The following is a 40,398-nucleotide window of genomic DNA, read 5'->3' as shown; positions in this document are numbered from 1 at the left end:
GTATTACCGCGGCTGCTGGCACGGAGTTAGCCGATCCTTATTCGTAGAGTACCGTCAGCTTCTTACACGTAAGAAGGTTTCTTCCTCTATAAAAGCAGTTTACAACCCATAGGGCAGTCTTCCTGCACGCGGCATGGCTGGATCAGAGTTGCCTCCATTGTCCAATATTCCTCACTGCTGCCTCCCGTAGGAGTCTGGTCCGTGTCTCAGTACCAGTGTGGGGGATCTCCCTCTCAGGACCCCTACCTATCGATGCCTTGGTAAGCCGTTACCTTACCAACAAACTAATAGGACGCATACTCATCTATTACCACCGTAGTTTTAATTATTAAATGATGCCATTCAATAATACTATGGGGGATTAATCCAAATTTCTTCGGGCTATACCCCAGTAATAGGTAGATTGTATACGCGTTACGCACCCGTGCGCCACTCGTCAGCCAGAGCAAGCTCTGCTGTTACCGTTCGACTTGCATGTGTTAGGCCTGCCGCTAGCGTTCATCCTGAGCCAGGATCAAACTCTTCATCGTTGTTTTTTAAATATATTTACAATACTTAATTTTCAACTCGGAATTATCGTTTACTCTAATTTAATAAAGTAAGACTCAAAATTTAAAAATTAGCTATTTAGCCTTAATTCGTTTTTTACTGTCAATCAATACTTCAATGAACTCTTTTACCTCCACCCTTTTAAAAGCTTCCGTGTTGTCGAAAATAAAGGATTCGAACCTTCAACTCTATCGCGCCATCCCGGCTTTTCTTGTCATAATTTTTTGAGAACTTTAACGCTTTCTGCATTTGCGGGTGCAAATGTAAAACTTATTTTTAATTCAACAAATAAAAATTAAAGTTTTTTCATTTTTTTTTTATTTTTCAGCCTCACAAGATACAAACTTTATCTCCAAAACTCAAAAATCCCAACCCTTCTCAATGAACTTAGCTTCTTTCTGAAAGCGGACGCAAATGTAAAACCTTTTTATTTACTAGCAAGTAAAAAATGAAGTTTTTTTAATTTATTTTTTCAGCTTCTTTTAAGTAATCCATACTCTCCCAAACCGCCATAAACTCAACTCCAGTCTAACTTTACAATGAACATCGCTCCCTCTCAAAGCGGCTGCAAATATACGTCTGTTTTTCTCTCATAAACAAACTTTTCTTCAACTTTATTTAAAGTTTTTTTAATAATGCAACTCAAACACCAAACGAACAGTTAGTTAGATCAGAAAATTATTTTGAGAATTACAGAAAGAAATCCCAAACTATACCAAAACGAATCGCAAAATCGCGATAAGGCTGCAATGGAGCTACGAAATTATATTAGTTAGTTAATGACAAAATGGGGGATTTTATAATTTTAATTGTTATAGTAAAATAAAATACTATATTCGTCTATACACTTAAACCGTTAGAATGATTAAAGCTTACTCTCTACTAATAGTCCTCCTATTAGTAAAATTTTCTGCGTTTGGACAATGCGCCGGTCAAGATACTACGATTACTATTTGCAATTATGCCGATACTAATAATCAAAATTTTAATTTGTTTAATGCTTTAAGCGGAAGTCCTGATAGTGGCGGTACTTGGACAGACAATAGTAATCTAGGTGTTTTTACGAATGATAGTCAAGATGAGATTAATATCTGGCAAATTAACCAAAGTGGTGTTTTCACTTATACTTATTCTATTAGTAATAGTAATTGCACAGATACATCTTCAACCTTAACACTTATAATAGGAGGTTATGCCGGTGAGGATAATTTTAGTGCGAATGCTTGTGAAAACGATATCAGTGTAAATTTATTTCAGTTTATAAGTAGTAATCCCAATCCTCATCTAAATGGAACTTGGGTAGATGTAAGTAATACGGGAGCTTTAACTAACAATATTTATGATGCAACGGTACAAGGTGTAGGCACTTACACTTTTACTTATAATGTACCATCGCAAAATACGTGTGCAATGAGTACAGTTACTGTTGAATTAACGGTACACCCACTCCCTACTCCGGCAGGAGTTGTCGAGTATGAAGTTTGTGGTTTAGACGAAATAGCGAATCATACTAATGTAGATTTAAACAGTTACATTTCGGCTTCTTCTTCTAATGGTTATTGGAGTGATAATAATGGAACAAATGAAATTAACGGAACCACCGATACAATTATAGACATCCAAAATATCTTTAATAATTTTGGTTACGGTGTTTATAGCTTCAGTAGAACTGCAATTCCTGACCATCCTATTTGTGAATTCCAAACTTTTACGGTAATCATTCAAATTAGAAGACAATTAGATTTTTCTGATGCCGTATTAGAGGTCGAATCAATTTGCGAGAATGATGTTAGTGGTTTCCCTATTCAAGCAACTATAAACGGACTTCCTAATTTAAACGATCTACCAAGTAACATTTTTAATATTACTTACGATGTTAACGGACCGGTAAGTTTAAGCGGAATTACCACACAAATCTCCTTAAATGATCCGGAAAATTTTAGCCTTCCGAACACCTTTGCTCCAACTCCCGGAATATATACGATCGAAGTAACCGACTTTGAAATTTTTAGTGATCCTAATAATATTATATGTCAACTTCTTTATGACCTGGAAGAAACTTTTGAAATCTATCCCATTTTTGAAGACGATATCGTCATTGATATTCCAGATATTTGTTTAGGTGAAGATCTTCTTATCGATTTTGATATTGAAAATAGCAACTTAAATGAAGACCTAATTATAGACTACAATATTTCTGGAGCGAATAATTTTACCGCAACCAATGTCACATTAAATTTTTTAAGTGGATCATCTTCACTTCAAATTCCAGGGAATTTACTTCCTAATTCAGGAACAAATGAATTAGAAATCACAAAAATTACGACCATCAATGGATGTGTAACTACTCCTACCGATCTTAATTTTGAATTTGAAATTTTTGAAAACCCAGACCCTTTCGTGATCATAGCAATGGAAAATATATGTTTGGGAGACGATGCGATTGCTGCCTTAAGTAATCTTACCGGAATTGATCAATTAGAAATCGACTACTCTTTAACCGGAGCTAATATTGCAAACAATCAAATTGAAACCATAACTGTAAACAATGCAAATGGTGAATTGTTATTACCTTCAAGCTTACTCAATAATTCTGGAGTAACTACTTTAACCATTCACGAACTTACCAATGCAGAAACAGGATGTTCCACAGTTACAAATGTCGATTTTACTTTTGAAGTTTTTCCGCTACCCGATGCGCCAGACACTCCGGCTTTGCAAGAGTTTTGTGAAGTCGATGCAGCACAGGTATCAGACTTAACTCCTAATCTTCCGAACATATTTTGGTACGATTCAGAAAATAGTGAAATACCACTATCAGCCGATACACTTCTTACCAATGGAACTTATTGGGTAGCGCAAATTGACACCAATGGTTGTTACTCTTTAAAAACACCGGTTAGTGTTCTTATTAATCAAGTTCCTGTGGCTACACTAATTCCTGACGGAGATCAATTTTGTGGTGCAGACGAACCTACTCTTTTAGATTTAAGTGCAAATACTCAGCAATACAATCAATACCAACTCAATTGGTATGACCAAAATGGGAATTTATTAGCAAACGACACGCCACTTTCTGAAACAGCAACTTATTATGCTTACACCTACGATTCGGTTATCAATTGTGAAGCGATCGATGCCTTAGAAGTTAACGTTTCACTCACCGCTTGCGACGGAAATTACGACTTTTTTATTCCAGATGCTTTTTCTCCTAATAACGACGGAATAAATGATGTGTTTCGCATTCCCGATATCGAATATATTTATCCCGATTATACTTTCGAAATTTATAATCGATATGGCAAACTTTTATATGAAGGCGATATTAATCGCCCTCATTGGAATGGTGAAGCAGAAAGCGATTTAGTTCTAGCTGATGGTTTGGTGCCTAACGGAGTCTATTTTTATATCGTCAACTTCAACAAAAACAATATTGCTCCGCAACAAGGAAGATTATATCTAAATAGATAATTAAAAAATTATAGATGAAAATAAAATTACTTACGCTTATCGCTTTTGTGAGTTGCCTCAACCTATTTGCTCAACAAGATCCTGAGTTTACTCATTATATGTATAACCAAAAAATCATTAATCCGGGTTATGTAAACGACACACCCGAGACGTTACATTTTGGTGCTTTTTTTCGCAAACAATGGGTCGATGTGATCGGTAACCCAACAACATACTCTTTCTTTTCTCATTTACCTTTAAGCAGTAAACTAGAAGCAGGAGTTTCTTTTGTAAATGATGAAATTGGCGAAGACGCGCTTAAAGAAAATAATGTTACCGCAGATCTGGCATACATTTTAAAAATTTCAGAAAAAACAAAAATCTCTTTAGGTCTTAAAGCCGGAGCTACATTTTTAAATACAGATTTTTCAAGATTTAGACTAGAAAGTGGCGATGCAAGCACAGATCCTGCGTACAGTCAAAACATCAATGAAATCTACCCAACTTTAGGAGCCGGAGCATTTTTATTTACCAATAACTATTATTTAGGTTTATCGACTCCCAATTTTTTACAGAGTAAACATTTAAACGATGCTAATGGTATTCAAAGTATTGGTGGCGAAGAAATTCATCTATATTTAACCGGTGGTTATGTATTTAAAGTTTCACAAAGTCTAAAAGTGAAGCCTTCCTTTTTATTAAGAACTGTTGCCGGTTCTTCTGCGATGGTCGATCTTTCTGCTAACGTTTTATACCTAAATAGATTTGAAGCCGGAGTTTCTTATCGCTACGACGACTCTATAAGTGCTTTAATGAGTATTGGTATTACGACCAACCTTAAATTTGGGTATGCCTACGATTATACCACTACCAACTTAGGAAATTACACCAGCGGAACCCACGAGATTTTCCTTCTTTATAATTTAGACTTGTTTAAAGGTCACAACAAATCGCCTCGTTTCTTTTAAATCTTTATGATGAAAAAACTCTTACTATACTTCTTATTGATCATTTTTAGCTTGCCAACATTTCAAGCGAACGCGCAAGATTTTTCTATTCAACAGGCCGATAAATATTTTGAAAGAACCTATTATTCTAAAGCTATTCCTTTATATGAAGAAGCGATCACTCGAAAATCTGAAGCCAATTCAATAAGAAATTTGGCAAATGCTTACTTCTATACGTTCGATTTTAAAAATGCTGAAAAGTGGTTTCGGTTTTTGCTGAAGAATAGTAAAGAATTAATGGATGATGCGCATATTTTTAAATACTACCAAAGCTTAAAAGCCCAAAAGAAATATGAATTGGCCGATACTGTTTTTCAAAATCATTTGCTTGAAGCTTCAGAAAAAAATAATTACCTACAATCCTTAGTTTATTTGGAAAATGTTGAAGCCATTGGCGAACGCTACACCTTAAAAAATTTACCGTTAAATACTGAGAAGTCTGAATTTTTCAGCGGAGTTTATCAGGATCAAGTTTTAATTTCTTCTACCAAAGAACAAAAAGGGCTTTTTGCTAAAATTTATTATTGGAACAATCTTCCTTATTTAAACCTTTACAGCATTCCTTCCGATAGTTTAGAAACAGAGAATTCAAAACTTTTTGCGGAAGAATTAACAACCAAACTTCATGAGAGCAACGCAGTTTTCACCAAAGACGGAAAGACGGTTTTTTTCACCCGAAATAATTATTTAGATGGTAAAAAGGAGAAAGACACCGCAAAAGTTACGCAACTTCAAATTTACAGCGCTCAATTAGAAAATGAAAAGTGGACCAACATTACCTTGCTTCCTTTCAACAATAAAAATTATTCTTGTGAGCATCCCGCATTAAGCAACGATGGCAAAACACTTTATTTTGCATCAAACAAACCCGGCGGTTTTGGTGGTTTCGATATTTATCAAGTAAATACGAGCGATTTTACTTCACCACAAAACTTAGGAAAGCTTATCAATACGCCTAAAAAAGAACAATTCCCTTTTATTGATGCTGAAGGAAATCTTTATTTTTCTTCAAACGGTCATCCCGGTTTTGGTTTACTCGATGTATTTATCGCCAAACCTACTGCAAACGGATTTCAAAAACCAGACAATGTTGGTTTACCTTTAAATTCGAGTTACGACGATTTTGCTTTTTATATGGATCCAAAAACCAAAGACGGTTTCTTTTCTTCTAACCGACCTTCAGGAAAAGGAAGTGACGATATTTATCAAATTCACGAAACTAAGCCTTTAATTATCGAAGATTGTTACCAGTTTTTAAAAGGAAAAGTTTTTGATAAAACCACTCAAGAACTACTCACCAATGCTAAAGTTGTTTTGTTTGAAAATGAAATCGCCATCGATAGTTTAACCACTGATGCTACAGGAGCTTTTTCTTTTAAAATAAATTGTAGTTCTTCATTTCAAGTTATAGCCACCAAAAAAAAGTACACCAAAGATGAAAAATCTTTCAATACTTCTTCACAACGTAAAAAAGAAAATCTTGCCGAACTTTATTTGCTAAGCGAAAAAGCAATTGCTGAACGTAAACAACAAGAATTAGATCGTGAAAAAGAGCGTTTACAACAGCAAAAAATTGAACAAGAAAAAGCTCAACAAGAAAAAGTAAAACAAATTATTAATAACGAACCGAGTATTGTTACCAAAAACGACAAGACTTTTATAGAAACAGAACCTATTTATTTTGATTACGATTTATGGTATATAAGAAAAGAATCTCGTAAAACACTTAACAAAGTAATTGCGCTTCTCCAAAAATATCCAAAAATGAAAATTGAAATTGGAACGCATACCGATATTCGAGGAAATAACAACTATAACTTAGAGCTTTCGCAAAAAAGATCTGATGCTGTGATGGAATATTTTAATGAAAACGGAATTAACCTCGAAAGACTCAAAGCGGTAGGTTATGGCGAAACGCAACCTATTATTCATTGTGAAACAGAAGATTCTTGCACCGAAGAACAGCACGAAATTAACAGAAGGTGTGAATTTGTAATTAAAAGCTTTAATTAGAAATTACTGCCACTTTTCAACAGCTTTCAAAAAGTCAATTTCAATAGCGGGTTCTTGCTTATTTAATTGATCTTTTTGAAAGTTTCTGCGCAGAATATGTTCAATTAAATAATCTTCTTCGACTTCTTCGGGATGAAATTCTTCTTTTAAAGAAATATTAAAAAGACTTGCTGTCGTGTTATACCAAAAGGCACGCCAACCACTTTTAAGATCTTTTACAATATCAAAAGTTGTGGTGCCTGTTTGGCGATACATTAATTTCACTAAAATTTGCCCTTCAGTTTTCGTAAGCTTTTTTAGCTCTTCGGTAAATTCATCTTCAATATAATTCTGAACGATTTTAGTATATTTCTTTCGCTTCGATTTCGATTCAATTTTATTTAAACGTTCATTAAGTTCTGTTAAACGTTCAGAAGCCATGACCGCATATGGCCAAACGTGTCTGGTTTTTTTCTGAAGAATTAAATACCTTCTACGTTCGTAACGACTTTTAAACTTATAAGGTCCTACCAAAAATACCTCATCAAGATCGATGGTTTCCATCACCTTATCATCAATAACCATAAATTGCTTATGCTCGGTAGAATCTAAAGCAGAAGTGTCTTGCTCTTTCTTTAGTTCTTTTGGCTTCACGCTTGTTTTGCTATTCACCAACTGGTGACGAACTTGAGCTTGTGCAAATCCGGTTACTAAAATTAGTAGTATGAATAAATTTTTCTTCAAAGTCAGTAATTCAACTATTCAATATATATGAATCTAAAATCATTCCAAAATTAATCATTATTAATTAAATGAATAAGAATTCTTATTTTCGTGGAAAATTACAAATAAATAATATGTCAAAAAATAGTATCCTAAACGAAAAATCACTTCAGTTTTTAGAAACTTACTTGAATAATGCGGCTCCAACCGGTTACGAAAGTGAAGGTCAAAAACTTTGGATGGATTACCTAAAACCTTACGTAGACGAATTTATTACCGACACTTACGGTACAGCAGTTGGAGTAATTAATCCGGACGCTAAATTTAAAGTAGTTATCGAAGGTCACGCCGATGAAATTTCTTGGTACGTAAATTACATTACCGATAATGGTTTAATTCACGTGATTAGAAATGGTGGTAGCGACCATATGATCGCCGCTTCTAAGCGTGTAAATATTCATACCAAAAAAGGAATTGTAAAAGGAGTGTTTGGTTGGCCGGCAATACATACGCGAGATAAAAGTAACGAAGAACACCCAAAATTAGAGAACATCACTATCGATGTGGGTTGTACTTCTAAGGAAGAAGTTGAAAAATTAGGCGTTCACGTAGGTTGTGTGATCACTTACCCTGATGAATTTTTTGTGCTGAATGAAAACAAATTTGTTTGTCGCGCTTTAGATAATCGAATGGGTGGTTTTATGATTGCTGAAGTTGCTCGTCTTTTAAAAGAAAATGGAAAGGAGTTAGATTTTGGACTTTATATTACCAATTCTGTACAAGAAGAAATTGGTTTACGCGGAGCAGAAATGATCACGCAACGCATTAAACCAGATGTAGCTATCGTGACCGATGTTTGCCACGATACCACTACTCCAATGATCGACAAGAAAAAAGAAGGAGAAACTAAAATTGGCGACGGTCCTGTAATTAGCTACGCCCCGGCGGTACAAAACAACCTACGAGAGCTGATCATCGAGACGGCAGAGAAAAACTCGATTCCGTTTCAGCGTTTGGCAGCAAGCAGAATGACAGGAACAGATACCGATGCTTTTGCGTATAGCAATGGTGGTGTTGCTTCTTCACTAATTTCGCTTCCGTTACGTTATATGCATACCACGGTAGAAATGGTGCATCGCGACGATGTTGAAAATGTAATTAAATTAATTTACGAAAGTTTACTTCAGATTAAAAATGGAGAAACGTTTAGTTATTTCGAATAAAATTTTTCTGTTGAAAATCAATCAAAAGCCTCTTTTTATGAAGAGGCTTTTTTTTATGGAATAGAATAAAAATTATCACTTCAGCATAGAAAATTAATTCAACAAAGCTTTAAAAACTCTTAATTAGTACGTTTTTATTAAAACCTTCACTTTTTATTATGCATCTCTCACGGCATTCTTAGCTAAATTTATAGGTGATTTCTAAATGACCTATGAACCTAACTACTGAAAAAATACAGCAAATAACGCAGCAACCGGAAGAGTTTGCGGCCTTAGCCAATCTTGTTTACATTCAAGATCATCACCTTACCATTAATCGCCACAAACACGGTCGCGGTTTTTATTATACCGACAAGAAAAAGAAAAAAATTACCGATAAAACTTCTTTAGAACGAATTAAAAAATTAGTAATTCCGCCGGCTTGGAAAGAAGTTCGCATTACGCATTTAGAAAACGGACATCTACAGGTTGTCGGTAGAGATACCAAAGACAGAAAAGTATATCGCTATCACGATTTGTGGTCTAAGTTTAAAAACCAGACGAAATTTTTTAAAATGGCTTCGTTTGGTGAAAAACTACCCGAAATTAGAAAACAAGTCGATAAAGATCTAGAATTAGAAGGGATGCCGAAACAAAAGGTTTTGGCGTTAGTTGTTAGGTTAATGGAAGAAACTCATATTCGAATTGGTAACCATTATTACGCGAAAAAAAATCAAACTTACGGACTTTCAACCTTGCGTTCTCGTCACGTAAACGTAGGCGAAGATATTCTCACTTTTAATTTTATTGGTAAAAAAGGAAAAGAACATCATATAGAAGTAACCGATCAAGATTTAATTGAATTGGTAAATGAATGTGAAGAAATTCCCGGATGGGAACTTTTTAAATATTACGATGAAAACGGAAATAAAGATTGCATCGACAGCGGAATGATTAACGAATACATTCAAAATATTTGTGGAGAATTTTATTCCGCTAAAGATTTTAGAACCTGGGCGGCTACAAAAATTTACTTTGAAGCGCTCCGCGATCTGGGTTATGTAGAAGAAGAAAAACAACAAGACAAAAATATTATTGCAGCGCTCGATGAAGCAGCAGATGCTTTAGGAAATACCAGAAGTGTTTGCAGAAGTTATTATGTACATCCTGTAGTGACAGAATATTACCAAAACGGGAAAATACAGGAGTATTTTGATAAAGTAGATAAAAAATCTGTCGGAAAATCTTCTGAAACTTTTTCTCATACTGAAAAAGTGATCTTAGAGCTGATGGAAAATTTTAAAATTAACCTAAAAGAACAAAACTCATGAAAAATCTAGTATTAATTCTCACCATTGCTTTTAGCAGTTTGTTAACTGCACAGGAAGCTTTACAACCTGTACCTTTACAAGAAACTGAAAAAATAGTAAATTCTGGTTACGTCGTAGTGGTAACTACCGATCCTAATTTAGCAAAAACTCAAGAACAATACGATATTTTTGAAAACGGCAGAAAGTATTTTGCTGAACGAAATATTCAGCCTTATCTCGTTACTCCACAAAGTGTACAATCTTTTTTTAAAGAGAAAACTGAACGTTTTATGAAATTTGGTGATTATCAAAAATTACAACAAGCAGATAGTGATTTTGTAGTAATTATCTTAGATAAAGATTTTAATAGAAAATATATTTCAGAAACTCCCATTACACCAATGCAAATTAGTGAAGTGATGGATTAATGAAACGCTAAATTTGTTATGAAAAATTTGATTATCTATTAATCTTAGTAGTTGGTGTTTTCGTCATTCCGGACTTGATCCGGAATCTCCTACCGCAATTAGATGAAAGTTTTGAATGAGACCTTGAATCAAGTTCAAGGTGACGCTTACAAATACAATAGATAATCAAAAATTTATAAATTGAATTTACTTATTCAAATAAGCTAACACATTATTCTGAATTCTGTTTTCAATATTATCGATCGCTGCTTTTTCAAAAGTTTCGCCGGTAATATTTTCGTATAACTCAATGTAGCGTTCAGAAATAGAATTGATGTATTCATCGGTCATTTCTGGTAATTGTTGTCCTTCTTTGCCTTGAAAACCTTTTGAAATTAACCATTGGCGAACAAATTCTTTAGAAAGTTGTTTCTGTGGTTCTTCTTTTTCTTGGCGTTCTTCATAACCTTCCGCATAAAAATAACGTGAAGAATCTGGTGTATGAATTTCGTCGATCAATACAATTTCTCCATTGGCATTTTTACCAAATTCATATTTGGTATCTACTAAAATTAAACCTTGTTTGGCTGCAATTTCTGTTCCGCGTTCAAAAAGTTTTCGTGTGTAATCTTCTAATACTTTATAATCTTCTTCAGAAACAATTCTACGTTTTAAGATGTCTTCTCTAGAGATATCTTCATCGTGATCTCCCATTTCTGCTTTGGTTGCCGGAGTAATGATCGGTTTCTCGAATTTATCGTTTTCTTTTAAACCTTCCGGTAAAGCAACACCACAAAGTTCTCTTTTACCTGCTTTATATTCTCTTGCTGCGTGACCGGCCATATAACCTCTAATCACCATTTCAACCTTAAAAGGTTCACATAATTGACCAACAGCTACATTGGGATCTGGAGTGGCTTCTAACCAATTAGGCACCAAATCTTCTGTTTCCTTCATCATTTTGGTAGCGATCTGGTTTAAAATTTGTCCTTTATAAGGTATTCCTTTTGGCATCACCACATCGAAAGCACTTAAACGATCGGTAGCGATCATGATCACGCGATTATCTTCTAAACGGTAAACTTCTCTTACTTTACCTTTATAAACGCTAGTTTGGTTGGGAAACTTATAATCTGTACTTGTAATCGTATTCATGAAATTATAATTATGAGGTCGTTATTCTCTATTTTCAATTGCGTTGTATGCAGAAATGATGCTTTTTACTAATCGGTGTCTAATTACATCTTTATCGTCTAGATAAATAATATCAACACCTTTTACAGTTTTTAATACCAACAATGCTTCTTTTAATCCTGAAATAATACGCCTTGGTAAGTCGATCTGACCGGGATCGCCGGTAATCATAAATTTAGCGCTTCTTCCCATTCGGGTTAAGAACATTTTCATTTGCGCGTGCGTGGTGTTTTGTGCTTCATCTAAAATCACAAAAGCATTATCTAAAGTTCTACCGCGCATAAAAGCCATAGGTGCAATTTGGATAACTCCTTTTTCGATAAAAGAATCTAATTTTTCGTGCGGAATCATATCTCGCAATGCATCATAAAGTGGCTGCATATACGGATCAAGCTTTTCTTTTAGATCGCCCGGTAAGAAACCTAAATTCTCTCCGGCTTCTACTGCAGGACGCGTTAAAATAATTCGCTTTACTTGCTTTTCTTTTAAGGCTTTTACAGCCAAAGCAACACCGGTATAAGTTTTACCGGTTCCAGCAGGGCCAACAGCAAAAACCATATCGTTTTTCTTTACGGCTTCTACAATTTTACGCTGGTTAGCGGTTTGTGCTTTAATAAGCTTCCCTCCTACACCGTGAACTAAAACTTCGCTACTTTCAAAAGAAGTTTCGTAATCTTCTTTCTTTTCGCTGGTTAAAACACGTTCAATTGAATTTTCATCAAGTTTATTGTATTTGCTAAAATGCTCCATAAGCATCGTAAAGCGTTTATCAAACTCTTCGAGTCGTTCTTCATCTCCAAAAACTTTTACTTGGTTACCACGGGCAACCAATTTTAACTTCGGAAAATATTTTTTAAGTAACTCGATGTTAGCGTTTTGCTGCCCAAAAAATTCGCGTGGGCTAATTTCAGAAAGTTCAATGATAAGTTCGTTCAAAAGCAGGTATGTTTATTAGTGTTTTATCTTTAAATTCGCACAACACAAATTTAAGTAAAAAAAAGAGTTTAACCGCTTAAACATATTAACAGTTTTATAAATGCCAATCATCACTTTAACTACAGATTTTGGACTTAAAGATCCCTCTACCGGCGCGGTAAAAGGAGCTATTTTAAGTGAACTCGATTCGGTGAATATTGTTGATATCTCTCATCAAGTGGCACCGTTTCATATTACCGAAGCGGCATATATTATTAAAAATACCTATAGCAGTTTTCCTAAAGGAACCATACATATTGTGGGTGTTGATTCTGAAATTACTCCGGAAAACAAACATATTGCCTTACAACTAGACGATCACTTTTTTATTTGCGCCAATAATGGGATTATGTCTTTAATTGCTTCAGAAATAAAACCGCAAAAAATTGTTGAAATAAATATTCACGATGCCGTTGAAACCAACTTTCCTGTGCTCGATATTTTTGTGAAAGTGGCTTGCCATATTGCTCGCGGCGGAACGTTGGAAGTAATTGGTAAAAATATTCCTGAAATTAAACAACTAAAAGACTTTACGCCTTTTATAAATCAAGATCAAAAACAGATCATTGGTCACGTGATGTATATCGATAATTACGGTAATGTAGTTACGAACATTTCTAGAAAGATATTTGAAAGTGTTGGTAAAGGCAGGAAATTTAAAATTTCGGCAAGATCGGTTAGTTTTTCTAAAATTCACGAAAGCTACAGCCACGCCATTAATTTTGATAAACCTAAAGAATCACGCGAAGAAGACGGTAAAAAATTAGCCATTTTTAATGCGTCGAATTATATCGAATTGGCAATTTATAAAAGTAATCCAAGTACAGTAGGAAGTGCTTCTACGCTATTCGGCTTAAAATTAAATGATACTATTAATATAAAATTTGAAGATCTCAATGCTGGTTAGAATTGTAAAAATGACATTTAAAGAAGAAGAAATCGAAAACTTTAAACATCTTTTCGATGAAAAAAAGAGCTTGATACGCGGCGTGGATGGTTGTCAGTTTTTAGAATTATACCAAGATCAACAAAATAAATCTATCTTTTTTACGTATAGCTATTGGGAGAATGACGAAGCTTTACAAAATTATAGACATTCTGAATTATTTAAAGAAGTTTGGGCCAACACCAAAGTAAAATTTGATGCTAAACCCGAAGCTTGGAGTGTAAATAAATTAGTAAGTCTTCCCTAAATTTAATTATGAAAGCAATATTACTTAAAGAAATAAACTCCTTTTTTTCTTCAACGATCGGCTATTTGGTGATCGGTATTTTTTTACTGATCAATGGCTTGTTTTTGTGGGTATTTCAGGGAGATTTTAATATTCTCGATTTTGGTTTTGCCAGTTTAACTCCATTCTTTCAAATTGCTCCGTGGATCTTTATTTTTCTTATTCCGGCAATTACGATGCGAAGCTTTTCCGAAGAAATTAAACAAGGTACGTTGGAGCTTTTACTTACCAAACCGATCACGCTTAATCAATTGGTAAGCGGCAAATATTTAGGGACATTTTTACTGGTTGTTTTAGCTTTACTCCCAACCTTACTATATGTTTTTACAATTTCTGAATTAGGAACAACCTCAGGAAATTTTGATAATGGCGCCATTATCGGCTCGTATATTGGGCTTTTATTTTTAGGCGGCGTTTACACTGCGATCGGGATATTTTGCTCAACACTTTCAAGCAATCAAATTGTAGCCTTTATTTTAGGCGTAATTATTTGTTTTCTTTCATTTTACGGAGTTGAAGGTTTATCGAACATCGATCTTTTTGGTTCAGAAATTTATGCGTTAGAATATTTAGGCATTAGCTACCATTATAAAAGTATAAGTCGCGGCGTGATCGATACGCGTGATCTAATTTATTTTGCAAGCTTTATTTTATTATTTCTGTTTTTAGCAAAGTTGAATTTAAAACGCTATTTCTCATGAAAAAGAACAACAAACCTTATGTTTCTTTAGCCATAGTGATAGGAGTTTTAATTTTGATTAACCTTATTGCGGCTAATTTTTATAAACGATTCGATCTTACCGAAAATGATCGTTACACCCTTTCTGAAGCTTCTAAAGAAATATTGCTGAATGTAAATGAAACTATCGTTGTTGATGTTTTCTTGAAAGGTGAATTTCCTTCAGAATTTAAGCGCCTTCAAAACGAAACGCGTTATTTATTGGAAGAATATGAAGCTTTCAACCCGAATATAAAATTCAACTTTATTAATCCGTTAGAAGAGAATCGCGATGCACAAGAAATTGCAACCGATTTTTACAATGCGGGAATGACGCCCGAAAATTTAAATATTACTGAAAACGGTAAAGTGACCGAAAGTTTACTTTTCCCTTGGGCAGTTGCTCATTTTCAAGACCGTCGCGTAAAAATTCATCTGTTAAAAAAGAAAATTGGCGATAGTAATGAAGATATCGTGAACAGCTCGGTGCAACAATTAGAATATGCGTTTTCAGATGGGTTTAATAAACTTATCAATCAGCGTTCTAAAAAAGTGGCGATTATGCGTGGCAATGGAGAATTAGCCGATGCTTATATTGCCGACTTTGTAAAGTCGATTCGCGATTACTATTACATTGCGCCTTTTACGTTAGATTCTGTCGCTGCAAATCCTCAAAAAACACTTCAGCAACTTAATGATTACGATTTAATTGTTGAAGCAAAACCTACCGAAGCTTATACCGAACAAGAAAAATTAGTACTCGACCAGTACACGATGAACGGTGGAAAATCGTTGTGGTTACTCGAAAATGTAAAAGCAGAAAAAGATAGTTTATTTACCAATGAAGAAAATAAATTATTGGCATTTTACAACGACTTGAACTTGACTGATTTTTTCTTTCAGTATGGCGCACGTGTTAATCCAGAAATTGTGAACGATGTATATTCTGCACCGATCGTTTTAGCCAGAGGTTCTGGAGAAAATACGCAATTTAATCCGTACCCTTGGTTTTACGAGCCTATGGCAACTTCAACTAACAATCACCCGATCGTGAATAATATTGAAGCGGTAAAGTTTAATTTTGCCAACCCGATCGATACGTTGAAGAACGATATAAAGAAAACTATTTTATTACAGAGTTCTAAGTTTTCAAAATTAGAGGGCGTTCCTACGCAAATAAGTTTGCAAGAACTTATTCAAGAAAAACCAGATCGATCGACGTATACTGCAGGCGCGCAAAACTTAGCGGTTTTATTAGAAGGTGAATTTACTTCGGTTTACAAAAATAGAATTCAGCCTTTTCAAGTAAATAATTACAAAGAAACTTCAGCAGAAAATAAAATTTTATTGGTTTCTGATGGCGATGTGATCAAGAATTCAACAAGAAATGGGCAACCACAAGCTTTAGGTTACGACCCAATGACGGCAACTACTTATGGGAACAAAGAGTTTTTAGTAAATGCGGTAAATTATTTACTCGACGACAAGGGACTTTTAAAAATTAGAAGTAAAGAAGTAAAACTTGCTTTCTTAAATACCAATCGAGTGGCTGCAGAGCGTTTGCAGTGGCAATTGGTGAATATTGCTCTACCTTTAGTAATTTTAGGGGTTTTCGGCTTTATTTTCACTTGGTACCGCAAGAAAAAGTATATCAAGTAAGCGTTTTCAACAATTCTTTGCAGTTCGTTAATTCAAAGAAAAACTTAAACACAAGGTTTACAGTCAACTAGTGTTTTTCTCAAAATTTGATTGCTGTTAATAAAAATGTTTGAAGATTCGTTTAAAAATTCAGTTATTAAAATATATTTGTATTTCATTGAACATTTTATCAAATAATTCTCATGAAATTTATAGTTTCTAGTTCATATTTATTAAAGCAACTTCAGATTCTTGGAGGTGTTATTAATAACAGTAACACTTTACCAATCTTAGATAACTTTCTATTTGAACTTCATCAAGATAAATTAAAAGTTTCGGCTTCAGATTTAGAAACCACTATGTCTGCAGAATTAGATGTAGAGTCTGATTCTGAAGGAAGCATCGCCGTGCCAGCAAAATTATTGCTAGATACGCTAAAAACCTTCCCAGAGCAACCTTTAACTTTTGTTGTTGAAGATAATCATACGATCGAGTTAAGTTCTAGCTACGGTAAATATGCGTTGGCTTATGCTAACGGAGAAGAATTCCCGAATGCGGTTGAATTAGACGAACCTAGCAAAACTGTAGTTCCTGCAGACATTTTGGCGACTGCGGTAAGCAAAACTATTTTTGCTAGCGGAAACGATGATTTAAGACCTGTAATGAGCGGAGTTTTCTTTCAGTTCTCTACAGAAGGCTTAACTTTTGTAGCGACCGATGCCCATAAATTGGTAAAATATTCTCGTGAAGATGTTTCTGCTGAAGAAACTGCTGAATTTATTATGCCTAAAAAACCTTTAAATCTTTTAAAAGGAATTTTAGCCAACAGCGATAGCGATGTATTAATTGAATACAATGAATCTAACGCTAAATTTACCTTCGACGATACACAATTAGTTTGTAGATTGATCGACGGTAAATATCCAAACTACGAAGCGGTGATCCCAAAAGAAAATCCGAACGTACTTACGATTGACAGAACACAATTTTTAAACTCTGTAAAAAGGGTTTCTATATTCTCAAATAAAACTACACATCAGGTAAAACTTAAAATTGCCGGAGCAGAATTAAATATTTCTGCAGAAGATGTAGATTATAGCAATAAAGCAGAAGAGCGTTTAACTTGTGACTACCAAGGCGACGATATGCAAATTGGTTTCAACTCTCGTTTTTTAACCGAAATGTTGAATAATCTTAACGCAAACGACGTACAGTTAGAAATGAGTTTACCAAATCGTGCCGGTATTTTAACTCCAAAAGACGGTTTAGACGATGGTGAAAAAGTAACGATGCTCGTTATGCCGGTAATGCTTAACAACTAATTTTAGTTAACCACTAAAACTTAAATTTTGAACCCTCGCTAACCACGAGGGTTTATTTTTTTTATCTTTATACGTATGTTTCAAAAAATTGAAAGCACCAACTTCCCCCCTACACAAACCCTATTGGTTTGGGATGGTAAATGTGGCTTTTGTAAATTTTGGATCACCCGCTGGCAACAACAAACACAAGGCAAAATTAAGTTTGTCACCTATCAAGAAGCTGCCGAAAACTTTAAAGACATTCCGCTTAAAGAATTTAAAAAATCAAGCAAAGTTATAGAACCCGACGGTCGCGTTTATAATGGTCCAGATTCTGCATATCGGAGTCTTTATATTGCAGGAAATAAAAAATGGCACCGTTGGTATAAAACCTACAAACTCTTCACCTACATTAGCGATCACGGTTATAATCACATCGCTAAAAATAGAAGTTTCTATTTTAAAATTACCAAAGCTTTTCTAGGATCCAATCCTAAAAAATTTCAGCCTTATTGGGTATTTTACCTTTTAATTTAATAAGCATTATTATTTATTTTTCAGTTAAATGAAAAACAACTACTGGCTTTACATCGTTGCGGCGCTCATTGCTATTATCGGATTGGTAACCGGTAAATTTTTATTTCTGCTTTTTGTACTTCCACTAGGATTATTTTCTGCTAAGAAAAAATAAACACAGCTCGTTAAACTTATATTAAACCAAGACCTATTTCTTGGGGATGAGCGCTTTTCATAGTAATTTACTATCAAAAATTAAATAACCATGAAAGATTACGGAACATTATCTGAAGCGATCAATAAATTGAAACTAGAAGAAGGTTACAAATACGACTTCAATCTAATTGATGAATATCTAGAATTAAAGTCTGAAAAAGAAAAATATACCGCCGACGAATTTGAAGTCGATAAAGTATTACGTTTTGAAGGGATGAGCAATCCCGATGATAATTCTATTCTTTATGCCATCACTACTTCTAACGGAAGAAAAGGAGTTTTAACCGATGGTTATGGAGTATCTGGCGGACAGGTTTCGCAAACTATTCTAGATAAATTACACAGAGAAACGCGCCCATAGTTTACTGCCGTTAAACTTATATTAAAAAACGAGAGCTAAATTGGCTGAAGCTCTAAACTATTGTATTTTTGTATTGAAATTAAAATAATAATAAATATAAACTATGGAATACTTAAATTTAGATAGAGAAAAAATCACTTTAACTGTAGAAGAGTTAAATATTTTATTAGCAGACTATCATTTATATTATCAAAAACTTAGAAACTTTCACTGGAATATAATCGGAAAAAGTTTCTTTGATCTTCACGAAAAATTTGAAGAAATGTATGATGATGCAGTTTTAAAAATAGATGAAATTGCAGAACGTGTGTTAACGCTAAGATTTCAACCTACAAGTAACTATTCAGATTACTTAAAAATGTCTAATTTATCTGAGTCTAAATCTGAATTTACAGACTGCGAAATGGTAAAAATCTTACTAGAAGACCACGGTAAAATTTTAACGCAAATGCGTAAAGTAGTTAAAATTGCAGACGATGCTAATGATGAAGGCACCATTGATTTAATTGGTGCTTACATTAGAGAATTAGAAAAAACAAGTTGGATGTTAGATGCTTGGGTAATGAAAACTCAACAAACTCACGAAGAAATTAAGTAACGATAGTTAATGAAGAAAAAAGATAATTTTGATTTATCTGAAGCCATCGGCGGGATTTATAATAAACTCGCCGATTGGCTTGATTCTATTATATTAAATTTACCGAATTTTATTTTAGCGGTACTCGTATTTATAGTATTTATTTTTATAGCTAAATACGTTTCAAAAATATTAAATAGACTCCTTCTTAGAAGAAAAATTCAGCATTCCGTAAGAGATATATCGATCAGGATTTTAAAACTGGTTATTATTTCTTTCGGTTTTTTTATTGCCTTAGGTTTACTCAATCTCGATAAACTTCTCACCTCTATTTTGGCCGGTGCCGGAGTTGTTGGTTTGGCAATTGGTTTAGCTTTACAAGGTACGTTGAGCAATACTGTTTCTGGTGTGATCTTAAGCTTTTTACCAGAAATACAAATTGGCGATTGGGTAGAAACAAATGGTTATGCGGGTGAAGTTTTAGAAGTTAACCTTAGAAATATAGTAATTAAGCAAAATGATAATAATCACGTGGTGATCCCGAACACGAAAATTGTTGAAGATGCTTTTAAAAATTTCAGTAGAACCAAAAGGTCTCGCGTGATGCTTACTTGTGGCGTAGGTTATGAAAGTGATCTCGAAAAAGTACAAGAAATTACTGTTGAAGCTATTTCTAAAATTTTTAAACAAAAGGGAAATGAGCAAATAGAATTTGCTTACGAAGGTTTTGGCGATAGTTCAATCAATTACGTGATTAGATTTTGGACAGATTGTACCAAACAAAGAGATATTTTGTTTGCGAAACACAAAGCCATTCTTGCCATAAAAAAAGCATACAACGAACACGATATTAATATCCCGTTCCCTATAAGAACTTTAGATTTTGGTAAAAATAAATTTAGATCAGAAACTATACACATTAGTTCTAAAGATTAAATAACTATACAAAAGTCCTCACTTTGAGGACTTTTTTAATCTTAATAATATGCTTAAAACTATATTTCGTGTATTAGCTATCATAGCTGTTCTATTAACCGTTTTCCCATTTCTTGCAGCAGATGCTTGGTATATTAGAATGTTTGATTACCCTCACGTTCAACTTACATTTCTTACACTTTTTATATTGCTCATCTATTTTTTCAAGTTCGAATATAAAAACTGGAAGGATAATATATTTCTTTCAGCCTTAACGATCTGTTTGGTCGTTCAAGCCATAAAAATTTATCCTTACACGCCTTTTGCTCCTTTAGAAGTTAATGCTTCAACTCAAAAAGACGAAGGCCTTAAAATGTACATTGCCAATGTGCTTCAGAAAAATAAAGAATATGAAAAAGTTATTCAGCAAATAAAAGACCACAAACCAGATTTGATCCTACTTACAGAAACCGATCAAAAATGGGTCAAAAAAATAAATGCTGAATTCTCTAAGAATTACAAATACAAAGTTGAAGTTCCATTACCCAATACTTACGGGATGTTACTTTACACCAAATATCCGTTGGAGAATCAGCAAGTAAATTATTTAATTGAAGATAGCATTCCTTCTATTAATGCTCAATTAAATTTTCACGATCAACTTATAGATTTACATTCCATTCATCCCAAACCTCCTATGCCACAACACGCAAAAACATCGGATAATCGTGATGCAGAAATGATGCTGGTAGCTAAAAAAGTGCTAAAGAAAGAAAAGTTACCGGCTTTGGTAATGGGCGATTTTAATGATGTGGCTTGGTCTACTACGACGACTTTATTTCAAGAAGTTAGCAAACTATTAGATGTTCGTAAAGGGCGAGGATTTTTTAATACCTACGATGCAAATAGTTATGTAATGCGTTGGCCATTAGATCACGTTTTTGTTTCTGAAGAATTTAGAGTTCAACAAATTGAATTACTTGAAAATAATGGTTCAGACCACTTACCTATCTTTTTAGAATTGACTTATGAACCGGAGCATAAAGAAAGTCAGCAACAAGAAAATCCATCTTCCGAAGAAATGGAAGACGCCAATCAGCAAATGGATTAACTATCATCAACAATCTTAAAATATTAAAAAGTGTTAAGCTTTGCTAAGCTCTTCTTAAATAACATTTCATAAAGAAATACCCCACTTTATTATAGCTAAGTTTGATCGAATTAATTAAACATGCTATGAGAAAAAGATTACGATTGCAAAATTTTTACTTGATTCTAGCCTTTCTAATTTCTATTGTTAGTCTAGATAGTTATGCGCAAAACACACTTGCATTTCAAAGTTTTGAAGGTTCAGGTACTTGGAATTATTCGCCCAACCCGGCTAGTTATAACACCGGTACCTCTTCAGATGAAGATATATGGGGAATAGTTAGTAGTTTATCATCAATAACTGCTACAGATGGAACAAATTTTTGGGGAATGCAAGATTTAGAAAACTCTAACGGTGGAGGCGCGTTTTACCATATGCTTACTTTCCAAAGTATTAATATTGAAGGGTACTCTAACGTACAATTATCATTTGACTACAATGTAATTGAATATGATTCTACAAATGGTGATGACATTAGATATGTAATTGTAATAGATGGTACAGATGCTGTAACTACTTCATTAACCAATGACGGCTCTGGATCAATCAATTATGATGTAAGCTCGAACTATCCTAATGCAGAATCTGTTGGATTAAGAATCGAAGCTAAACAAAATGGTGCTAATGATTTTGCAGGAGTAGATAATTTTTCTATTGAAGCTACTACATTAAATACGAATGATCTAACTTCTACAGTGAATGCGCCAAGTGCTCAAATTGCAGGAAGTACAGTAGATGCGAATAATGTAAATAGTGAATTAAATGCTGTAGATGTATTCGCTTTCGAAATACAAGATAATGGCGATGGTGATAATCTATCAACTTTAGTTACACAAATGAGATTTACTCCAGGTAACAGCAATACATTATTTTGGGGGAATGACATTCAAGGGATTACCTTAAGAGATGAAAGCAACACTTACATTTATCCCGACAATGTTATTATTGAAAATTCTGAGCTGATTTTAGAATTTGATACTCCAATAGCAATCCCAGATAATGACCTAAGAGAATTTACCTTAGGTTTCTACATTAATAATACAGGTATCACCGATAATGATGTTATTCAGGTAGAAATTGACTCTACAAGTTACGGATTTAATGCAGATATTTCTGGTTCTGGTTTTGATGCTCCTTATACCTCTTCTAACATCACCGGAAACTTAATTAATATTAATGTTGAAGCAACTCAGCTACAATTTTTACAACAACCAACCGATGTTAATGTAAATAACGCTATAGATCCTGCTGTTCAAATTGCATTTACAGATATTAACGGAAATGTAGATTCTACCTACACCGATGAGTCTGGAACTGTAAACCTTACGACCAATGGTTCTTTTGAAACGAATGCTATAATTTCGGTAAATGCTAACAATGGTATTGCTACTTTTGATAATTTAATTTTTGATACAGAACAAAATGATGTTGTGTTAACTGCAACTCACGCAGATGGGAATATTTCAGGTACTTACAATTCAAATATCTTTAATGTAACAGCTGCTCCAGAAATTATTGCAATACAAGATTTCGATACTACTACTCCAGAATGGGTTTTTACAGCAGATGTAAATTATTTTAGTAATACAAATAGTTATTTTGGACCTATTGATGGTAGTGCTGCTACCGGAGTTAATAATCCAGATTTTAACGGAAATATTTTTTATGAGCAGGATTTACAGAATGATGACGGAGGTATAGCAGGTTTTGCAAATATTACGTTTGATGAAATTTTATTAGAAAATTACGATAATGTGCAATTTAGCTTTGATTATGATATTGTTGGATATAATGCGAATAACGATGATGCAAAATATGAGTTATTTTATGATGGCGTAGGTCAAGGAGAAGTGTTTTTATTAGATGGTGGTGTTGATCCTCAAAATGCTCAAGGTTTAGTTTCTGTGAATATACCAGACAGTGTAGATGAAGTTTATTTAGTACTATCGATTAGAAATAATGGCCAAAACGGTTACTCAGGATTTGACAACTTTATTTTAGCGGGTAACCCAGATACTCCTCAGAGCTTTGTGTTCGAAGATGGCTTATGGACTCCAGAAAACCCACAAGGAATTTCAGAATCTGACGATGATATTACCATTGTTAATGGTAACGTGATTTTTAATGGAGAAGTTAGTGTTAATAACCTTACAGTAAATACTAATGCTGCTGTAGAATTTCAAGATGTGTTGAATTTATATGGAGATATAAATAACAATGGCGATTTTACTTTTGTAAGTATTTCAGAAACACAAACAGGTATTCTTAACGAAGTTTCAGCAACTAGTACAATTACTGGAGATATTACGGTTGAAAGATTTATTCCTGAAGGCAGAAGAGCTTTTAGATTTTTAACAAGCGCTGTAACCACTTCAACCTCTATCAACGAGAATTGGCAAGAAGGAGTTAACAACACTGGTTTAGAAATTTCTGATAATCAAGATCCAAATCCTGGTTACGGTATTCATATCACAGGATCTGAAACTGGAGCTAATGGTCTTGATGCAACACCAACAGGAAATCCTTCATTATTTACTTTCGACAATGTTACGCAAACTTGGTCGGCGATCAATAATACCAATTCAAACACTTTAACAGCAGGTGAAGCTTATCGTGTTTATGTAAGAGGTGACCGTGGGATAGATGTAACTAATAACGAAGCTCCTAGTCCTGCTACTATTATCAGAGCTACGGGTGAATTAGCTACAGGAACTATTACTCAAAATGGTTTAAGTAGTATTGAAGGTTCTTTCAATTTTATAGGAAATCCTTATCAAGCTCCGGTAGATATGTTTGCCGTACTAAATAATTCTAATAATGTAAACACGAATTTATATTATACTTGGGATCCAGATTTAAGTGACTATGGAGCTTATGTGATGATTGAAGATGATGGAACTGTAACTCCATCAGACGGAGCTACAGGTACTGCAGATGCTAATACATACTTACAGCCTGGTCAAGCGGCTTTCGTCATTACTTCTTCTGAAAACACTTCTACTTCTTTAATTTTTGAAGAATCTTTTAAAGGTGCTAAGAGTGACTTAACGACTGTATTTAGAGCTGCAAACACTAACGATATTGAGATTGTAGGTAATTTGTATACTCAAGATAACTTTACAAATTCAGGTATTATAAGTGATGGATTTAGAATTAGATTTTCAGAAGATTATTCAAATAATATTAATGCTTACGATGGTGTAAAACCTTTTAATATAGATGAAAATTTTGGAGTTATAAGTGATTCAGAATTATTAATTGTTGAAGAAAGAGAACTACCTTTTAATGATGAAGAAATTCAGTTATTCAATAATAATTACCGAAATGAAAATTATATTCTTTCTTTAAATGTTGAAGAGTTTGAAGGTCTAAACGTATATCTAAAAGATAATTTCACACAAGAATTAACTTTATTAGAAACCGGCGTAAACCATATTCCTTTTTCGGTAAATGCAGATGATGAAAGTTCTCAGGAATACCGAATGGCATTAGTATTTAGCAATGAAGAAAACTTAGGAACTCAAATCACAGAAGAAAATTCTTTAGTAATGTATCCTAACCCGATTAAAAATGAAAGTCTACATATAAGACTAACACAAAATTTCGCCTACGAAGACTTAAAAATCAAGGTGACTAATATGATGGGACAACAAGTTTACACCTCTGAAATTAATGCATCAGGACTTCGTCAAATTCAAATTAACGAAGCAAATACCTGGGAAAGTGGTGTTTACATGATCTCTTTAGATAACGGTAAGAATACTATTACTAAAAAGATTATTAAACAGTAAAATTTTAAATAGTATATTTAACTAAAAGCCTTGCTCAAATAAGCAAGGCTTTTTTATTCCCAATCTTGTTGTTCTAACTCAAAAATATCTTCTACTCTAACCTTAAAAATATAAGCTAACTTTAAGGCAAGAACGATACTCAAGTTATAGCGCCCTTTTTCAATGGCGTTTATGGTTTGGCGACTTACTCCTACTCTTTCTGCCAGATCGGCTTGTGTAAAATCGTTTTTAGCTCTCTCGACTTTTAAACTAGTTTTCATAAGCTTCAAATTTAGAAGATTTAGCTAACACCCAGTAAAATCTGATAATAAACAACAATAAGATCGTAATCATATTGGCGACCAATACATAGAAAAAACTTAACCAGTAAATAAATAAAATTGAAAAAATTAAAACTCCGTAATTAATATAGGTTGCCCATAACAAAGAATCTAGCCGTAGTTTCGAAATAAATTCATCTTCATTTTTATGTTTCGAAAATGCAATACATAAACCACCTATGATAAGCAAAAGCTCAACAATTTCATCAAAGATATTGTTCTCTATAAACTTAAAATAAGTTGTCGTTTCTGTCTCTCCTAGCTGAATTACTTTTGCGGCTAATGCAAAAACTTCGGTATTTAAAAAATCAGGTTCTTCTGTTCGTGTAATTAAAGCAAAACCAAGTAAAAATAGTCCCAGTAAAAATAGAACCCAACCCACAAATTTTAATCGATACGGTAAAAGAAATTTAGTTATCATAATTCTGGATTATTAAAAGTTCATTTCAAATGTAAACAAAATTATATTAAATGTAAAACAAACTTTACATTAAGTAAACCATACAATACTTTATTTCTCATGTTTTTAGAGTATATTTCAACTAAAAAGATGAATAATAAAGATCAAGAATATATTCGTAGAGCTATTCAATTAGCAAAAGAAGGAATGGATAACAATGCCGGCGGACCTTTTGGTGCCGTGATCGTGAGAAACGGAGAAATTGTTGCCGAAGGTTATAACAAAGTAACCTCAACCAACGATCCAACTGCTCACGCAGAAGTTACTGCGATAAGAAATGCTTGTAAAGAATTAAAAACTTTTCAGTTAGACGATTGCATACTTTATACTTCTTGTGAACCTTGCCCTATGTGTCTTGGAGCAATTTATTGGGCTAGATTTAAAAAAGTATTTTATGCGTTAGAACAAACCGATGCGGCAACTATCGGTTTTGACGACCAATTTATTTATGATGAAATCGATAAAGATAAAGATGCTCGTAAAATTCCGTTTAAGCAAATTGGTCGCGAAGAGGCGCTACCGGTTTTTCAGGAATGGGATCAAAAAGAAAATAGAACAGATTACTAACCCAATTCTTGCCAAACACTCACACTACGTTTAATTTCGTTATCAAGTTGCTCCCACTCTCTCGAATTTCTCGGCGGCGTGCTGGGAGCCAAGTGTGGCAAGACAACCTCAATAATTACAGGTCCGTTAAAGTTTATCGATTGTAAGGTTTTAAAATGCTGAATAAAATCTATATGACCGCTACCAATGCCTCCTCTATTTGAATCTGAAATATGATAACTCGCCAATTGATCTCCTGTTTCCTGAATTGCTTTTACGGCGTCTGCTTCTTCAATATTCATATGAAAACTGTCTAAAACAATTTTTATCTCGTGATGTTCTAATTGATCGAGAAAATTTCGACATTCTAATGCCGTATGCATGATAGAAGATTCGTATCGGTTCACAGCTTCGTAAACCAATTTTACTTTCTTCAATTTTGCGTAAGCATCTAATTTTTTACAAGCTTCAGCTAAAAACGTATATTTTTCAGCTTCAGAAGAGCAGTTAACTGTCCATTTTGGTAAAGCTTGCAAAGTAACCCAAGGTGAATTTGCTTCAACAGCAAAATCGATCACTTCAGAATAATAAGAAATTGCATTTGGTAATGTAGCTTCTGAAGAATTTTCTGGCTTTGCGTAAAAAGGATCGATCGCAAAGATTTTTAAGCCATAACGTTCGGCGATTTCTTTAACATCGATAGGCGAATAATCGGTAAGCTTTTCACAAAAATGCAAACCGTCTAAACCTAAACTTTTTACTTTCGACATCAACTGTTCTAGATCTTTTAAACCTAATGTCCAAGAACACGTACCTAACTCCATTTTTTAATTTAAAGTTATTAAATACTTCAGGTATAACTTCAGGAGAAACGATTTTTAGTTTTATTTTAACCAAATAAAAATGCTTATTTAAACACCTCGAACCTTATGAAGTTGATATCTAAAAAACGATTAAAGAGATTTCTATTATTACTTTTAGGCTTCTTTGTAATAACTATAATAAGCGTTTTGAGTATTGACTATTATGTAAGCAAACAAACTTCAGAAAAGATTTATACTCAAGTAAACAAAATTCCACCGAATAAAGTAGGCTTACTTTTAGGAACTTCTAAATACTTGAGTAGCGGACACATCAATTTATATTATAAATACAGAATTGAAGCCGCAACTAAACTCTATCGATCAGGAAAAATAAAATTCATTTTAATAAGTGGTGATAATGGCTCTAAATCGTATAACGAGCCAGAATTAATGAAACAGGATCTTATTGAAAACAATATTCCTGAAGCTAATATCTTTCTTGATTATGCCGGTTTTAGAACATTAGATTCTGTATTACGCGCACAAAAGATTTTTGGTCAAAACACATTTACCGTGATCTCTCAAGAATTTCATAATGAACGCGCGCTTTATTTAGCGCAATACTTTAATATTGAAGCGGTAGCTTTCAACGCAAAAGATGTAAAACTTAATTACGGACTTAAAACACAACTCAGAGAAAAATTAGCACGCTGTAAAATGATGCTCGATTTACTTTTTAAAGTTGAACCTAAATACCTAGGCGATCCTATTAAAATTGAATAAAACAATAATTTTATATATATTGAAGTTATACTTTATATGAAAACAGACATTATAGATACAAACTATATTAATAACCTAGCAATAATCAAAGTTTGGAAGAGAATCATCTTGGTTTATGGAATATGGTTAATCTACCTAACATCCTTAAATGGAGTAGAAAAAATCTACGAATACGAATCAATCATCTCAATCACATCCAACATATTTATCATTTCTGGATTAGTCATACTTTTACTAAATACAGTAGTTTATTTAAGAATTGGCACATTTGTTTTAAATGAAAACGTATTAATTTTAAATCAAAAGGAAAAAGTACTTGAAATTGAACTTGACGCTATTAAGACTATAGTTTTTGGAAAAGAATATGGTAAATTCTATTACTTAAAAGTCGATCAATCGGATTTCATAATTGAATTAAACGAATCTCAACTATATGATTTTAAGAAAATTATTGATGATTTAAATATCAAAATAATTAATAGAAATTTTACAGATAAACTAAGAGAACGCTTTAATAAAAAGTTGGAGTTTTATAACAATAGAAAAGTATAATTTAGGCTTTATGATCTTTATAAACAGAAACTTCTGCGTAAAAGTCAGTTCTTTTCTCTATATTTATTTATCAAACTACCTTGGTGATCTAATTCTATAATATTGTTACTATAAAATTAACTATCTAAAACCAATTTTTATGAAAACATTTGCTAAAGCCCTATTTGCAATTTGTATTCTTGGTTGTTTTGCGTTTGCAAAAACTTCGACCACTTCCACTAAAGAAACTGTAAAAATCGTGATTGATGCCGGTCACGGTGGTAAAGATTCAGGGCAAAATATTGAAGGAATTAAAGAGAAAGAAGTTGTTTACCAAATCACTCAAAAAATAAAAGAGCTTCATCAAAATAAAAATGTAGAGCTATATTTCAGCAGGCCGAATAATGAATTTGTGTCTTTAGATGAAAGAGTTGAATTTATAAATACTATTCAACCCGATCTAGTGATCTCTTTACATGCTAATGGTCATCCGCAAGATGAAACAAAAAAAGGAATGGAGATTTACTTTTCAAAAAAAAATAAGTTTTCTAAAGAAAATTTTGAATATGGAGGTCAGCTTTCTGGTATTTTTATATTCTCTTCTGCTCAACAAGTAGAAATTAAAAGTGCTAATTTCACAATACTTTCTAAAGTAAATGCGCCCGCACTAATGTTAGAATTAGGGTTTTTAACCAATCCTGAAGAAAGAACCTATCTAAGTTCAAAAGAAGGTCAAACCAAAATTGCCAATAACATTCTCAAATTTATAAATGAAATTTAACGTTATTTTTTTTCGAATAGAAAAAACGTCTGATTTCTAATCAGGCGTTTTTATTTATTTATCATAATTAAGGCTCGTTTCTGTTTTAATCGAAACCATACTAAAAATGATAAACTCAGCCCTAAAGAAACTAAAATAATTACCGCCAACGGAATCATACTCGGCCCCGTATATTTACTGATAATAAATGAGGCAATCGCACCAAAAATCATTTTTAAGCTACCTACTAACGCAGAAGCTCTTCCTGCTCTTTTCGTAAACGGAAATAAAGATAAAGCTGTGGTATTTGGGTTTTGAAATCCTAATAAAAATAAAATTAGAAACAGTAAAACGACCGTCGTATAAAAGTTACTGCTTGCCCAATAACTGTTCGCTAAAAATAAAACTCCCAAACCAAGCAGTAAAAAACCAATGATTAAGGTAATATTGAAGGTTGTATTTCTTTTCAACACCAATCGGTTTAATTGACTGCCAACAATTAATCCGGCAGCATTCATCCCAAACAACCACCCGAACTGAGTTTCAGAAAGATGAAAATTATCCATAAATAAAGTTGGAGCATTACTTATATAGGCAAACATTGCTCCGATGGTTAAGCTTCCCGCAAACGAAAAGGTTAAGAACACTTTATCTTGCAAAATACCTTTATACTTTCTTAAAACTTGCCCTATTTTAAGATTTACAGTCTTATCGGGTTCAATACTTTCCGGTAAAAATTTATAAACGCTTATAAACATTAAACCCGCAAAAACCGCTAAGATCAAAAATATGGTATGCCAAGAAAAATGGGTAATCACAATACCACCTACGGTTGGAGCAATAATTGGAGCGCCACCCATAATTAACATTAAAAAAGAAATTGCTCTTGCTACTTCACTCGGCGGAAAAATATCTCGCACTACTGCTTTTGAAGCTACCATCCCTGCAGAAGAACCAGCCGCTAAAAAGAAACGAGAAATAATTAACCAATATAAATTAGGCGAATAAAAACAACTAAAAGCAGCAATTATGTAAATAACCAAACCGATAAGTAATGGCTTTTTTCGACCGAATTTATCCATAATCGGTCCATAGGCTAATTGTCCAAATGCTATCCCAATAAAATAGCTGGTTAATGAAAATCCAACACGCGCTTTTGTTGTTGAAAATTCTTCAGCAATACTCTCAAAGCTGGGTAAATACATATCTATTGAAAAAGGTCCTAAAGCAATGAGCGTACCCAAAACCAATAGAATTATCTTTTCTTTTTTCTTATCTCTAACGGAAAAATCTTCTTGCATTCGGCAAATTTCGGGCAACAAAAGTTCTTGAAATAGCCTAAAATTTCATTTAACATTTTATTAATACACTATTACGATATCGGAATTATTTCTTCAGAAAATTTAATCGAATAACTTCTTTTTTTATATTCGCACCATTCAAAATTCGGGATGTAGCTTAGTCCGGTTAAAGTGCGCGTCTGGGGGGCGCGAGATCGGAGGTTCGAATCCTCTCATCCCGACAAAGAATACAAAATTAACAAACAGAACAAATTACAATCTTTTGATTTTCAGTATTTTAATAAAAATTGAAGTCAAAAGATTTTTTTTATTATCAAAATTCAGGTGACCTATACGGTTACCTATTCGGTTACCTAAAAAAATATTATCTTTCGATTTATAATGCCGTTTTAGGCACATTGATTTGACTTTCGTTCTATTCATCTTTAAAACGAAAGTATATGCAGACTATCAAAACATTCAGTATTCATTTTTGGATCAATAAGTCCAAAAGAAAAGACTCTAATGCTCCTTTATATGCAAGGATAACCGTAGAGAAAAAGAGAGTCGAAATTAGTTTAAAACAAATGGCTCCTATTGAAAAATGGGATAAGCGCTCTCAACAGGTAAAAGGGAGGAGTTTCGAGAGTAAGCAAATTAATAATTATTTAGATCAATGTAAAGCGCAATTATTTAATTGCTACAGTGATTTGAAATCTAGAAATGAGCTTATTACAGCCAAAAAAATTAAAGCTACTTTTTTAGGAGAAGATAACGATCATAAAAGTTTAATAGAACTTGTTACTTACCACAACGATAAAATGCAATCTAAATTAAAATGGGGTACGCTTAAAAATTATTACTCTACAGAAAAATATTTGAAAAATTTTCTTAATGAGAAAAAACACACCTCAGATATTTATTTATCTGAATTAGATTATAAGTTCATCGTAGATTTTGAGCATTATCTAAACTCCGGTAAGTATTTGAAAAAAAGTCAACCCTTATCTAATAATGGAGTAATGAAACATTTAGAAAGACTAAAGAAATTAACTAATCTAGCCTTAAAATTAGAATGGTTGGATAAAGATCCATTTTTTCAATTTAAATTAAAGTTTCAAAAGTTTGATAGAGTTTTTCTTAATCAACAAGAACTAGAAAAATTAGAGACTTCATATTTAGAAAAAAGAGTTCACCAGATAGTTAGAGATATTTTTGTTTTCTCTTGCTACACCGGACTTTCTTACATTGATGTGAAAAACCTCACAAAAAGTCATTTAACTAAAGGAATGAATGGCAAAGATTGGATTTTTACCCAAAGGGCGAAAAGCGAAGAATATGTAAAAATTCCTTTGTTACCTAAAGCTAAACAAATTTTACAGCAATATGAAAGTGATTCCATAAAAGAAGGTAAATTACTTCCTGTGTATTCCAATCAAAAAATAAATAATTATATCAAGGAAATATGTAAGCTTGTAGGAATTCCTAAAAGCATATCATTTCACTCTGCCAGACATACTTTTGCCACGACGGTAACTTTAAATAATGGTGTTCCTATAGAAACAGTTTCAAAATTATTAGGTCATTCAAAACTATCTACTACACAAGTTTATGCTAGAGTATTGCAATCAAAAATAGGGATGGATATGGATAATTTAGAAGAAAGATTAAAAGCCATATAATGCGGAAAATCTAAGTGAAAACTTTATAGGACTTTATTTTTAATTTTTTAGTTTGAAGGTATTACAACCGAAAGGGATGGAATAGCAAGAGGATAACACGCTACGCGATGTTATAGTATTCCAATCCCTTTAGATATAGGCTATACTTAAATTCAATCTTTCTTTATACCAAGTTTTTTGCAGCAAAAACTTTCATTACTACTATAAACAGGGAAATTTTTACAGCAAATAAAACATTTTAGTTATATTATAATAAATCTTACTTTCCCGCTCCACCCTATTTTTCTCCATTACATTACTAAAAATAAGGTTCACTAAAATCGATCTTGAACCCAAGCTAAAAGAAATTTAATGTGTAATATTTCTATAAGAAATTTACTTTTAACTTAAGTTCGCTTGATTAAAATGAACTAAATAATCTTCTAAGACTTAAAAATCCTACTGACCAATACGCCTTACTTTTTTGATAACGAAAAAACATGAATTAATATTAACGAACGCATAAATCAGTTCGCTTCTCTTCCTTTTTTATAGTTCTTTTTAATATTAATTCATGTAAAAAATAAGTATCAAAAAGGTAATGCGAAGGCACTAAAGGAAGTAAATTAAAAAAGGTAGCTATTAAGGATTTTCAAAATTTAATCTTTCGGAAAAGGCAAATGCTCCAGATAAATAAAGTAAATAGTTTATTGAGTTTCTTTTATATGATGTAGCTTTTTTAATTGGGATAATCTCTTTTTTCCCTCTTCTTGGGATTTTTCTAAAAATAAATAGGCTAACTTATGGGCATCATATCCATCTTCTATACTAATATCATTTTCTGATTTATAGTTCAGGTTATATTGAGCATGGCATATAGCATTATAAATTCTTTTAGAACGGAAAGATTCTTTTGGCAACACAATCTCTGTACTTCTGCTAAAATTCTGACATAGTCTAACCATATAGTTAAGATCGAAATATGATGGCTTATATTCCCAATAAATCCAAAGTAAGGAAGCACAAACTTGAGAAATAGCTTCATGAACTAAAACTAATTTTGCTGCTTCACAAGAAATATCTTCACCCGTATCTAATTTACTTATCAAATACTCTGCTTTACGAATTCTAGATTCCCAGGCTTTTTTTATTCTTTTGTACATAATGGGGTGTTTCATGTATCTCGTAACAACTAAAGTTTTCTCTTGAAATATTATATTTTCAGACAACAAGGTCTGACTCAAAAAATTATCTCCTTCACTCAAACGTGTTGTAATTTCATTATAAGTATAGTGTATGCTATATAATCGTACTTTTTTTTTCATTTTAGAAAAAACCTTTTCCATAAATTCTTTAGGGTCTTTTACATAAGAATTACTTATAATAATTAAAGTAATTTCAAAAAACTCCTTAGATTCAATGGTTTCTGAGTTATTAAAATGGTAAAAACTACTGAGTTGATGAGACCTTATTCCTATCTGGTAGATAGAGTGTACAGGTAGTATTGATTTTATAACTTTTAATAGCATCTTAAAAATATCTTCAGGTAAATGGTATACATTCATATCAGTTGATTTTAATACATAAATTGAGTTTTATTCTATTAGGTACGCATACAAATTCAATAACCTCAAATCATAAAAAAATAAAATGAAAAATTTGCTATTGAATATGTTCTTGAAGTTGCAGAATAACATTACTGTACCCCACCAATAGTATTAGTAAAAAACAAATACGGAGTTGTATTTTACAAGGAAGCGTTATTAATCATATTTATAAAATATTTCATTATCTTTGAGACTATGAGTACAGCAACTAAAACAAGCCACATCGGCAGAAAGATTAGCCGAATTAGAGAACTTCGTGGAATGAAGCAAGAAGCCTTAGCAGCAGAATTAGGAATTAGTCAACAAGGCGTCTCTATTTTAGAACAAAGTGAGAACATTGATGATGAGAAACTTGATAAAATAGCCAAAATATTAGGAGTAAGTAAAGAAGCTATTGAAAATTTTTCTGAGGAATCTATTTTTAATAATATACAGAATAATTATGAAGGGTCTACAATTAATGCAGGTCCTACCGTCCATCATCAATGTACATTTAATCCATTAGATAAACTTGTTGAAAGTTATGAGGAAAATAAAAAGTTGTATGAGCGTTTGCTAGAAGCTGAGAAAGAAAAGATTGCCTATTTAGAAAAATTATTTGATAAATAGCAAAACATTTTTTTAAACAGATAAAAAAGCCATTAGCTCTAAAAAGTTAATGGCTTTTATAATTTCTAAAACTAAAAAAGGCGACAATAAAATTGCCGCCTTGAATGTTTTCACAACGGAATAATCCTTATTGTGAATTGCTTCAGAATTGTAACACAAATATAAAAAAACATTTTAATAAAATTTTACGGATAACCGTAATCTGTCTAAAATTTTTATCTCTATATTTAAAATGTTAAAATTTTAAGAGCATATGAAACGTATTTTAGGATTAGACTTAGGAACAACGTCTATCGGGTGGGCTTTTGTGAATGAAGCTGAAAAAGACAATGAAGAATCTTCTATAATAAAGACTGGAGTTCGGGTTGTTCCCCTTTCAACAGATGAAGAGAACGACTTTAAAAAAGGAAATAGCATTACAATCAATGCTGATAGAACTCTAAAAAGAGGAGCACGAAGAAATAAATTCCGATATCAACTCAGAAGAAAAGCACTTATTAAGGAGTTAAAAAATATAGGTTTTATTAATGAAAACACTAAGCTCACTGAAACCGGAAATAACTCAACACACGAATTATTAAGGTTAAGAAACCGTGCAGTAATCGAAAAAATGGAAAAAGATGAGTTTGCACGTATTCTTCTATCCATAAATAAAAAACGTGGTTATAAAAGTAGCCGTAAAGCTAATAGTAGCGAAGAAGGTGAACTTATAGATGCTATGGGCATCACTAAAAAGCTCTACGAACAAAATTTAACGCCCGGAGAATTTTCATATCAGCTTTTAAAAGAAGGAAAAAAAGCTATACCTGATTATTACAGATCAGACTTAGAAAATGAGTTTGATAAAGTCTGGAAAAGGCAAAAAACATTTTACCCCGATATTTTAAATAAAATATTACGCAAAGAACTCGTAGGTAAAAATAAAAATCAAACTTGGAAAATATGCGAAAATCCTTTCGATATAGAAGGTATTAAACTTGAAGGCAATAGAGATGAAAAAAAATTGGAAAAGTTTAGGCTTAGAAAAATAGCTCTAACTGAGCAAATTGATTTAGAACATTTAGCAATTGTACTCCAAGAAATTAATAATGAGATCAATAAATCGAGTGGTTATTTAAGCGAAATTAGTGACCGAAGCAAAGAGCTACATTTTAATAATTTAACAGTAGGACAATACCTATACAATCAAATTGCACAAAATCCACATAAAAGTTTAAAAAACCAAGTTTTTTATCGTCAGGATTATTTAATTGAATTTCAAAAAATTTGGGATAAACAGGCAGAGTTTTATCCTGCATTAACTGAAAAGTTGAAAGATAAAATTCAAAATGAAATTATTTTCTACCAACGAAGGTTGAAATCACAAAAAGGACTCATTAGTTATTGTGAATTCGAAAGTTGGGAGCAAAATGCCACTGTTGATGGTCAGGTAAAACATAAAACTGTAGGTCATCGTGTTATTCCAAAATCTTCTCCATTATTTCAGGAGTTTAAAGTTTGGCAAAATTTAAATTCTATCAGAATTATTCATATAAAAACCAATGAGGTTTTTCATATAGAAGAAGATTCGAATACTGAGTTATTTCAAAAACTAAACTGGACAGATAAATTAACGAATAAACAAGTTTTAAAAGAATTTAATTTAAAACCAGAGGATTGGAAAATAAATTTTCAGCAAATCGAAGGCAATAGAACGAACTACAATCTTCTTGCAGCTTATAAAGAAATATTAAAGATCGAAGGTTATGACAATATCAACTTCTCTAATATTGAACCTGATGAACTGCAAGAAATCCTAGAGAAATGTTTTGGTGAAATTGGTATCGATAAGCAAATATTAGATTTTAATGCAACATTAGATGGAAATGAATTTTCAAAACAAAAATCCTATGAATTATGGCATCTACTCTATTCATATGAAGATGATTTTTCAAGAACAGGAACAGAAGCCTTAGAAAATAAACTCAAAAATAACTTTGGCTTTAAAGATGAGCATTTACCCTATTTAATAAACATTCGTTTTCAGGATGATTATGGCAATTTAAGTGCAAGAGCCATTCGTAAAATAATGCCGTACCTTCAAGACGGAAAAATCTATTCTGATGCTTGTGAATTGGCTGGTTACAATCATTCTAATTCCGTAACCAAAAAACAAAATGAAAAGCGAGTATTAAAACCAAAACTCGAAATACTTAAGAAAAATAGTTTACGAAATCCCGTTGTAGAAAAAATCTTAAATCAATGTATCAACGTGATAAATACTATCATTGAAGATGAGAAAATGGGGCGTCCAGATGAAATAAGGATTGAGCTTGCTCGCGAACTCAAAAATACCAAAGAACAACGCGACCGGATGACCAAAGCCATTGGCAGAGCTACACGAGAACACGAGAAATACCGTGAGGAAATAAAATCTAAATTTGGATTACCACACGTAAGCCGAAACGATTTAATTCGATATAAACTTTATAAAGAATTAGAATCTAATGGTTACAGAACGCTTTATACAGACGAGTACATCAAACCGGAAGATTTATTTTCCAAAAATTATGATATTGAACACATCATACCAAAATCCAGATTATTTGATGACTCTTTTTCAAATAAAACCCTAGAAACAAGAGAAAGTAATTTAGATAAAGGCGATGAAACGGCCTTAGATTTTGTTGAAAGAAAATTCGGTAAAGAGGGCTTAGATAACTATAGGAATCGAGTTGAAGAACTTTATAAAGCAAGAAAAATAAAAGGTTCAAAACACCAAAACCTTTTAATGTCATTAAAAGATATTCCTGAAGACTTTTTAAATCGGGATTTAGGTAATTCAGCATATATTGCCAAAAAAGCAGCCGAAATCTTACTTGATGTGACTAAACGAGTTAGCTTAACTTCAGGGAAAATAACCAGTAAATTACGAGATGATTGGGGTTTAATTCAAATAATGCAAGAATTGAATTGGGATAAATATGAAAAAGTGGGATTAACCTATTACAAGGAAAATAAAGAAGGAAAAAAACTCCGAAGAATCAAAGAATGGACAAAACGAAATGACCATAGACACCACGCTATGGATGCTATTACGGTTGCATTTACTAAACCAGGAATGATTCAGTATTTAAACAATCTGAATGCGAAAACCAATAAGGAAATCTACAAACTTGAAAATACTTATACCTATAAAGATGATAGAGGCAAACGTAAATTTAAAGCACCTTTTCCTAACATCAGAAAAGCATCCAAAAAGCATTTATCGCAAATTTTGATTTCGCATAAAGCCAAAAATAAGGTTACTACAAAAAATAAAAATAAAATCAATGTAAAAGGAAAAAATACTTTTGTTTATCAAACTGTTGAAACGCCACGTGGTCAACTCCACAAAGAAACCGTTTATGGCAAATCGAAATATTACGAAACCAAATTTGAAAAAGTCAGTGGAAAGTTTGATGAAGATCGCATTGAACTTGTCGCTAACCAAAGTCATAAAAATGCTCTGTTAAAACGATTGGAAGAATTCGAAAATAATCCCAAAAAAGCATTTACAGGCAAAAATTCATTAGCTAAAAATCCGGTTTATTTAAACGGCACTCAAGAAACCCTTCCGGAAAAAGTAAAGTTAGCTTGGTTAGAAGACCGATTTACCATTAGAAAAGAAATAACACCTGACTTGAAAACAGATAAAATTTTAGATAAAGGTGTAAAAAAAATATTAGAAGAAAGACTAAAAGAATTTAACAACAAACCCAAAGAAGCCTTTGCAGATTTAGATAAAAATCCCATTTGGTTAAATGAGGAAAAAGGCATAAAAATTAAACGCGTTAAAATTACAGGCGTTTCAAATGCCGAAGCCTTACATCATTCAAAAAATCATTTAGGTAAGCAGGTTTTAGATGATAAAAATAGTCCTATTCCAAATGATTATGTAAGTACAGGAAATAATCATCACGTCGCTATTTATGAAGACGAAAAAGGTAATCTACAAGAAGAAGTCGTTTCGTTTTATGAAGCAGTTGCAAGAAAAAAAGAAGGATTGCCCATCATTAATAAAAAACATGAAAAAGGCTGGATGTTTTTATTTACGATGAAACAAAATGAAATGTTTGTTTTTCCAAACGAAGAAAAAGGTTTTAATCCAAGCGAAATTGATTTATTAAATCCTAATAATAAAGTTTTGATTAGTGAAAACTTGTTTCGCGTGCAAAAAATAGCTACTAAAAATTACTTTTTCAGGCACCATTTGGAGACTCAACTAATAGATCATAAAAAAACAAGAACTATAACTTGGGAAAATATTAGAAGCTGTAATGGATTAAAAAATCTAGTAAAAATACGATTAAACCATCTGGGAGAAATAGTACAAGTCGGAGAATATTAAAATTTTTAAAATGATTAAACGTACCTTATTTTTCAGCAATCCAGCTTATCTAAGTACCAAAAATGAACAATTGGTGGTAAATTTCCCCGAAGAAGAAAAAGAAGATAAAACAATTCCTATAGAAGATTTAGGCTTTGTAGTATTAGAAAATCCGCAAATAACCCTCACCAATGGGTTACTTATGAAACTAGTACAAAATAAAACTGCCGTTATTACTTGCGACAAGCAACACCTCCCCTGCTCTTTTTTGCAGCCTTTGGTAGGTCATACTGAACAAACGGTACGCTATAGACATCAATTAGATGCGAGTGTTCCACTTAGAAAGCAGTTGTGGCAACAAACCGTTATGGCAAAAATAAATAATCAAGCAATGCATCTTAAACGTTTAGGCAAATATAGCCTTAAACTAGAGCGGTGGGCAACAGAAGTTAAAAGTGGGGACACGCAAAATCATGAAGCCGTTGCTGCGGCTCATTACTTTCAAAATCTATTTGACTTAGAAGGATTCAGCAGAAATCAAAAGGGCGTACCCCCAAACAATTTATTAAATTACGGATATGCCATTTTACGAGCGATAACAGCCCGTGCCATTGTAAGTAGCGGGATGCTTCCTTCGGTAGGTATTTTTCATCACAATAAATACAATCCATTTTCTTTGGCCGATGACGTGATGGAACCTTACCGACCTTATGTAGATGCTTTAGTTAATGATCTGGTGCAAAGTGGTTGTAATCTAGAAGAATTAACAACGAAAATTAAAGTAGAACTTTTACAGATACCTGCTATGGATGTAGCTATTGATGGTAAGAAAAGCCTGTTAATGAATGCCGTTAGCCGTACTACCAATAGTTTATATGAATGTTTTTATGGGAGTAGCCGAAAAATATTATACCCGGATTTTCAATAAAGCTTTAAGAATATAAATACGTTAGTTGTAAAAAGAATAGAGTTAAATAAAAACTCAAGTGAAAACCATAAAATGGATTAATACTATGGAAAATTCACGTTTTTCAAGACTAAATCAATACAGAAGCATGTGGGTACTTGTATTTTTCGATTTACCAACCGAAACCAGAATCGAGCGGAAAGCTGCCACTAGATTTCGCAAACAACTTCTAGATGATGGTTTTGGAATGTTTCAATTTTCTATTTACAGTAGATTCTGTGCTAGCCGTGAAAATGCAGCAGTACATATTAAACGAACAAAAAACAATCTACCCAAAAAAGGAAAAGTAGCCGTGATGCAAATAACCGACAAGCAATTTGGTATGATCGAACTTTTTCACGGAAAAAAAGAAATAGAGCCTGAAGTACCTCACCAGCAATTGGAACTTTTTTAATTGAAAAAATAGCATTAAAAATAACTTATCAAGCAAAGCAAAAGGCTTACTAAAAAGCCTAGTTTTTTATTTCTAATTATACATTTAAAATACAGCATACCAGAT

35 protein-coding genes, 1 tRNA gene and 1 rRNA gene are annotated in these 40,398 nt (G+C 32.8%); 28 read left to right on the top strand and 9 right to left on the bottom strand.

Features of this window, described 5'->3' with window-relative positions; all coding sequences use genetic code 11:
• A 16S ribosomal RNA gene (locus G551_RS0115105) occupies nucleotides 1–530 on the bottom strand; the annotation flags it as partial.
• A gap of 880 nt (nucleotides 531–1,410) precedes the next feature.
• Between G551_RS0115105 and G551_RS0115100 the strand changes: the two genes are divergently transcribed.
• The 3 genes from G551_RS0115100 to G551_RS0115090 are packed head-to-tail and all read left to right on the top strand — an operon-like array spanning nucleotide 1,411 to nucleotide 7,019.
• Complete coding sequence (locus G551_RS0115100; RefSeq protein ID WP_027886343.1) at nucleotides 1,411–4,020, top strand: gliding motility-associated C-terminal domain-containing protein; 2,610 nt, start codon at nucleotides 1,411–1,413, stop codon at nucleotides 4,018–4,020.
• A gap of 14 nt (nucleotides 4,021–4,034) precedes the next feature.
• Nucleotides 4,035–4,967, top strand: a complete 933-nt coding sequence (locus tag G551_RS0115095; protein WP_027886342.1) for a PorP/SprF family type IX secretion system membrane protein — start codon at nucleotides 4,035–4,037, stop codon at nucleotides 4,965–4,967.
• A 9-nt stretch (nucleotides 4,968–4,976) separates the two neighbouring features.
• A complete protein-coding gene (locus G551_RS0115090; RefSeq protein WP_027886341.1) occupies nucleotides 4,977–7,019 on the top strand; it encodes an OmpA family protein in 2,043 nt (680 codons plus the stop codon).
• Nucleotides 7,020–7,022: 3 nt separating this feature from the next.
• On the opposite strand, the gene G551_RS0115085 is transcribed toward G551_RS0115090, so the two are convergent.
• A complete protein-coding gene (locus G551_RS0115085; protein ID WP_027886340.1) occupies nucleotides 7,023–7,742 on the bottom strand; it encodes a DUF4294 domain-containing protein in 720 nt (239 codons plus the stop codon).
• A 113-nt stretch (nucleotides 7,743–7,855) separates the two neighbouring features.
• Here G551_RS0115085 and G551_RS0115080 point away from each other — a divergent pair, with 113 nt between their 5' ends.
• From G551_RS0115080 to G551_RS0115070, 3 genes are all read left to right on the top strand, one after another.
• Entirely contained in the window at nucleotides 7,856–8,944 is a 1,089-nt protein-coding gene (locus G551_RS0115080) for a M42 family metallopeptidase (protein WP_027886339.1), read from the top strand.
• Between the two features lie 212 nt (nucleotides 8,945–9,156).
• Nucleotides 9,157–10,254 carry a DNA topoisomerase IB gene (locus tag G551_RS0115075; protein ID WP_027886338.1) on the top strand — a complete coding sequence of 366 codons (1,098 nt, stop codon included), beginning with the start codon at nucleotides 9,157–9,159 and terminating at the stop codon, nucleotides 10,252–10,254.
• On the top strand, nucleotides 10,251–10,661 hold the full coding sequence (locus G551_RS0115070) for a DUF4174 domain-containing protein (RefSeq protein WP_027886337.1): 411 nt from the start codon (nucleotides 10,251–10,253) through the stop codon (nucleotides 10,659–10,661). Before G551_RS0115075 ends, G551_RS0115070 begins: the two co-directional genes overlap by 4 nt.
• Before the next feature lie 186 nt (nucleotides 10,662–10,847).
• On the opposite strand, the gene G551_RS0115065 is transcribed toward G551_RS0115070, so the two are convergent.
• The gene (locus G551_RS0115065; RefSeq protein WP_027886336.1) at nucleotides 10,848–11,795 is read right to left on the bottom strand and encodes a phosphoribosylaminoimidazolesuccinocarboxamide synthase; all 948 of its coding nucleotides are present in this window, start codon (nucleotides 11,793–11,795) and stop codon (nucleotides 10,848–10,850) included.
• Between the two features lie 21 nt (nucleotides 11,796–11,816).
• Nucleotides 11,817–12,770 (bottom strand): PhoH family protein, encoded by a 954-nt coding sequence (locus G551_RS0115060; RefSeq protein ID WP_027886335.1) that lies wholly within the window; start codon nucleotides 12,768–12,770, stop codon nucleotides 11,817–11,819.
• Between the two features lie 100 nt (nucleotides 12,771–12,870).
• Here G551_RS0115060 and G551_RS0115055 point away from each other — a divergent pair, with 100 nt between their 5' ends.
• The 12 genes from G551_RS0115055 to G551_RS0115000 all read left to right on the top strand — a co-directional run bounded on the left by G551_RS0115055 (nucleotide 12,871) and on the right by G551_RS0115000 (nucleotide 25,224).
• Nucleotides 12,871–13,716: an SAM hydrolase/SAM-dependent halogenase family protein gene (locus G551_RS0115055; RefSeq protein WP_027886334.1), complete on the top strand. Its 846-nt coding sequence runs from the start codon at nucleotides 12,871–12,873 to the stop codon at nucleotides 13,714–13,716.
• Complete coding sequence (locus G551_RS0115050) at nucleotides 13,706–14,002, top strand: putative quinol monooxygenase (RefSeq protein WP_027886333.1); 297 nt, start codon at nucleotides 13,706–13,708, stop codon at nucleotides 14,000–14,002. The genes G551_RS0115055 and G551_RS0115050 overlap by 11 nt, the downstream gene beginning before the upstream one ends.
• 8 nt (nucleotides 14,003–14,010) lie before the next feature.
• Entirely contained in the window at nucleotides 14,011–14,742 is a 732-nt protein-coding gene (gldF, locus tag G551_RS0115045) for a gliding motility-associated ABC transporter permease subunit GldF (RefSeq protein WP_027886332.1), read from the top strand.
• The gene (gene gldG / locus G551_RS0115040) at nucleotides 14,739–16,418 is read left to right on the top strand and encodes a gliding motility-associated ABC transporter substrate-binding protein GldG (RefSeq protein ID WP_027886331.1); all 1,680 of its coding nucleotides are present in this window, start codon (nucleotides 14,739–14,741) and stop codon (nucleotides 16,416–16,418) included. The genes gldF and gldG overlap by 4 nt, the downstream gene beginning before the upstream one ends.
• Before the next feature lie 182 nt (nucleotides 16,419–16,600).
• Nucleotides 16,601–17,719, top strand: coding sequence for a DNA polymerase III subunit beta (gene dnaN, locus G551_RS0115035; RefSeq protein WP_027886330.1), 1,119 nt, complete (start codon nucleotides 16,601–16,603; stop codon nucleotides 17,717–17,719).
• 75 nt (nucleotides 17,720–17,794) lie between these two features.
• Nucleotides 17,795–18,235, top strand: coding sequence for a thiol-disulfide oxidoreductase DCC family protein (locus G551_RS0115030; RefSeq protein WP_027886329.1), 441 nt, complete (start codon nucleotides 17,795–17,797; stop codon nucleotides 18,233–18,235).
• A gap of 28 nt (nucleotides 18,236–18,263) precedes the next feature.
• Nucleotides 18,264–18,389: a hypothetical protein gene (locus G551_RS16885; protein ID WP_262492876.1), complete on the top strand. Its 126-nt coding sequence runs from the start codon at nucleotides 18,264–18,266 to the stop codon at nucleotides 18,387–18,389.
• 90 nt (nucleotides 18,390–18,479) lie between these two features.
• A complete protein-coding gene (locus tag G551_RS0115020) occupies nucleotides 18,480–18,791 on the top strand; it encodes a hypothetical protein (RefSeq protein ID WP_027886328.1) in 312 nt (103 codons plus the stop codon).
• 103 nt (nucleotides 18,792–18,894) lie between these two features.
• Nucleotides 18,895–19,389 (top strand): Dps family protein, encoded by a 495-nt coding sequence (locus G551_RS0115015; RefSeq protein WP_027886327.1) that lies wholly within the window; start codon nucleotides 18,895–18,897, stop codon nucleotides 19,387–19,389.
• Between the two features lie 9 nt (nucleotides 19,390–19,398).
• On the top strand, nucleotides 19,399–20,304 hold the full coding sequence (locus G551_RS0115010; RefSeq protein ID WP_027886326.1) for a mechanosensitive ion channel family protein: 906 nt from the start codon (nucleotides 19,399–19,401) through the stop codon (nucleotides 20,302–20,304).
• Between the two features lie 49 nt (nucleotides 20,305–20,353).
• Nucleotides 20,354–21,394, top strand: a complete 1,041-nt coding sequence (locus tag G551_RS16050; RefSeq protein ID WP_036244061.1) for an endonuclease/exonuclease/phosphatase family protein — start codon at nucleotides 20,354–20,356, stop codon at nucleotides 21,392–21,394.
• Between the two features lie 125 nt (nucleotides 21,395–21,519).
• Nucleotides 21,520–25,224, top strand: coding sequence for a T9SS type A sorting domain-containing protein (locus G551_RS0115000; protein ID WP_156876814.1), 3,705 nt, complete (start codon nucleotides 21,520–21,522; stop codon nucleotides 25,222–25,224).
• A gap of 53 nt (nucleotides 25,225–25,277) precedes the next feature.
• Here G551_RS0115000 and G551_RS0114995 read toward each other — a convergent pair whose 3' ends face one another.
• Both G551_RS0114995 and G551_RS0114990 read right to left on the bottom strand, forming a co-directional pair.
• Complete coding sequence (locus G551_RS0114995) at nucleotides 25,278–25,484, bottom strand: helix-turn-helix transcriptional regulator (protein ID WP_027886324.1); 207 nt, start codon at nucleotides 25,482–25,484, stop codon at nucleotides 25,278–25,280.
• Complete coding sequence (locus tag G551_RS0114990) at nucleotides 25,474–25,965, bottom strand: hypothetical protein (protein ID WP_027886323.1); 492 nt, start codon at nucleotides 25,963–25,965, stop codon at nucleotides 25,474–25,476. Before G551_RS0114990 ends, G551_RS0114995 begins: the two co-directional genes overlap by 11 nt.
• A 129-nt stretch (nucleotides 25,966–26,094) precedes the next feature.
• Between G551_RS0114990 and G551_RS0114985 the strand changes: the two genes are divergently transcribed.
• The gene (locus G551_RS0114985; RefSeq protein WP_027886322.1) at nucleotides 26,095–26,571 is read left to right on the top strand and encodes a nucleoside deaminase; all 477 of its coding nucleotides are present in this window, start codon (nucleotides 26,095–26,097) and stop codon (nucleotides 26,569–26,571) included.
• Here the strand turns inward: G551_RS0114985 and G551_RS16320 are convergent.
• Nucleotides 26,568–27,374 carry a sugar phosphate isomerase/epimerase family protein gene (locus tag G551_RS16320; protein WP_051191431.1) on the bottom strand — a complete coding sequence of 269 codons (807 nt, stop codon included), beginning with the start codon at nucleotides 27,372–27,374 and terminating at the stop codon, nucleotides 26,568–26,570. The genes G551_RS0114985 and G551_RS16320 overlap by 4 nt on opposite strands.
• Before the next feature lie 105 nt (nucleotides 27,375–27,479).
• Here G551_RS16320 and G551_RS0114975 point away from each other — a divergent pair, with 105 nt between their 5' ends.
• The 3 genes from G551_RS0114975 (at nucleotide 27,480) to G551_RS0114965 (ending at nucleotide 29,448) form a co-directional block, all read left to right on the top strand.
• On the top strand, nucleotides 27,480–28,136 hold the full coding sequence (locus G551_RS0114975) for a SanA/YdcF family protein (protein ID WP_027886321.1): 657 nt from the start codon (nucleotides 27,480–27,482) through the stop codon (nucleotides 28,134–28,136).
• A gap of 36 nt (nucleotides 28,137–28,172) precedes the next feature.
• Nucleotides 28,173–28,688, top strand: a complete 516-nt coding sequence (locus G551_RS0114970) for a hypothetical protein (protein ID WP_027886320.1) — start codon at nucleotides 28,173–28,175, stop codon at nucleotides 28,686–28,688.
• Nucleotides 28,689–28,827: 139 nt separating this feature from the next.
• Nucleotides 28,828–29,448 carry an N-acetylmuramoyl-L-alanine amidase family protein gene (locus tag G551_RS0114965; protein WP_027886319.1) on the top strand — a complete coding sequence of 207 codons (621 nt, stop codon included), beginning with the start codon at nucleotides 28,828–28,830 and terminating at the stop codon, nucleotides 29,446–29,448.
• Between the two features lie 50 nt (nucleotides 29,449–29,498).
• Here the strand turns inward: G551_RS0114965 and G551_RS0114960 are convergent, their stop codons facing one another.
• Nucleotides 29,499–30,728, bottom strand: coding sequence for a multidrug effflux MFS transporter (locus G551_RS0114960; protein WP_027886318.1), 1,230 nt, complete (start codon nucleotides 30,726–30,728; stop codon nucleotides 29,499–29,501).
• A gap of 146 nt (nucleotides 30,729–30,874) precedes the next feature.
• Between G551_RS0114960 and G551_RS0114955 the strand changes: the two genes are divergently transcribed.
• Together G551_RS0114955 and G551_RS0114950 are read left to right on the top strand one after the other, a co-directional pair.
• Nucleotides 30,875–30,949: transfer RNA gene (locus tag G551_RS0114955), tRNA-Pro, on the top strand.
• Nucleotides 30,950–31,168: 219 nt separating this feature from the next.
• Nucleotides 31,169–32,389, top strand: coding sequence for a site-specific integrase (locus G551_RS0114950; protein ID WP_027886317.1), 1,221 nt, complete (start codon nucleotides 31,169–31,171; stop codon nucleotides 32,387–32,389).
• A gap of 686 nt (nucleotides 32,390–33,075) precedes the next feature.
• Here the strand turns inward: G551_RS0114950 and G551_RS0114945 are convergent.
• Nucleotides 33,076–33,933: a hypothetical protein gene (locus G551_RS0114945; protein WP_027886316.1), complete on the bottom strand. Its 858-nt coding sequence runs from the start codon at nucleotides 33,931–33,933 to the stop codon at nucleotides 33,076–33,078.
• 237 nt (nucleotides 33,934–34,170) lie between these two features.
• On the opposite strand from G551_RS0114945, the gene G551_RS0114940 reads away from it, so the two are divergent.
• From G551_RS0114940 to cas2, 4 genes are all read left to right on the top strand, one after another.
• On the top strand, nucleotides 34,171–34,584 hold the full coding sequence (locus G551_RS0114940; protein ID WP_027886315.1) for a helix-turn-helix domain-containing protein: 414 nt from the start codon (nucleotides 34,171–34,173) through the stop codon (nucleotides 34,582–34,584).
• A 253-nt stretch (nucleotides 34,585–34,837) separates the two neighbouring features.
• Nucleotides 34,838–38,953 (top strand): type II CRISPR RNA-guided endonuclease Cas9, encoded by a 4,116-nt coding sequence (cas9, locus tag G551_RS0114935; RefSeq protein WP_027886314.1) that lies wholly within the window; start codon nucleotides 34,838–34,840, stop codon nucleotides 38,951–38,953.
• 10 nt (nucleotides 38,954–38,963) lie between these two features.
• On the top strand, nucleotides 38,964–39,860 hold the full coding sequence (gene cas1 / locus G551_RS0114930; protein WP_027886313.1) for a type II CRISPR-associated endonuclease Cas1: 897 nt from the start codon (nucleotides 38,964–38,966) through the stop codon (nucleotides 39,858–39,860).
• Between the two features lie 85 nt (nucleotides 39,861–39,945).
• Entirely contained in the window at nucleotides 39,946–40,293 is a 348-nt protein-coding gene (gene cas2, locus G551_RS0114925) for a CRISPR-associated endonuclease Cas2 (protein ID WP_027886312.1), read from the top strand.
• The last annotated feature ends 105 nt before the right edge of the window (nucleotides 40,294–40,398 follow it).

The organism is Mesonia mobilis DSM 19841 (genome assembly GCF_000423405.1).
GTDB lineage: Bacteria > Bacteroidota > Bacteroidia > Flavobacteriales > Flavobacteriaceae > Mesonia > Mesonia mobilis.
This window is presented reverse-complemented; position numbering and strand designations above follow the sequence as displayed.

Bases quoted from the DNA above. Each gene is read 5' to 3' on its own strand.
- G551_RS0115100 (WP_027886343.1), top strand. From the start codon at position 1,411: ATGATTAAAGCTTACTCTCTACTAATAGTCCTCCTATTAGTAAAATTT.
- G551_RS0115095 (WP_027886342.1), top strand. From the start codon at position 4,035: ATGAAAATAAAATTACTTACGCTTATCGCTTTTGTGAGTTGCCTCAAC.
- G551_RS0115090 (WP_027886341.1), top strand. From the start codon at position 4,977: ATGAAAAAACTCTTACTATACTTCTTATTGATCATTTTTAGCTTGCCA.
- G551_RS0115080 (WP_027886339.1), top strand. From the start codon at position 7,856: ATGTCAAAAAATAGTATCCTAAACGAAAAATCACTTCAGTTTTTAGAA.
- G551_RS0115075 (WP_027886338.1), top strand. From the start codon at position 9,157: ATGAACCTAACTACTGAAAAAATACAGCAAATAACGCAGCAACCGGAA.
- G551_RS0115070 (WP_027886337.1), top strand. From the start codon at position 10,251: ATGAAAAATCTAGTATTAATTCTCACCATTGCTTTTAGCAGTTTGTTA.
- G551_RS0115065 (WP_027886336.1), bottom strand. From the start codon at position 11,795: ATGAATACGATTACAAGTACAGATTATAAGTTTCCCAACCAAACTAGC.
- G551_RS0115055 (WP_027886334.1), top strand. From the start codon at position 12,871: ATGCCAATCATCACTTTAACTACAGATTTTGGACTTAAAGATCCCTCT.
- G551_RS0115050 (WP_027886333.1), top strand. From the start codon at position 13,706: ATGCTGGTTAGAATTGTAAAAATGACATTTAAAGAAGAAGAAATCGAA.
- gldF (WP_027886332.1), top strand. From the start codon at position 14,011: ATGAAAGCAATATTACTTAAAGAAATAAACTCCTTTTTTTCTTCAACG.
- gldG (WP_027886331.1), top strand. From the start codon at position 14,739: ATGAAAAAGAACAACAAACCTTATGTTTCTTTAGCCATAGTGATAGGA.
- dnaN (WP_027886330.1), top strand. From the start codon at position 16,601: ATGAAATTTATAGTTTCTAGTTCATATTTATTAAAGCAACTTCAGATT.
- G551_RS0115030 (WP_027886329.1), top strand. From the start codon at position 17,795: ATGTTTCAAAAAATTGAAAGCACCAACTTCCCCCCTACACAAACCCTA.
- G551_RS16885 (WP_262492876.1), top strand. From the start codon at position 18,264: ATGAAAAACAACTACTGGCTTTACATCGTTGCGGCGCTCATTGCTATT.
- G551_RS0115020 (WP_027886328.1), top strand. From the start codon at position 18,480: ATGAAAGATTACGGAACATTATCTGAAGCGATCAATAAATTGAAACTA.
- G551_RS0115015 (WP_027886327.1), top strand. From the start codon at position 18,895: ATGGAATACTTAAATTTAGATAGAGAAAAAATCACTTTAACTGTAGAA.
- G551_RS0115010 (WP_027886326.1), top strand. From the start codon at position 19,399: ATGAAGAAAAAAGATAATTTTGATTTATCTGAAGCCATCGGCGGGATT.
- G551_RS16050 (WP_036244061.1), top strand. From the start codon at position 20,354: ATGCTTAAAACTATATTTCGTGTATTAGCTATCATAGCTGTTCTATTA.
- G551_RS0115000 (WP_156876814.1), top strand. From the start codon at position 21,520: ATGAGAAAAAGATTACGATTGCAAAATTTTTACTTGATTCTAGCCTTT.
- G551_RS0114995 (WP_027886324.1), bottom strand. From the start codon at position 25,484: ATGAAAACTAGTTTAAAAGTCGAGAGAGCTAAAAACGATTTTACACAA.
- G551_RS0114990 (WP_027886323.1), bottom strand. From the start codon at position 25,965: ATGATAACTAAATTTCTTTTACCGTATCGATTAAAATTTGTGGGTTGG.
- G551_RS0114985 (WP_027886322.1), top strand. From the start codon at position 26,095: ATGAATAATAAAGATCAAGAATATATTCGTAGAGCTATTCAATTAGCA.
- G551_RS16320 (WP_051191431.1), bottom strand. From the start codon at position 27,374: ATGGAGTTAGGTACGTGTTCTTGGACATTAGGTTTAAAAGATCTAGAA.
- G551_RS0114975 (WP_027886321.1), top strand. From the start codon at position 27,480: ATGAAGTTGATATCTAAAAAACGATTAAAGAGATTTCTATTATTACTT.
- G551_RS0114970 (WP_027886320.1), top strand. From the start codon at position 28,173: ATGAAAACAGACATTATAGATACAAACTATATTAATAACCTAGCAATA.
- G551_RS0114965 (WP_027886319.1), top strand. From the start codon at position 28,828: ATGAAAACATTTGCTAAAGCCCTATTTGCAATTTGTATTCTTGGTTGT.
- G551_RS0114960 (WP_027886318.1), bottom strand. From the start codon at position 30,728: ATGCAAGAAGATTTTTCCGTTAGAGATAAGAAAAAAGAAAAGATAATT.
- G551_RS0114950 (WP_027886317.1), top strand. From the start codon at position 31,169: ATGCAGACTATCAAAACATTCAGTATTCATTTTTGGATCAATAAGTCC.
- G551_RS0114945 (WP_027886316.1), bottom strand. From the start codon at position 33,933: ATGAATGTATACCATTTACCTGAAGATATTTTTAAGATGCTATTAAAA.
- G551_RS0114940 (WP_027886315.1), top strand. From the start codon at position 34,171: ATGAGTACAGCAACTAAAACAAGCCACATCGGCAGAAAGATTAGCCGA.
- cas9 (WP_027886314.1), top strand. From the start codon at position 34,838: ATGAAACGTATTTTAGGATTAGACTTAGGAACAACGTCTATCGGGTGG.
- cas1 (WP_027886313.1), top strand. From the start codon at position 38,964: ATGATTAAACGTACCTTATTTTTCAGCAATCCAGCTTATCTAAGTACC.
- cas2 (WP_027886312.1), top strand. From the start codon at position 39,946: ATGGAAAATTCACGTTTTTCAAGACTAAATCAATACAGAAGCATGTGG.